The organism is Variovorax sp. FG153 (assembly GCF_057809595.1).
Genome location: NZ_JBMDKG010000062.1, coordinates 1 through 50,652 on the forward strand (window position 1 = coordinate 1; position 50,652 = coordinate 50,652).

45 protein-coding genes, 1 tRNA gene and 1 pseudogene are annotated in these 50,652 nt (G+C 68.4%); 14 read left to right on the top strand and 33 right to left on the bottom strand.

Translation table 11 applies throughout. The annotated features are described in order from the left end of the window. The first annotated feature begins 493 nt into the window (after positions 1-493). Positions 494-1,114 carry a cysteine hydrolase family protein gene (locus ACODT0_RS37995; RefSeq protein WP_489043662.1) on the top strand — a complete coding sequence of 207 codons (621 nt, stop codon included), beginning with the start codon at positions 494-496 and terminating at the stop codon, positions 1,112-1,114. Here ACODT0_RS37995 and ACODT0_RS38000 read toward each other — a convergent pair. The 5 genes from ACODT0_RS38000 to ACODT0_RS38020 all read right to left on the bottom strand — a co-directional run bounded on the left by ACODT0_RS38000 (position 1,099) and on the right by ACODT0_RS38020 (position 7,094). After that, on the bottom strand, positions 1,099-1,992 hold the full coding sequence (locus ACODT0_RS38000) for a LysR family transcriptional regulator (protein ID WP_489043663.1): 894 nt from the start codon (positions 1,990-1,992) through the stop codon (positions 1,099-1,101). The genes ACODT0_RS37995 and ACODT0_RS38000 overlap by 16 nt on opposite strands. An 80-nt stretch (positions 1,993-2,072) precedes the next feature. Beyond that, positions 2,073-3,638: a DHA2 family efflux MFS transporter permease subunit gene (locus ACODT0_RS38005; protein WP_057592183.1), complete on the bottom strand. Its 1,566-nt coding sequence runs from the start codon at positions 3,636-3,638 to the stop codon at positions 2,073-2,075. Between the two features lie 54 nt (positions 3,639-3,692). Beyond that, the gene (locus ACODT0_RS38010) at positions 3,693-5,033 is read right to left on the bottom strand and encodes an EmrA/EmrK family multidrug efflux transporter periplasmic adaptor subunit (protein ID WP_489043664.1); all 1,341 of its coding nucleotides are present in this window, start codon (positions 5,031-5,033) and stop codon (positions 3,693-3,695) included. A gap of 29 nt (positions 5,034-5,062) precedes the next feature. Beyond that, complete coding sequence (locus ACODT0_RS38015; protein WP_261212641.1) at positions 5,063-6,565, bottom strand: efflux transporter outer membrane subunit; 1,503 nt, start codon at positions 6,563-6,565, stop codon at positions 5,063-5,065. Continuing rightward, complete coding sequence (locus tag ACODT0_RS38020) at positions 6,558-7,094, bottom strand: MarR family winged helix-turn-helix transcriptional regulator (RefSeq protein WP_057592180.1); 537 nt, start codon at positions 7,092-7,094, stop codon at positions 6,558-6,560. The genes ACODT0_RS38015 and ACODT0_RS38020 overlap by 8 nt, the downstream gene beginning before the upstream one ends. An 89-nt stretch (positions 7,095-7,183) precedes the next feature. Between ACODT0_RS38020 and ACODT0_RS38025 the strand changes: the two genes are divergently transcribed. Continuing rightward, entirely contained in the window at positions 7,184-8,971 is a 1,788-nt protein-coding gene (locus ACODT0_RS38025; protein ID WP_296736268.1) for an ABC transporter transmembrane domain-containing protein, read from the top strand. A gap of 131 nt (positions 8,972-9,102) precedes the next feature. Here ACODT0_RS38025 and ACODT0_RS38030 read toward each other — a convergent pair whose 3' ends face one another. The 27 genes from ACODT0_RS38030 to ACODT0_RS38160 all read right to left on the bottom strand — a co-directional run bounded on the left by ACODT0_RS38030 (position 9,103) and on the right by ACODT0_RS38160 (position 34,826). After that, positions 9,103-9,570 carry a DUF1178 family protein gene (locus tag ACODT0_RS38030; protein ID WP_057592178.1) on the bottom strand — a complete coding sequence of 156 codons (468 nt, stop codon included), beginning with the start codon at positions 9,568-9,570 and terminating at the stop codon, positions 9,103-9,105. Positions 9,571-9,578: 8 nt separating this feature from the next. Continuing rightward, the gene (locus tag ACODT0_RS38035; protein ID WP_057592177.1) at positions 9,579-10,178 is read right to left on the bottom strand and encodes an NUDIX domain-containing protein; all 600 of its coding nucleotides are present in this window, start codon (positions 10,176-10,178) and stop codon (positions 9,579-9,581) included. A gap of 31 nt (positions 10,179-10,209) precedes the next feature. After that, positions 10,210-10,512: a DUF2818 family protein gene (locus ACODT0_RS38040; RefSeq protein WP_489043665.1), complete on the bottom strand. Its 303-nt coding sequence runs from the start codon at positions 10,510-10,512 to the stop codon at positions 10,210-10,212. Positions 10,513-10,539: 27 nt separating this feature from the next. Continuing rightward, the gene (nuoN, locus tag ACODT0_RS38045) at positions 10,540-12,027 is read right to left on the bottom strand and encodes an NADH-quinone oxidoreductase subunit NuoN (protein ID WP_057592175.1); all 1,488 of its coding nucleotides are present in this window, start codon (positions 12,025-12,027) and stop codon (positions 10,540-10,542) included. A 24-nt stretch (positions 12,028-12,051) separates the two neighbouring features. Further along, positions 12,052-13,530, bottom strand: a complete 1,479-nt coding sequence (locus ACODT0_RS38050) for an NADH-quinone oxidoreductase subunit M (protein ID WP_057592174.1) — start codon at positions 13,528-13,530, stop codon at positions 12,052-12,054. 27 nt (positions 13,531-13,557) lie between these two features. Further along, positions 13,558-15,597 carry an NADH-quinone oxidoreductase subunit L gene (gene nuoL / locus ACODT0_RS38055; protein ID WP_057592173.1) on the bottom strand — a complete coding sequence of 680 codons (2,040 nt, stop codon included), beginning with the start codon at positions 15,595-15,597 and terminating at the stop codon, positions 13,558-13,560. Positions 15,598-15,615: 18 nt separating this feature from the next. After that, positions 15,616-15,924: an NADH-quinone oxidoreductase subunit NuoK gene (nuoK, locus tag ACODT0_RS38060; RefSeq protein ID WP_019653383.1), complete on the bottom strand. Its 309-nt coding sequence runs from the start codon at positions 15,922-15,924 to the stop codon at positions 15,616-15,618. Continuing rightward, complete coding sequence (locus tag ACODT0_RS38065; RefSeq protein WP_057592172.1) at positions 15,921-16,580, bottom strand: NADH-quinone oxidoreductase subunit J; 660 nt, start codon at positions 16,578-16,580, stop codon at positions 15,921-15,923. Before ACODT0_RS38065 ends, nuoK begins: the two co-directional genes overlap by 4 nt. Before the next feature lie 35 nt (positions 16,581-16,615). Continuing rightward, positions 16,616-17,134 (bottom strand): NADH-quinone oxidoreductase subunit NuoI, encoded by a 519-nt coding sequence (gene nuoI, locus ACODT0_RS38070; protein ID WP_057592171.1) that lies wholly within the window; start codon positions 17,132-17,134, stop codon positions 16,616-16,618. Between the two features lie 17 nt (positions 17,135-17,151). Then, positions 17,152-18,228 (bottom strand): NADH-quinone oxidoreductase subunit NuoH, encoded by a 1,077-nt coding sequence (nuoH, locus tag ACODT0_RS38075; RefSeq protein ID WP_057592170.1) that lies wholly within the window; start codon positions 18,226-18,228, stop codon positions 17,152-17,154. Next, positions 18,225-20,402: an NADH-quinone oxidoreductase subunit NuoG gene (nuoG, locus tag ACODT0_RS38080; protein ID WP_489043666.1), complete on the bottom strand. Its 2,178-nt coding sequence runs from the start codon at positions 20,400-20,402 to the stop codon at positions 18,225-18,227. The genes nuoH and nuoG overlap by 4 nt, the downstream gene beginning before the upstream one ends. 17 nt (positions 20,403-20,419) lie before the next feature. Further along, positions 20,420-21,760 carry an NADH-quinone oxidoreductase subunit NuoF gene (gene nuoF / locus ACODT0_RS38085; RefSeq protein ID WP_057592168.1) on the bottom strand — a complete coding sequence of 447 codons (1,341 nt, stop codon included), beginning with the start codon at positions 21,758-21,760 and terminating at the stop codon, positions 20,420-20,422. After that, positions 21,760-22,299 (bottom strand): NADH-quinone oxidoreductase subunit NuoE family protein, encoded by a 540-nt coding sequence (locus ACODT0_RS38090; protein ID WP_057592167.1) that lies wholly within the window; start codon positions 22,297-22,299, stop codon positions 21,760-21,762. Before ACODT0_RS38090 ends, nuoF begins: the two co-directional genes overlap by 1 nt. Positions 22,300-22,309: 10 nt before the next feature. Continuing rightward, complete coding sequence (locus tag ACODT0_RS38095; protein ID WP_057592166.1) at positions 22,310-23,563, bottom strand: NADH-quinone oxidoreductase subunit D; 1,254 nt, start codon at positions 23,561-23,563, stop codon at positions 22,310-22,312. A gap of 1 nt (position 23,564) precedes the next feature. Further along, positions 23,565-24,176 (bottom strand): NADH-quinone oxidoreductase subunit C, encoded by a 612-nt coding sequence (locus ACODT0_RS38100; RefSeq protein ID WP_057592165.1) that lies wholly within the window; start codon positions 24,174-24,176, stop codon positions 23,565-23,567. Between the two features lie 12 nt (positions 24,177-24,188). Then, complete coding sequence (locus tag ACODT0_RS38105) at positions 24,189-24,668, bottom strand: NuoB/complex I 20 kDa subunit family protein (protein WP_057592164.1); 480 nt, start codon at positions 24,666-24,668, stop codon at positions 24,189-24,191. Positions 24,669-24,680: 12 nt separating this feature from the next. Further along, entirely contained in the window at positions 24,681-25,040 is a 360-nt protein-coding gene (locus ACODT0_RS38110) for an NADH-quinone oxidoreductase subunit A (protein WP_012748607.1), read from the bottom strand. A gap of 63 nt (positions 25,041-25,103) precedes the next feature. Then, positions 25,104-25,188, bottom strand: a tRNA-Leu gene (locus ACODT0_RS38115). Positions 25,189-25,305: 117 nt separating this feature from the next. Further along, a complete protein-coding gene (secG, locus tag ACODT0_RS38120; protein ID WP_261212617.1) occupies positions 25,306-25,710 on the bottom strand; it encodes a preprotein translocase subunit SecG in 405 nt (134 codons plus the stop codon). A 37-nt stretch (positions 25,711-25,747) separates the two neighbouring features. Further along, positions 25,748-26,509: a triose-phosphate isomerase gene (gene tpiA, locus ACODT0_RS38125; RefSeq protein ID WP_489043667.1), complete on the bottom strand. Its 762-nt coding sequence runs from the start codon at positions 26,507-26,509 to the stop codon at positions 25,748-25,750. Positions 26,510-26,522: 13 nt separating this feature from the next. Then, complete coding sequence (locus tag ACODT0_RS38130) at positions 26,523-27,521, bottom strand: NAD(P)H-quinone oxidoreductase (RefSeq protein WP_489043668.1); 999 nt, start codon at positions 27,519-27,521, stop codon at positions 26,523-26,525. A 96-nt stretch (positions 27,522-27,617) separates the two neighbouring features. Continuing rightward, a complete protein-coding gene (gene pnp / locus ACODT0_RS38135; RefSeq protein ID WP_489043669.1) occupies positions 27,618-29,969 on the bottom strand; it encodes a polyribonucleotide nucleotidyltransferase in 2,352 nt (783 codons plus the stop codon). Between the two features lie 206 nt (positions 29,970-30,175). After that, on the bottom strand, positions 30,176-30,442 hold the full coding sequence (gene rpsO / locus ACODT0_RS38140) for a 30S ribosomal protein S15 (protein WP_007837783.1): 267 nt from the start codon (positions 30,440-30,442) through the stop codon (positions 30,176-30,178). 90 nt (positions 30,443-30,532) lie between these two features. Beyond that, on the bottom strand, positions 30,533-31,450 hold the full coding sequence (locus ACODT0_RS38145; protein ID WP_489043670.1) for a DMT family transporter: 918 nt from the start codon (positions 31,448-31,450) through the stop codon (positions 30,533-30,535). 83 nt (positions 31,451-31,533) lie between these two features. Continuing rightward, complete coding sequence (locus ACODT0_RS38150; RefSeq protein ID WP_489043671.1) at positions 31,534-32,331, bottom strand: helix-turn-helix transcriptional regulator; 798 nt, start codon at positions 32,329-32,331, stop codon at positions 31,534-31,536. After that, positions 32,332-33,543 (bottom strand): pyridoxal phosphate-dependent aminotransferase, encoded by a 1,212-nt coding sequence (locus ACODT0_RS38155; RefSeq protein WP_489043679.1) that lies wholly within the window; start codon positions 33,541-33,543, stop codon positions 32,332-32,334. After that, complete coding sequence (locus ACODT0_RS38160) at positions 33,540-34,826, bottom strand: branched-chain amino acid ABC transporter substrate-binding protein (RefSeq protein ID WP_489043672.1); 1,287 nt, start codon at positions 34,824-34,826, stop codon at positions 33,540-33,542. Before ACODT0_RS38160 ends, ACODT0_RS38155 begins: the two co-directional genes overlap by 4 nt. Positions 34,827-34,947: 121 nt before the next feature. Here ACODT0_RS38160 and ACODT0_RS38165 point away from each other — a divergent pair, with 121 nt between their 5' ends. Beyond that, positions 34,948-35,322 (top strand): Hsp20/alpha crystallin family protein, encoded by a 375-nt coding sequence (locus ACODT0_RS38165; RefSeq protein ID WP_261212599.1) that lies wholly within the window; start codon positions 34,948-34,950, stop codon positions 35,320-35,322. An 82-nt stretch (positions 35,323-35,404) separates the two neighbouring features. On the opposite strand, the gene tsaD is transcribed toward ACODT0_RS38165, so the two are convergent. Next, positions 35,405-36,457: a tRNA (adenosine(37)-N6)-threonylcarbamoyltransferase complex transferase subunit TsaD gene (gene tsaD, locus ACODT0_RS38170; RefSeq protein ID WP_489043673.1), complete on the bottom strand. Its 1,053-nt coding sequence runs from the start codon at positions 36,455-36,457 to the stop codon at positions 35,405-35,407. An 80-nt stretch (positions 36,458-36,537) separates the two neighbouring features. Between tsaD and ACODT0_RS38175 the strand changes: the two genes are divergently transcribed. The 11 genes and pseudogenes from ACODT0_RS38175 (at position 36,538) to ACODT0_RS38225 (ending at position 50,509) form a co-directional block, all read left to right on the top strand. Beyond that, positions 36,538-37,830, top strand: coding sequence for a nitrate- and nitrite sensing domain-containing protein (locus ACODT0_RS38175; RefSeq protein ID WP_489043674.1), 1,293 nt, complete (start codon positions 36,538-36,540; stop codon positions 37,828-37,830). 350 nt (positions 37,831-38,180) lie between these two features. Continuing rightward, on the top strand, positions 38,181-39,425 hold the full coding sequence (locus tag ACODT0_RS38180; RefSeq protein ID WP_489043675.1) for a CmpA/NrtA family ABC transporter substrate-binding protein: 1,245 nt from the start codon (positions 38,181-38,183) through the stop codon (positions 39,423-39,425). 10 nt (positions 39,426-39,435) lie between these two features. Then, the gene (gene ntrB, locus ACODT0_RS38185) at positions 39,436-40,359 is read left to right on the top strand and encodes a nitrate ABC transporter permease (RefSeq protein WP_489043676.1); all 924 of its coding nucleotides are present in this window, start codon (positions 39,436-39,438) and stop codon (positions 40,357-40,359) included. Beyond that, positions 40,356-41,165 carry an ABC transporter ATP-binding protein gene (locus tag ACODT0_RS38190; protein ID WP_057592150.1) on the top strand — a complete coding sequence of 270 codons (810 nt, stop codon included), beginning with the start codon at positions 40,356-40,358 and terminating at the stop codon, positions 41,163-41,165. The genes ntrB and ACODT0_RS38190 overlap by 4 nt, the downstream gene beginning before the upstream one ends. A gap of 90 nt (positions 41,166-41,255) precedes the next feature. Beyond that, positions 41,256-42,556: pseudogene (locus ACODT0_RS38195) on the top strand (FAD-dependent oxidoreductase); the annotation flags it as partial. After that, positions 42,542-45,271, top strand: coding sequence for a nitrate reductase (locus ACODT0_RS38200; protein WP_489043680.1), 2,730 nt, complete (start codon positions 42,542-42,544; stop codon positions 45,269-45,271). The pseudogene ACODT0_RS38195 and the gene ACODT0_RS38200, both read left to right, overlap by 15 nt. A gap of 87 nt (positions 45,272-45,358) precedes the next feature. After that, positions 45,359-46,264 (top strand): DNA-binding protein YbiB, encoded by a 906-nt coding sequence (gene ybiB, locus ACODT0_RS38205; RefSeq protein WP_489043677.1) that lies wholly within the window; start codon positions 45,359-45,361, stop codon positions 46,262-46,264. Continuing rightward, on the top strand, positions 46,261-47,073 hold the full coding sequence (cobA, locus tag ACODT0_RS38210) for a uroporphyrinogen-III C-methyltransferase (RefSeq protein WP_261212585.1): 813 nt from the start codon (positions 46,261-46,263) through the stop codon (positions 47,071-47,073). Before ybiB ends, cobA begins: the two co-directional genes overlap by 4 nt. An 83-nt stretch (positions 47,074-47,156) precedes the next feature. Beyond that, entirely contained in the window at positions 47,157-48,260 is a 1,104-nt protein-coding gene (locus tag ACODT0_RS38215) for an ABC transporter ATP-binding protein (RefSeq protein WP_489043678.1), read from the top strand. Between the two features lie 58 nt (positions 48,261-48,318). Beyond that, entirely contained in the window at positions 48,319-49,587 is a 1,269-nt protein-coding gene (locus ACODT0_RS38220; RefSeq protein WP_057592145.1) for an ABC transporter substrate-binding protein, read from the top strand. Between the two features lie 4 nt (positions 49,588-49,591). Beyond that, complete coding sequence (locus ACODT0_RS38225) at positions 49,592-50,509, top strand: ABC transporter permease (protein ID WP_413762928.1); 918 nt, start codon at positions 49,592-49,594, stop codon at positions 50,507-50,509. The last annotated feature ends 143 nt before the right edge of the window (positions 50,510-50,652 follow it).

Consider the following 50,652-nt stretch of genomic DNA (forward strand, 5'->3'; position numbering starts at 1 on the left):
GCTGACCGCGGTGAAACCCTTGAATTCCTTGGTGAGCTGGCGTGTTTCGAGAATGACGTCGCTCATCTCGCGAAGCCGCCCGGGTAGTGACCGAAAAAGTCTGTCATGCGTTTGTTCTCACAGCGCCACCATCGAGCGCGGACCGATTGTTGGGGGGCGCCTCTCGCTTGCATACTGGGGCAAATGCCTATGCTGCAGTGCAACCTTCTCGAACGGTGAGACCGCCGCGGCACGCATGCGATTCGCACACTGTCGTCGCGACGACAAAGCATGCGAACCGCCACGGCCTGGGCTCGTGCGATGGCCGCGTTTTCACGCGCACTTCCGCGCTACATCGCATCGGCATCGCGCACGGTCCATCGGCGGCAGCCGGGTGGCTTCGGACCGCGCGCCGTCCCCGCGAAATCCGCACAAGTCTTGTGCGGCCACGCCACTACAGCGGCACACCGATGCTTCGTACGCTTCGGTCTTCCTCCGTCATCCAGAGAAGACCATGCAGCATCCCAGCATCCGCACGCTCACCGGCGCACAGCCGACCACCCGCCTCGATCCCGCCACCACGGCGCTGATCGCGATCGATTTCCAGAACGAGTACTTCGATGGGCGCATGCCGATCCCCGATGGCTTGCCCGCGCTGCGCCAGGCGCGGCGGCTGATCGAGGCGGCGGACCGGCACGCGATGCCGGTGTTCCATGTGCAGCACCTCGCGCCCGCGGACAGCCCGATCTTCGCGCAGGGCAGCGCGGCCTTCGACATCCATTCCGAGCTGCGCCCCGACGCGCGGCACGCGGTGCTGACGAAGGCGACGCCGAGCGCCTTCGCGGGCACCTCGCTCGATGCCGAGCTGCAGGCACGCGGCATCCGCACCTTGATCCTCACCGGACTCATGACCCACATGTGCGTGTCGGCCACCGCCTTCGATGCCGCGCCGCGCGGCTACCAGAACCTGATCGCGGGCGATGCCTGCGCGACGCGCGACCTCGACCTGGAGGACGGCGGCGTGCTCGGCCATCGCGAACTGCATCGCGCGGCGCTGCGTGGCGTGTCGGACGTGGTGGCCGAGGTGCGCTCGACCGACGAACTGCTGGCGCTGCTCGATCAGCCGGCGTCGTAACGCGCCGCCGCGAAATCGACGAAGGCGCGCACCTTGGGCGACAGGTGCCGGTTCTGCGGATAGAGCGCGTAGAGGTTCAACGCCGGCTGGCCGAAGTCCGGCAGCACGCGCACCAGTTCGCCGCGCGCGAGGTGGTCGCGCAGGAGAAAGGCCGGCGAGAGCGCGAGCCCGGTGCCGGCCAGCGCGGCCGTGCGCAGCACGATGCCGCTGTTGGCCTGCAGCCGGCCGCCGACCTCGACCGTGTGCACGCCGCCGTCGCGCGCGGTGAAGCTCGGCTGCCCTGCCTTGCCCGCGAGCGAATAGTTGAGGCACTCGTGCGCCGCGAGGTCGGCGGGCACGACCGGCGTGCCGCGCCGCCGCAGGTAATCGGGCGAGGCCACCCACCACTCCTCGAAGCTCGCGAGCCGCTTGACGACCAGCGTCGAGTCCGACAGCGCATAGGCCAGCCGCAGGCCCACGTCGAAGCCCTCCTCGATCAGGTCGACGAAGCGGTCGTTGCACACCAGGTCGACCTTGAGCTGCGGATGCGCTTCGAGAAAAGCCGGCAGCCATTGCGCGAGCGCCTCGAGCCCGAAGGACATCGGCGCGTTGATGCGCAGCAGGCCCGTGGGCTCGACCTGGTGCCGCGCGACGGCCAGCGCCGCGGCCTCGAGCTGGTCGAGGATCTGGCGGCTGTGCTGGTAGTAGGTCTGGCCGGCCTCGGTGAGCGCGAAGCGGCGCGTGGTGCGGTTGAGCAATTGCACGCCGAGCGCGGCCTCGAGCTGCTTGACCTGGCGCGAGACGACGGTGTGCGAGACATCCATGGCCTCGGCCGCGGCCGTGAAGCCGCCGGCCTCGACCACCGCGCGAAATGCCTTCAAGGCGGCGAACTGATCCATGCGCGCGACTGTATGCGAACGAAAACCCCCGGGCCTCTTGCGAAACCCGGGGGTCGATGGGAGATGCGGTGAGCGCGGACTCAGTGCGCGCCGGCCGCCGCGTCGCTGCCCGCGCCGCCCGACTGCGGCCGCGCGAACCACACCAGCGGAATCAGCAGCAGGAACAGCACCGCCGATGCATAGAAGATGTCGTTCGAGGCCAGCATGAAGGACTGCTGGTCGACCAGGCGGTTGATCTGGCCCATCACCTGCTCGGTGCTGAAGCCGTTGCTCGCGAGGCCCGACATCGCGCTGGTGGCCGCGGCATTGCCCTGGTTGATCGACTCCGCGAGCTGCGCATGGTGCAGCGTCGCGCGGTTCTCCCACAGCGTGGTGGCGATCGAGGTGCCCATGGCGCCGGCCGTGATGCGCAGGAAGTTCGACAGGCCCGAGGCGGCCGGGATGCGGTCGGGCGAGAGGCCCGAGAGCGTGACCGTCACCAGCGGGATGAAGAAGAACGCCATCGCGATGCCCTGGATGAAGGTCGGGATCATGATGGTCCCGAAGTCGGCCTGGGTGTTGAAGTTCGACCGCATCCACAGCACCAGCGCGAACACCAGGAACGAGAAGGTGGCGTAGCGGCGCGGGTCGACCTTGGCGATGGTCAGGCCCACCACCGGCGACAGGAAGATCGCCAGCAGCCCCACCGGCGCCATCACCATGCCGGCCTGGGTCGCGGTGTAGCCCATCCACTGCTGCAGCCACAGCGGCAGCAGCACCACGTTGCCGAAGAACAGGCCGTAGGCCACCGCGGTGGCGACCGCGCCCGACCAGAAGTTGCGGCGCTTGAACAGCGACAGGTCGACCACCGGGTGCTTGTCGGTCAGCTCCCAGATCAGGAAGAACGCGAAGCCGACCACGGCCACCACCGCGAGGGTGACGATCTGCGCCGAGTGGAACCAGTCGAGCTCCTTGCCCTTGTCGAGCATGAGCTGCAGCGCGCCGACCCAGATCACCAGCAGCGCGAGGCCGATGGCGTCGATCGGCACCTTGCGCGTGATGCTCTCGCGCTTGCGGTACAGCACCCAGGTGATGGCCGCGGCGACGATGCCCACCGGGATGTTGATGTAGAAGATCCAGGGCCAGGAGATGTTGTCGGTGATCCAGCCGCCGAGCAGCGGCCCCATCACCGGCGCGACCAGCGTGGTCATCGACCACATGGCCATCGCGAGGCCGGCCTTGGCGCGCGGATAGCTCGACAGCAGCAGCGTCTGCGACAGCGGGATCATGGGGCCGGCGACGAAGCCCTGCAGCGCGCGGAAGGCGATCAGGGTCGTCATGTTCGGCGCCAGCCCGCACAGCAGCGAGCTGACCATGAACAGGATCACGCTCGCCATGAACAGGCGGACCTGGCCGAAGCGCTGCGTCATGAAGCCGGTGAGCGGCACCGCGATGGCGTTGGCCACCGCGAAGCTGGTGATGACCCAGGTGCCCTGCGTGGTGCTCACGCCGAGGTCGCCCGAGATCGCCGGCAGCGACACGTTCGCGATCGACGAGTCGAGCACGTTCATGAAGGTGGCGGCCGAAAGCGCAATCGTCCCCCACACGCGGGCGGAGCCCTCGAGCGGAGGCGGCGGTACGTAGGCTGGAGCGGCGGCGGTGGCCATGGTTTCAGCGCGACGTGTGGAGGGAGAGCGGTCGCAACGGCAATGCCGTGGCGATCAACCCCGTTGGCCCTGCGCGGGGATCTGCGCGGCCGAGGCCGGCGACATCGCGGGCGCGGCGGGACTCGCCGGCACCGAGGGCACGTGCACCGCCTTCGCGGCCGGGCTGTTGCCGAGGTTGGCGGCCACGATGCGGTCGACCTCGGCATCGGCGCCGCGGTCGAGCTGGCTGTAGACCTGCGTCTGCGTGAGCGCGGTGGCGCGCGGCGCATCGGCGAGCATCTTGCCGCCCTTCTGCGTGATGTCGACCTCGACGTCCATCGACAGGCCGATGCGCAGCGGGTTGGCCTTGAGCTGCTCGGCGTCCAGCGCGATGCGCACCGGCACGCGTTGCACCACCTTGATCCAGTTGCCGGTGGCGTTCTGCGCGGGCAGCAGCGCGAAGGCGCTGCCGGTGCCCACGCCCAGGCCGGCGACCTTGCCCGTGTACTCGACCTTCTTGCCGTAGACGTCGGCGGTGAGCTTCACCGGCTGGTCGATGCGGATGTTGCGCAGCTGCACTTCCTTGAAGTTGGCGTCGACCCACAGCTGGTTGAGCGGCACGATCGACATCATCGGCGTGCCGGCCGCGACGCGCTGGCCGAGCTGCACGGTGCGCTTGGCGACGTAGCCGTCGACCGGCGCGGGCATGGCGACGCGCTGCGTGGCCAGGTAGGCCTCGCGCACCTTGGCGGCGGCGGCCAGCACGCTCGGGTGCTCGGCCACGCTGGTGCCTTCGGTCAGCGACTGGTTGCTGGCGAGCTGCTCGCGCGCGGCGATCACGCCGGCCTGCGCCGCGGCCAGCGCGCTCTTCGCGTTGGCGAGCGTGGTCTCGGCATGGTTGAGTTCTTCCTTGGACACCGCGCCGTTGCCCGACAGCGCGCGGCGGCGCTGCAGGTCGTCCTGGGCCTTGGCGATGTCGCTCTGGGCCTTGACGATGTCGCTCTGGCGCAGCGTGACCTGCGCGGCCAGCGAGCCGTTGTTGGCGTACAGCGTGCGGGTCTGGCGCACGGTCTGCGCGAGCGCGGCCTCGGCCTGCTCGAGCGCGACCTTGGCATCGGCCGGGTCGAGCTGCACCAGCGGCTGGCCGGCCTTCACGTAGTCGGTGTCGTCGGCGTTGATCGCCATCACGGTGCCGCCGATCTGCGGCGTGATCTGGATCACGTTGCCCTGCACGTAGGCGTTGTCGGTGTCCTCGTAGTGGCTGGCCACCAGCCATTCGTAGAGGCCCCAGCCGCCGCCGACCACGACCACCGCGACGGTGAGCGCGGTGAGGGCGCGGCGGCGCTTGCCGTTGCCTGCTTCGGGGACCGCGGCGGAGGAAGGAGCAGCGGTGGTCTGTGTGTTGTTGTCGCTCATGATGGTCTTTCCGGATTCGAAAGAGAGATTCAGTGGGTCGCAGCCGACGGGGTCGCGGATGCCGTGGTGGTGGCGCCGGAGGCGGCGCTCGCGGTGTTCGACGGGGGCTGCCAGCCGCCGCCGAGCGCACGCGCCAGCGCGACCTGGGTGTCGAGCGCGCGCGCGGCGAGGTCGACGGCGAGCCGGCGCTGGGCCAGCACCGAGGTCTCGGCGGTCAGCACGTTGAGATAGTTGCCGAGGCCCGCGCGGTAGCGCTGCACGGCGATGTCGTAGGCGCCTTCGGCGGCCGTCTGCGCGGCGCGCTGCTCGGCCTGCTGGCGCGCGATCGACTGGATGCTGGTGACCTGGTCGGCGGCGTCGCGCACGGCGTCGATCACGGTGGCGTTGTAGCTCTCGACCGCGGCATCGAGGTCGGCCGACTTGCCGCGCAGGTTGGCACGCAGCTGGCCGCCCTCGAAGATCGGCAGGTGGATCGCCGGGCCCACGCCCCACTGCTCGCTGCCCGACTTCAGGAGCTTGCCGAAGCCCAGGCTCTGGAAGCCGACGAAGGCCGTGAGGTTGACGTTGGGATAGAACAGGGTCTTGGCATTGGCCACGTCGCTGGTGGCGGCCTCGACGCGCCAGCGCGCGGCCGCGATGTCGGCGCGGCGGCCCAGCAGGTCGGCCGGGATGTTCGGCTGCAGCACGATCGGCTTGACGCTCGCGATCAGCGGCGGCTTGAGGGCGTCGCTCGCGCCGGGCTGGCCCACGAGCGCGTCGAGCGCGTGCTTGGCGATCGCGATCTGCTCGTCGAGCGCCTCGATCTGCTGACGCGCCTCGGGCAGGCCGCCTTCGCTCTGGCGCAGTTCGAGCCGGGTGTCGAGGCCGGCCGAGACGCGGTCGCGCACCAGCTTCAGGGTTTCGTCGCGCTGTGCCAGCGTGCGCTGCGCCACCGCGAGCTGGTCATTGAGGCGCGCCCACTGGAAGTAGCTGCGCGCCACGTTGCTCGCGAGCAGCACGCGGGCCGCGTCGGCATCGGCGGCGGCGGCATTGGCGGCGCCGATCGCGGCATCGAGCGCGGTGCGGTTCTTGCCGAAGAAGTCGAGCTCCCAGCTCGCGCCGAGCTGCAGCAGGCCGACGTTCTGGATCGAGCCACCCAGCGGTTCGGGATAGATGTAGTTGGTGTTGAACTTCTGGCGCGTGCCATTGAAGTCGAGCCCGACCTTGGGCTTGAGCGCCGCGCCCGCGACGTCGGCATTGGCCTGCGCGCGCGCGAGGCGGGCCTGCGCGACCTGCAGGTTGGGGTTGCCGGCCACCGCCTGGTCGACCAGGCCGTTGAGCTGCGCATCGCCGAAGGCCAGCCACCATTGGCTGTCGAGGGCGGGAGCGGCGGCCTTGTCGGCCGAGGCGATACCCAGCGAGCCGGCATCGCGCAGCTTGGCATGGCCGCCGATGCCGGCCATGTCGGCGCAGCCGGCGAGCGCGACCACCAGCAGCGCGGCGACCATGACGGGAGTGCGGCGCAGGGCGCGCGCGGCGAATGAATCAGTCATTTTTTCCTCCACGGGCCGCGAGGGCCTGTGCGTTGTCGAGGATGCGGCGCAAGTAGGACTTGAGCTGCCCCCATTCATCGGCGGTGAAGTCCGCCAGCAATTCGTTCTGCACGCGGCTCAGGACGTGGGGCACTTCCTTGGCGGCCGCGCGGCCTTCGTCGGTGAGCTCGATGTTGACCACGCGCCGGTCCTCGAGCGAACGCACGCGCCGGCACAGGCCCTTGGCCTCGAGCCGGTCGAGCAGCCGCGTCATGGCGCCGGTGTCGAGCTCGCAGGCGCGCGCCAGTTCGGCCACCGTGGTGGCCGCGCCGATGTGCAGCTTGTAGAGCGGCACCCACTGCGGATAGGTCGGACTGCCGGGCTCGCACATGCGGGTTTCCACCGACTGCGCCACCGTGGTGACGATCCGGCGCATCAGGTAGCCGATGCTTTCCTCGGTCGAATACGACTCCGCCCGGTAGAAATCGGGCGCACGGCGCACCTCGTCCGGCGAAACCGGAGCGTCATCGGGAGCAGTGGCATCGTTCATGGCTCGAATATTAGCTGCCATGGCAATTATTGTCAAGGCGACCTTTGTGAAGGCAAAGGTTCTCTCGCGACTCGCTAGAATCGCGGCCCATGGCTTCCTCCCCCTCGCCGGCCTCCACGGCCAAGGGCTCGCCCCGATCGCTGTCGGGACTGGGCCCTTTTCTTCATCCCTACCGTGTGCAGATCACCCTGGCGGCCGTGTTCCTGGTCATGGCGGCGGTCACGACGCTGGTGTTCCCGATCGCCCTGCGCAGCCTGATCGACGGCGGCCTGGTCAACCCCGACAAGGGCGCGCAGACGATGGCGCTGCGCGAGCATTTCGGCGCCCTGTTCGCGGTCGCGGTCGCGCTCGGGCTGTTCTCGGCGGCCCGCTTCTACACGGTGAGCTGGCTCGGCGAGCGCGTCACGGCCGACCTGCGCAACGCGGTCTACAGCCGGGTGCTGCGCCAGAGCCCGGTGTTCTTCGAGACCACCCAGACCGGCGAGGTGCTGTCGCGCCTGACGGCCGACACGACGCTGGTGCAGACGGTGGTCGGCTCCTCGCTGAGCATGGGCCTGCGCAACGCGGTGATGGGCGTGGGCGCGCTCGCGATGCTGGTCTGGACCAATCCCTACGTGATGGTGCAGGTGCTCGGCCTGCTGGTGGTGGTGGTGCTGCCGAGCATGTGGTTCGGCCGCCGCGTGCGCCGGCTGTCGCGCGCCAGCCAGGACCGCGTGGCCGACTCGAGCGCGATCGCGGCCGAGGTGCTGAACGCGATCCCCGTGGTGCAGAGCTACACCGCCGAGGACCGCGAGGCCGGCCGCTTCGAAGGCTCGACCGAGAACGCCTTCCGCACCGCCGTGCGCCGCACCAAGGCGCGCTCGGTGCTGGTCGCCTTCATCATCATCGCGACCTCGGCGGCGCTGCTGTGGGGCCTGTACCAGGGCACGCAGGCGGTGCTGCGCGGCGACATCACGGCCGGCCACCTGGGCCAGACCGTGGTCTACGTGGCGATCCTCGCGAGCGCCACCGCGGTGCTCGGCGAGGTCTACGGCGACCTGCTGCGCGCCGCCGGCGCCACCGAGCGGTTGATGGAGCTGCTGCACGCGCCCGCGGCCATCGTCTCGCCGGCCGCGCCGGTGCGCTCGCCCGTGCCCGCCGCGGGCAGCGCGATCGTGTTCGACCGGATCAGCTTCCACTACCCCTCGCGGCCCGGGACGCCGGCGCTGCGCGACTTCTCGCTGGCCGTGACGCCGGGCGAGACGGTGGCGCTGGTCGGCTCGAGCGGCGCCGGCAAGAGCACCGTGTTCCAGCTGCTGCTGCGCTACTACGACCCACAGTCGGGCCAGCTGCTGCTCGACGACGCGCCGCTGTCCTCGCTGGCGCTGCACGACCTGCGCACGCGCATCGGCCTGGTGCCGCAAGATGCCGTGATCTTCTCGGCCAGCGCGCTCGAGAACATCCGCTACGGCCGACCCGAGGCCAGCGTCGAGGAGGTGCATGCCGCCGCGCGCGCCGCCTTCGCGCACGACTTCCTGCAGGCCCTGCCGCAGGGCTACGACACCTTCCTCGGCGAACGCGGCGTGCGGCTGTCGGGCGGCCAGCGCCAGCGCATCGCGATCGCGCGCGCCATGCTCAAGAATCCCCCGCTGCTGCTGCTCGACGAGGCCACGAGCGCGCTCGACGCCGAAAGCGAACGCATGGTGCAGGCCGCGCTCGAGTCGGCGATGGAAGGCCGCACGACGCTGGTGATCGCGCACCGGCTGGCCACCGTGCAGAAGGCCGACCGCATCGTGGTGCTCGACCATGGCGGTATCGTCGAACAGGGCACGCATGCGGCGCTGGTGGCGCAGGGCGGGGTCTATGCGCGACTGGCGGCGCTGCAGTTCACCAGCTGATCGGGATCGGGGACCGAACGCGGAAGACGCGAAGGTTTCGCAGAAGTCGCAGAAGGAATTCGGAAAAGGAAAAGGAAAAGGAGAGCCTGGGCTCTCCTTTCTTGTTTCTGGTGTGGCCCGACCTTCGGGGGCTATTGCAGGGTTTCCTTGAGGCCCGCCGGGATCGGCAGCGGCATCACCGCGATGCCCTCGTCGAGCAGCGCCTCGGTCTGTTCGGGCGTCGCCTGGCCGCGGATGCCGCGCTCCTTGGTCTCGCCATAGTGCATCTTGCGGGCCTCGTCGGCGAAGCGGTCGCCGACGTCCTCGGTCTTGGCCAGCACCTCGCGCACGGCACGCATCCAGCGCGCCTCGGGCGACATCTCGGCCGGCAGGTTCGCGGAGGCCGGTGCGGGAGCGCCGGCGTTCGAACGCTCGGACTCGGGCGCCTTCGCGTTGCCCAGGTTCAGGCGCGGCGCGCTCAGCAGCTTGACGATCGCGGTGTCGGCGCAGACCGGGCACTCGACCAGTCCGCGCGCGAGCTGGCTCTCGAAGTCCTCATTGGACCCGAACCAGCCTTCGAAGCCGTGGCCGTGCGCGCATTGGAGATCGAGGACCTTCATGCGCGCGATTATCCCCGGGCCGAGTCGCCCTGCCAGTCGAGAGCCCATGCACCCGAACCCGTGTTCTGCAGCCACAGCGCGCAGGCCAGGGTCTTGGCGTCGGTGACCGAGCCGTCGCGGCACCAGCCCAGCAGTTCGTCGGGCGTGGCGGTGAACACGTCGAGGAACTCGCCGTGGTCGAGCTGCCGCTCGCCGAGCGAGAGTCCGCGCGCGAAGTAGATGTGGATGATTTCGGTCGAATAGCCCACGGCCAGGTGCATCGCGCCGGCACGCGCCCATTCGCGCGCGCGGTAGCCGGTTTCCTCGAGCAGTTCGCGCTGGCCGCAGACCAGCGGATCCTCGCCCGCGTCGAGCTTGCCCGCGGGGAATTCGATCATCACCTGGCCCACCGGGTAGCGGAACTGGCGCTCGAGCACCACGCGGCCATCGTCGAGCAGCGGAATCACCACCACGGCCCCCGGATGCACGACGTATTCGCGCGTGGCGCTGTGGCCATCGGGCAGCTTCACGGTGTCGCGGCGGACTTCGAGGAAGTTGCCCTTGGCGAGCGATTCGCGCGAGGTGAGTTCTTCGCGCAGGTGCGCGTCCGCGGGGGTGCTGGTGGTCATGGTGCGCTCCGTGATCGTGTGAATGGCGGCCTCAGTGCCGATGCTTCATCAGGTAGCGCCACGTGAAGCCCGGGAAGGCCAGCACGATGAACAGCGCGCCGGTCACCGCATAGAACTCCCAGCCCTGCGCGGCGATCTGCCCTGCCCTGCGCTCGAACAGCAGGCCGATGCCGCCGGCCAGGAAGTACAGCACCACCAGCTCGCCGAAGCGCACGGCGAGCGTCTTGCGCGCGCCGATCGCCACGGCGCCGAAGAGCCGCTCGTTGACGAACGGCAGGTTGGCCGCCAGCAGGGCCAGCAGCAACACCACCCAGACCGAAGCCGTCTGCGACACCTTGTGCGGGCCCTGGCGCGCGGCGCGTCAGTTCGCCAGCGTGGCGACGATGGCCTTGGCGCACAACGTCATCAGGCCGCCCGGCACGATGCCGAGGATCAGGATCAGCGCACCGTTGATCGTGAGCACGGTGCGCACGTCGCGCGGCGCCGACACGGTGCTGGCCGTGACCGGTGCGTCGAAGTACATGACCTTGACCACGCGCAGGTAGTAGAAGGCACCGACCAGCGACATCAGCACCGCGAACACGGCGAGGCCGATGTAGAGGGCCTGGCCCGAGGCGATCAGCGCCTGCAGCACCGCCAGCTTGGCGTAGAAGCCGACCAGCGGCGGGATGCCCGCGAGCGAGAACATGGTGATCGCCATCACGCCGGCATACAGCGGGCTGCGCTGGTTGAGGCCGGCCAGATCGGTGATCTCCTCGCTCTCGAAGCCTTCGCGCGCCAGCAGCAGGATGGTGCCGAAGCTCGCCAGGGTCGTGAGCACGTAGGTCACGATGTAGAACATCGAGGCGCTGTAGGCGAACTGGGCGTTGTAGGTATTGCCGTTGACCACGCCCGCCACCAGGCCGAGCAGCACGAAGCCCATCTGCGAGATGGTCGAGTAGGCCAGCATGCGCTTGAGGTTGGTCTGCGCAATGGCGGCCAGGTTGCCGACCACCAGCGAGGCGATGGCCAGCACCGCCAGCATCTGCTGCCAGTCGATCGCCAGCGGCAGCAGGCCTTCGACCAGCAGGCGGATGATGATCGCGAAGGCCGCGAGTTCGGGCGCGGCGCCGATCATCAGCGTGATCGCCGTGGGCGCGCCCTGGTAGACGTCGGGCACCCACATGTGGAACGGGGCGGCGCCGACCTTGAACGCCAGACCGGCCACGATGAACACGAGGCCGAACACCAGCACCTGGTGGTTGACCTTGCCGCTCGCGATCGCCTTGAACACCTCGTTCACGTCGAGCGAACCGGTGGCGCCGTACATCATCGACAGGCCGTAGAGCAGGAAGCCGCTGGCCATGGCGCCGAGCACGAAGTACTTCATGGCGGCTTCGCTGGCGACCGCGTTGTCGCGGCGCAGCGCCACCAGCGCGTAGCTCGAGAGCGTCAGCAGTTCGAGGCCGAGGTAGATCAGCAGGAAGTTGCTGCCCGAGATCATCACGAACATGCCCAGCAGCGCGAACATGCCCAGCGTGAACATCTCGCCGCCGCGCAGCATGTCGCGGTCGGCCGCGTAGGGACGGCCGTAGACCAGCGTGACCATCAGCGCCAGCGAGGCGAAGCACTTGAGCCAGTTGCCCATCGGGTCGCTCACGACCATGTTGCCGAAGCCGTAGATGGCCTTGCCCTCGCTCGCGGCCATGCCGGTCATCGCGGCCACCACGGCCAGCGTGATCAGGGTCAGGACGTAGGTACGGGTGCGGCGCGCGCTGGTGTCCGACAGGTCGACCAGCGCGATGATGCAGGCCATGACCAGCAACACGATTTCAGGGTAGATCGTGACCCAGCTGAGTTTGTCAATCATCTCGTTCTCTTCTTCAGCCAGCCATCAGGAGGGGATCTTCGACACCGCCACATGACGCAGCAGCTGGGTCACGGAGGCATCCATCACGTCGGTGAAGGGCTTGGGGAACAGGCCCATCCACAGCACCGCGATCGCCAGCAGCGCCAGCATCAGGAATTCGCGCGCATTGATGTCGCTGAGTTCCTTCACGTGGTCGTTGCCGACCGGGCCGAGGTAGACGCGTTTGTACATCCACAGGGTGTAGGCGGCGCCGAAGATCAGCGCGGTGGCCGAGGCCAGGCCGATCCAGAAGTTGGCCTTGACCGCGCCCAGGATCACCATCCACTCGCCGACGAAACCGGCGGTGCCCGGCAGGCCGCAGTTGGCCATCGCGAACAGCAGCATGAAGGCGGCGAACTTGGGCATGGTGTTGACCACGCCGCCGTAGTCCGCGATCTGGCGCGAATGCACGCGGTCGTAGAGCACGCCGATGCCGAGGAACATGGCGCCCGACACGAAGCCGTGGGCGATCATCTGCACGATGCCGCCGGCCACGCCGAGTTCGTTGAAGATGAAGAAGCCGAGCGTCACGAAGCCCATGTGGGCGACCGACGAATAGGCCACCAGCTTCTTCATGTCCTGCTGCACCATCGCGACCAGGCCGACGTAGATCACGGCGATCAGCGACAGCGCGATCATGAGCCAGGCCCATTCGTGCGCGGCATCGGGTGCGATCGGCATCGAGAAGCGCAGGAAACCGTAGGCACCGAGCTTCAGCATGATCGCGGCCAGCACGGCGGAGCCGCCGGTCGGGGCCTCGACGTGCACGTCGGGCAGCCAGGTGTGGACCGGCCACATCGGCACCTTGACCGCGAAGGCCGCGAAGAAGGCGAAGAACAGCAGCGTCTGGGCGTGGCCGCTCAGCGGCAGCTTGTGCCAGGCGAGGATGTCGAAGCTGCCGCCCGAGGTGTTGTACAGGTAGATCAGCGCCACCAGCATCAAGAGCGAGCCGAGCAGCGTGTAGAGGAAGAACTTGAAGGCCGCGTAGATCTTGTTCGGGCCGCCCCAGATGCCGATGATCAGGTACATCGGGATCAGCGTGGCTTCGAAGAAGACGTAGAACAGCAGACCGTCGATGGCCGAGAACACGCCGATCATCAGGCCCGACAGGATCAGGAACGCGCCCATGTACTGGTTGACGCGCTCGGTGATCACTTCCCAGGCCGAGATCACCACGATGATCGTGATGAACGCGGTCAGCAGCACGAACCACACCGACAGGCCGTCGACGCCCAGGTTGTAGTTGATGTTGAAACGCTCGATCCAGGGCGCCTTCTCCACGAACTGCATCGCGGCGGTGCCGTTCTGGAACCGCGTGATCAGCGGCAGCGTGACCAGGAAGCTCACGATCGACCCGACGAGCGCCACCCAGCGCACGCCCTTGGCATGCTCGTCGCGACCGAACGCCAGCAGCACGGCACCGAATGCGATCGGCACCCAGATGGCAAGGCTCAACAAACCCATTTTTCTTTTACTCCAGCGCTTTGCGGCTTAGCGTTTGAACCAGACGAAGTACGTCATCAGGACGAAGATCCCGAGCAGCATCGCGAAGGCGTAGTGATAGATGTAGCCCGACTGCAGCCAGCGGACCACGCCCGAGATGCGGCCCACCAGCTTCCACGAGCCATTGACGACCGCGCCGTCGATCAGTGCCTGATCGCCGCCCTTCCACAGGCCCATGCCGAGGGCGCGGGCACCGCGCGCGATGATGTTCTCGTTGATCCAGTCGAGGTAGTACTTGTTCTCGAGCAGGCGGTACACGGGGCCGAAGGCGCGCTTGATCGCGGCCGGCAGCGCCGGGTTGACCATGTACATGTAGTACGAGAGCGCCACGCCCGCGAGCGCCAGCCAGAACGGCATGGTCTGCAGGCCGTGCAGCGCCATCGCGCCGGCACCGTGGAAGGCCTCCTCGAGCTCCTTCATGGCGTGGTGCTTCGTCGCGTCGACGAAGATCGCGTCCTTGAAGAACTCGCCGTAGAGCATCGGGTGGATCGTCAGGAAACCGATGACCACCGAGGGGATCGCGAGCAGCACCAGCGGCAGCCACACCACCCAGGGCGATTCGTGCGGCTTGTGGTCGTCGTGACCGTGGCCATGGCCGTGGTCGTCGTGCGCGTGATGGTCGTCGTGGTGCGCATCGGGGTTCTGGTCGTAGCGTTCCTTGCCGTGGAAGACCAGGAAGTACATGCGGAACGAATAGAAGGCCGTGACGAACACGCCGATCAGCACCGCGTAGTAGGCGAAGTTCGCGCCCCACAGGTGGCTTTCCTTCACCGCCTCGATGATGCTGTCCTTCGAGTAGAAGCCCGAGAACAGCGGCGTGCCGATCAGCGCCAGTGAGCCCAGCAGCGAGGTGATCCAGGTGATCGGCATGTACTTGCGCACGCCGCCCATCCAGCGGATGTCCTGGTTGTGGTGCATGCCGATGATGACCGAGCCCGCGCCGAGGAACAGCAGCGCCTTGAAGAAGGCGTGGGTCATCAGGTGGAACACCGCGACCGAGTAGGCCGAGGCACCGAGCGCCACCGTCATGTAGCCCAGCTGCGACAGCGTGGAGTACGCCACCACGCGCTTGATGTCGTTCTGGATGATGCCGAGGAAGCCCATGAACAGCGCGGTGATGGCGCCGATCACGAGGATGAAGCTCAGGGCCGTGTCGCTCAGCTCGAACAGCGGCGACATGCGCGCCACCATGAAGATGCCGGCCGTCACCATGGTCGCCGCGTGGATCAGCGCCGAGATCGGGGTCGGGCCTTCCATCGAGTCGGGCAGCCACACGTGCAGCGGGAACTGCGCGCTCTTGCCCATCGCGCCGATGAACAGGCAGATGCAGATCACGGTGATCAGCATCCAGTCGGTGCCCGGGAAGGTGATGCCGCCGAGCGTGCCGGCCTTGGCGAAGGCTTCGGTGTAGTTGAGCGTGCCCGCGTAGGCCGCGATCAGGCCGATGCCGAGGATGAAGCCGAAGTCGCCCACGCGGTTGACCAGGAAGGCCTTCATGTTCGCGAAGATCGCGGTCGGCTTGTTGAACCAGAAGCCGATCAGCAGGTACGACACCAGGCCCACCGCTTCCCAGCCGAAGAACAGCTGCAGCATGTTGTTGCTCATCACGAGCATCAGCATGGAGAAGGTGAAGAGCGAGATGTACGCGAAGAAGCGGTTGTAGCCCTCGTCTTCTTCCATGTAGCCGATGGTGTAGATGTGGACCATCAGCGACACGAAGGTCACGACGCACATCATCATCGCGGTGAGGCCGTCGACCATGAAGCCGACTTCCATCTTGAGGCCGCCGACGACCATCCACTCGTAGAGGGTCTGGTTGAAGCGGGCGCCGTCGACGATGACCGACTTGAGCGTCAGCGCCGAGATGACGAAGGCGACGAACACGCCGAGGATGGTCAGCGAGTGCGTGATCTTGCGGCCGATGTGGTTGCCGCCGAACTTGGTGCCGAAGATGCCGGCCAGGGCCGCCCCGACCAGGGGGGCCATGGGAACGGCCAGCAGCGTGGATGCGGAAAGGGTTGCGCTCATTCTGGTGTCAGCCTTGGATCAGCCCTTGAGCGAGTTGAGTTCGTCGACGTTGATGTTCGACTTGTTGCGGAACAGCAGCACCAGCAGCGCGAGGCCGATGGCCGACTCGGCCGCGGCCACCGTCAGGATGAAGAACACGAAGATCTGGCCGTGCATGTCGCCCAGGAAGTGCGAGAAGGCGACGAAATTCATGTTGACCGCGAGCAGCATCAGCTCGATGGCCATCAGCAGCACGATCAGGTTCTTGCGATTCAGGAAGATGCCGATCACCGACAGCGCGAACAGCATCGCGCCCAGCGAGAGGAAGTGTCCGAGGGTGAGCGTCATGCCTTGTTCTCCTTTGCTGCCGGCGCCGCCGCTTCGGCCGGGGCTTCCACCACGGGCTCCGCCGCGCGGGTGACCGGCATCTGCACCACGCGGACGCGGTCGCGCGCCTTCACGCGCACCTGGTCGGCCGGGTCGACGTACTTGCTGTCCTTGCGGGTGCGCAGGGTCAGCGCGATGGCGGCGATGATGGCCACCAGCAGGATGACGGCGGCGATTTCCAGCGGATAGAGGTATTCGGAATACAGCAGCTTGCCCAGCTCGAGCGTGTTGGAGCTGTTGGCCGCGGCCACCGCGCGCGGTGCCTCGCCGAGGCGGAAGCCGCCCATCAGCACGGCCGCCATCTCGAGCGCGATCAGCGCGCCGACGGCCGCCGCCAGCGGGAAGTGCTTCCAGAAGCCCTGCCGCAGGCTGTCGACGTTGATGTCCAGCATCATCACGACGAACAGGAACAGCACCATCACCGCGCCCACGTACACCAGCACGAGCGAGATCGCGAGGAATTCGGCGCGCAGCAGCAGCCAGATGGCCGAAGCCTGGAAGAAGGCCAGCACGAGGTACAACGCCGCGTACACGGGGTTGCGGGCGGTGATGACGCGGAACGATGCGAACAGCAGCACCGCGGCAAACAGATAGAACAGACCGGTCTTGACGTCCATGAGTTCGAATTCGTAGGGGTTCAGGCCAGGCCGGCTCAGCGGTACTTGGCGTCAGCCGCCTTGTTCGCCGCGATTTCTGTTTCGTAGCGGTCGCCCACGGCCAGCAGCATGTCCTTGGTGAAGTACAGGTCGCCGCGCTTTTCGCCGTGGTATTCGAAGATGTGGGTCTCCACGATCGAGTCGACCGGGCAGCTCTCTTCGCAGAAGCCGCAGAAGATGCACTTCGTCAGGTCGATGTCGTAGCGCGTGGTACGGCGCGAGCCGTCGTCGCGCACATCGGATTCGATGGTGATCGCGAGCGCGGGGCACACGGCCTCGCAGAGCTTGCAGGCGATGCAGCGTTCCTCGCCGTTCTCGTAGCGGCGCAGCGCGTGCAGGCCGCGGAAGCGCGGCGACAGCGGCGTCTTCTCTTCGGGGAACTGCACCGTGATCTTGCGGCTGAAGGCGTACTTGCCCGTGATGGCCAGGCCCTTGAACAGCTCGAACAGCATGAAGCTGCCGAGGAAGTCCTTGAGCGAGAACGGCGCGGACGGGGTTGCGGTGTGCGCAGACATGGTGTTGGCGCTTCCAGTTATTTCCAGATGTTGAACGGCGTCTGCATCCAGCCACCGACCACGACCAGCCACACGAGGGTGACGGGAATGAAGATCTTCCAGCCCAGACGCATGATCTGGTCATAGCGGAAGCGCGGGAACGTCGAGCGCACCCACAGGAACATGGTGACCACGCAGAAGGTCTTGGCGCCGAGCCAGATCCAGCCCGGGATGAAGCTCAGGAACTCGAACGGGGGCAGCCAGCCGCCGAGGAACAGGATGACGGTCAGGATCGAGACCAGCCACATGTTCGCGTACTCGGCCAGGAAGAACATCGCGAAGCTCATGCCCGAGTACTCGATCATGTGACCCGCGACGATTTCCGATTCGCCTTCCACCACGTCGAAGGGGTGGCGGTTGGTCTCGGCCAGGCCAGAGATGAAGTAGACGACGAAGATCGGCAGCAGCGGCAGCCAGTTCCACGACAGGAAGCCGACGCCGAGGTTGGCGAACATGCCCTTGCCCTGGACGTTCACGATCTCGCTCATGTTCAGGCTGCCGGTGACCATCAGCACCACGACGAAGCAGAAGCCCATCGCGATCTCGTAGCTCACCATCTGGGCCGATGCACGCAGCGCGCCCAGGAAGGCGTACTTCGAGTTCGAGGCCCAGCCCGCGATGATCACGCCATAGACCTCGAGCGAGGTGATGGCCATCACGAACAGCAGGCCGGCGTTGATGTTGGCGAGCGCGACGTCGGGACCGAAGGGAATCACGGCCCAGGCGGCGAGCGCCGGCATGATGGTCATGATCGGGCCGAGCAGGAACAGGCCCTTGTTGGCGACCGTCGGAAGGATGATTTCCTTGGTCATCAGCTTGAGCGCGTCGGCGATCGGCTGCAGCAGGCCCAGCGGCCCGATGCGGTTCGGGCCCACGCGGATCTGCGTGAAGCCGATGGCCTTGCGTTCCCACAGCGTGAGGTAGGCCACCGCCAGCATCAGCGGGATGACCACGACGATGATCTTGATCAGCGTCCAGATGACGGGCCAGACCACGCCGGTCCACCAGCCGGCGGCGACGAGACCCTGGCCGAAGCCGTGAATGGCGTCGATCATGCCGACACCTCCTCGGCCTGAGCGCTGGCGGGCGCGGCACCGATGCCATGGCCCGCGTTGCGCGCGTCGGCGGTCAGTTGCAGCGACGGCGCGCGGCGCACGATCGAATCGAGCTGGTAGATGCTCGCGACCACGGGCGCGGCCGCGCCGTTGTCGGCCGCCGCGGCGGCACCGGTGGCGTTGCGCAGCGCATCGGCCGGCAGCGCGCCGTTGTCGCCCACCGTGCGCAGCACGTCGGCGGTCGATTCGAACGCGAAGCCTTGCAGGCCCAGCAGGTTGGCGAGCACGCGCAGCACCTTCCAGGCCGGACGGGCCTCGCCCTGCGGCTTGACCACGGCGTGGAAGCTCTGCAGGCGGCCTTCGGCATTGACGAAGCTGCCGGGCGTTTCGGTGAACGGAGCGATCGGCAGCAGCACGTCGCTGAATTCGAGGTTGGCCTTGAACGGGCTCAGCGTGACCACCATCTGCGCATTGCCGATGGTGTCGGCGGCAGCGGCGCCGGCGGCCGAGTCGAACACCGGCTCGGTGTTCAGCAGTAGCACGGCCTTGAGGCCGGAGCCGGCGGCGAGCATCTGGCCGGCGTGAAGGCCGCCGTTCTTCGGGAACGCGCCCACGAGCTGCGCGCCCACGGTGTTCGCGGCTTCGGTCAGGTAGCCGACGCTGGCGCCGGTCTGCGCGCCGATCCAGTTGGCCAGCGCGAGCAGGCTGCCGGCCTGCGCATGGTGCGCGGCCGCATTGCCCAGCAGGATGGCCTTGCGCTCGCCGCTCAGCAGCGAGGCGGCGATGGCCTGCGCGGTGGCGTCGGGCGCGTTGGCGGGTGCCAGCGGCGCGGCGGCGCCAGTGGACTGGCCCACCACGGTCGCGATCGCGGCCAGCACTTCGATCCATTGGCCGGCATCGACGACGGCGGCCTGCGCGGGCTGGATGGCCCAGGCTTCGGCGTCGGCCATCAACTGCTTCGAGGTCAGCACGCTGAGCGCGGCGCCCTTGCGCACGGCCTGGCGGATGCGCTGCGCGAACAGCGGATGGTCCTTGCGCAGGTTCGAGCCGACGACGAAGGCGCGCTGCAGTTGGGTCAGCGAGGCGATCGAGGTGCCGAGCCAGCGGATGCCTTCGAAGGCCGTGAATTCGGCGTTGCGCAGGCGGTAGTCGATGTTGTCGCTGCCGAGCTCGCGCGTGAGCAGCGCGGCGAGCTGCAGCTCCTCGAGCGTGCTGTGCGGGCTGACCAGCGTGCCGATGCTCTGCGCGCCATGGTCTGCCTTGATCTGCTTGAGGCCGTTGGCCACGTACTCGAGCGCGGTCTGCCAGTCGACCTGCTGCCATTGGCCGCCCTGCTTGAGCATGGGCTGCGTCAGGCGCTCGCCGCCGTTGAGCGCTTCGTACGAGAAGCGGTCACGGTCGGCGATCCAGCATTCGTTGACGTCTTCGTTCTCGAGCGGCACCACGCGCATCACGCGGTTGTTCTTGACCTGGACGATCAGGTTGGCGCCGGTGGAGTCGTGCGGGCTCACCGACTTGCGGCGCGACAGTTCCCAGGTGCGGGCGCTGTAGCGGAAGGGCTTGCTCGTGAGCGCGCCGACCGGGCAGATGTCGATCATGTTGCCCGAGAGCTCGGAGTCGACCGAGTCGCCGAGGAAGGTCTCGATCTCGGAGTGCTCGCCGCGGTGCGACATGCCGAGCTCCATCACGCCGGCCACTTCCTGGCCGAAGCGGACGCAGCGCGTGCAGTGGATGCAGCGGCTCATCTCTTCCATGCTGATCAGCGGGCCCACGTCCTTGTGGAACACGACGCGCTTCTCTTCCTCGTAGCGCGAGGAGGAACCGCCGTAGCCCACGGCCAGGTCCTGCAGCTGGCATTCGCCGCCCTGGTCGCAGATCGGGCAGTCCAGCGGATGGTTGATCAGCAGGAACTCCATGACCGACTGCTGGGCCTTGATCGCCTTCTCGCTCTTGGTGCGGACGATCATGCCCTGCGTGACGGGCGTGGCGCAGGCCGGCATCGGCTTGGGCGCCTTTTCGACGTCGACCAGGCACATGCGGCAGTTGGCCGCGATGCTGAGCTTCTTGTGATAGCAGAAGTGCGGAATGTAGGTGCCGGCCTTGTCGGCAGCATGCATGACCATGCTGCCTTCGGCCACTTCGACCTTCTTGCCGTCGAGTTCGATTTCAACCATATGTCTTTTTCTCGCGCTCAGGCCTGGACCGTTGCTTTCGGGACGTAGCCCGGGATCAAGGCTTCGAACTCGTGGCGGAAGTGCTTGATCATGGCGCGCACCGGCATGGCCGCCGCGTCGCCGAGGGCGCAGATGGTGCGGCCCATGATGTCGCCGGCGACGGAGTCCAGCAGCTGCAGGTCGCTGGGCTTGCCCTGGCCGTTGTGGATGCGGTCGACCACGCGGTAGAGCCAGCCCGTGCCTTCGCGGCACGGCGTGCACTGGCCGCAGGATTCATGCATGTAGAAGTACGAGAGGCGCTTGAGCGACTCGACCATCGAGCGGCTGTCGTCCATCACGATCACCGCGCCCGAGCCCAGCATCGAGCCGGCCTTGGAGATGGAGTCGTAGTCCATCGTGCACTGCATCATGATGTCGGCCGGCAGCACCGGTGCCGACGAGCCGCCGGGAATCACGGCCTTGAGCGTGCGGCCCTTGCGCACGCCGCCGGCCAGTTCGAGCAGCTTGGAGAACGGCGTGCCCATCGGCACTTCGTAGTTGCCCGGCAGCTCGACGTCGCCGCTGACCGAGTAGATCTTGGTGCCGCCGTTGTTCGGCTTGCCGCACTCGAGGTACGCCTGGCCGCCGTTGCGGATGATCCAGGGCACCGCCGCGAAGGTCTCGGTGTTGTTGATGGTGGTCGGCTTGCCGTACAGGCCGAAGCTGGCCGGGAACGGCGGCTTGAAGCGCGGCTGGCCCTTCTTGCCTTCGAGCGATTCGAGCAGCGCGGTTTCCTCGCCGCAGATGTAGGCGCCGAAGCCGTGGGCGGCGTGCAACTGGAAGTTGTACGTGCTGCCCATGATCTTGTCGCCCAGATAACCGGCGGCGCGCGCCTCCTCGAGGGCTTCCTCGAAGCGCTCGTAGCTCTGGAAGATCTCGCCGTGGATGTAGTTGTAGCCCACGCTGATGCCCATCGCATAGGCGGCGATGGCCATGCCCTCGATCACGATGTGCGGGTTGAACTGCAGGATGTCGCGGTCCTTGCAGGTGCCCGGCTCGCCTTCGTCCGAATTGCAGACCAGGTACTTCTGGCCCGGGAACTGGCGCGGCATGAAGCTCCACTTCAGGCCGGTCGGGAAACCGGCGCCGCCGCGGCCGCGCAGGCCCGAGGCCTTGACTTCGGCGATCACCTGGTCGGGCGTCAGGCCCTCGGTGAGGATCTTGCGCAGCGCCTGGTAGCCGCCGCGCGCCTCGTAGTCGGCGAGATGCCAGTTGGTGCCGTCGAGGCCGGCATAGATCTGGGCGCCGATGTGGCGGTCATGGAAGCAGGTCTGCACGCCGGTGGCGCGGAACTGCGAAAGAACCTGATCGGGCGTCATCACGAAGCCTCCCCGGGGGTTGCACTGCGCAGGCCATCGACGAGCTGGTCGAGCTTGTCGTTGCTCATGAAGCTGCACATCGTGCGGTCATTGACCAGCATCACCGGCGAGTCGGCGCAGGCGCCCAGGCATTCGCTCTGCTGCAGCGTGAACAGGCCGTCGGCCGTGGTCTCGCCCATCTTGATGCCGAGCTTCTTCTCGAGGTGCACGAGGGCGGTGACGCCATCGCGCAGCTGGCACGGCAGGTTGGTGCAGACGTTGAGCTTGTACTTGCCCACCGCATGCTGGTTGTACATGTTGTAGAAGGTCGTGACCTCGTGCACCGCGATCGGCGCCATGCCGAGGTACTCGGCGATCTCGCGCTCGCGCTGGGCGCTCACGAAACCCTCGTCCTGCTGCACGATCGCCAGGCAGGCCATCACGGCCGACTGCTTGCCGGCCTCGGGGTACTTGGCCACCTCGCGCGCGAAGCGTTCGAGGGTCTCAGGCTTCAGCGGCGCCGAAGGCGCCGCGTGAGTGTCATGGGTAGAGGAAGTCATTCGCTCTTTCTCACCTGTCGATTTCGCCGAACACGATGTCCATCGTGCCGATCACCGCGACAGCGTCGGCGATCATGTGACCGCGCGACATTTCGTCGAGGGCGGCGAGGTGCGGGAAGCCAGGGGCGCGGATCTTCAGGCGGTACGGCTTGTTGGCGCCGTCGCTCACGAGATAGATGCCGAACTCGCCCTTCGGATGCTCGACGGCGGCATAGGCCTCGCCCTCGGGCACGTGGAAGCCTTCGGTGAAGAGCTTGAAATGGTGGATCAGCTCCTCCATGTTCGCCTTCATCGATTCGCGCGCGGGCGCGGCGACCTTGTGGTTGTCGGTGATCACCGGGCCGGGGTTGGCGCGCAGCCATGCCGCGCACTGCTGGATGATCTTGTTGGCCTGGCGCATCTCCTCGACGCGCACCAGGTAGCGGTCGTAGCAGTCGCCGGTGCGGCCGACCGGCACGTCGAACTGCATGCGGTCGTAGACGTCGTAGGGCTGCTTCTTGCGCAGGTCCCATTCGACGCCCGAGCCACGCAGCATCGGGCCGGTGAAGCCGAGGTTGAGCGCGCGCTCCGGCGTGACCACGCCGATGCCCACGGTGCGCTGCTTCCAGATACGGTTGTCGGTGAGCAGCGTCTCGTACTCGTCGACCATCTTCGGGAAGCGCTTGCAGAAGTCGTCGACGAAGTCGAGCAGCGAGCCCTGGCGGTTCTCGTTGAGCTTCTCGATCGCCTTCGCGTTCTTGATCTTGCTGACCTTGTACTGCGGCATCACGTCCGGCAGGTCGCGGTACACGCCGCCCGGACGGAAGTAGGCCGCGTGCATGCGCGCGCCCGACACCGCCTCGTACATGTCGAACAGGTCTTCGCGTTCGCGGAAGCAGTAGATGAGCATGTTCATCGCACCGCAATCGAGGCCGTGCGCGCCGAGCCACAGCAAGTGGTTCAGCAGCCGAGTGATCTCGGCGAACATGACGCGGATGTACTGCGCGCGGATCGGCACCTCGAGGCCCATCATCTTCTCGATGGCGAGGCAGTAGGCGTGCTCGTTGGACATCATCGACACGTAGTCGAGGCGGTCCATGTAGGGCAGCGACTGGATGAAGGTGCGCGATTCGGCGAGCTTCTCGGTCGCGCGGTGCAGCAGGCCGATGTGCGGATCGGCGCGCTGGATCACTTCGCCGTCGAGCTCGAGCACCAGGCGCAGCACGCCGTGTGCCGCGGGATGCTGGGGACCGAAGTTGAGGGTGTAGTTTTTGATTTCGGCCATGTCAGTGGAGTCCGCCGCCGTAGTTGTCTTCGCGGATCACGCGCGGCGTGATCTCGCGCGGCTCGATCGATACCGGCTGGTAGACCACGCGCTTCTGCTCTTCGTCGTAGCGCATCTCGACATGCCCCGACACCGGGAAGTCCTTGCGGAACGGATGGCCGATGAAGCCGTAGTCGGTCAGGATGCGGCGCAGGTCGTCGTGGCCTTCGAACACGATGCCGTAGAGGTCGAAGGCCTCGCGCTCGAACCAGGTCGCCGCATTCCACACGGGCTGCAGGGAGTCGACCACCGGCAGGTCTTCGCTGGGCGCGAACACCTTGAGGCGCACGCGCTGGTTGAGGCTCACCGACAGCAGGTGCGAGACGACGCCGTAGCGCTCGCCTTCCCACTCGCCTTCGCGGTAGTCGGAATAGTCCATGCCGCAGAGATCGATCAGCTGCTCGAAGCGGCAGCCCGGCGCATCGCGCAGCAGCAGCGCCGCGTCGATGTAATCGGCAGCGCCCACCACCACGGTCACCTCACCCAGCGCAACGGTCACGCTCCGGGCCTTGTCGCCCAGGGTCTGCACCAGAGTCGCCTGCAGCGCCTCCGGAGAAATTGCAAAGTCGGTCATCTCGGCAATTCCTCAGGCACGCGCGATGGTGTTGGTGCGGCGGATCTTCTGCTGCAGCTGGATGATCCCGTAGAGCAGCGCTTCGGCGGTGGGCGGACAGCCCGGCACGTAGACGTCGACCGGAACGATCCGGTCGCAGCCACGCACCACCGAGTAGCTGTAGTGGTAGTAGCCGCCACCGTTGGCGCACGAACCCATCGAGAGCACCCAGCGCGGCTCGGGCATCTGGTCGTAGACCTTGCGCAGTGCCGGCGCCATCTTGTTGCACAGCGTGCCGGCCACAATCATCAGGTCGGACTGACGCGGGCTCGGACGGAACAGCATGCCGAAACGGTCGATGTCGTAGCGGGCCGCGCCCGCGTGCATCATTTCGACCGCACAGCAAGCCAGACCGAACGTCATCGGCCACAGAGATCCGGTCTTCGCCCAGTTCACCACCGAGTCGTAGGTGGTCGTGACGAAGCCTTCCTTGAGAACGCCTTCAATGGCCATCGTGTAGCTTCCTTATTCCCAGTCGAGCGCGCCTTTTTTCCACTCGTAGGCGAAGCCCACGACGAGGATGGCGAGAAAGATCATCATGGCCCAGAAGCCGACAGCACCGATCTCCTTGAGCGCAATGGCCCACGGGAAGAGAAAGGCAATCTCCAGATCGAACAGGATGAAGAGAATGGCAACCAGGTAATAGCGCACGTCGAACTTCATGCGCGCATCCTCGAAGGCCTCGAAGCCGCACTCGTAAGGTGCGTTCTTGGCTGCGTCAGGCCGATTGGGGCCGAGGATGTATCCGATGACCTGTGGAGCGACGCCTACGCCGACCCCGACCAGAATGAACAAAAGGACGGGAAGGTAGGAATCGAGGTTCATCGGGAGCTTTCACCGCTTGCCACCGACAGAAGCACCTTCATGAGGCGTCCTGTCGGTGAGATTTGGTGCGGTCGGCGAGACTCGAACTCGCACAGCTTTCGCCACTACCCCCTCAAGATAGCGTGTCTACCAATTTCACCACGACCGCGGTTTTTTCTGTTCGGATGGCATGAGGTGCCTACAAAGAGGTTTGGCTTTCCGAACAGCTTTAGAGTTTACCCTGAAATGAAGCCATTTCTTACGGGTCACTCTGAAAACATCAGAGTTACTTGCTGGGAATCTGTCCCGCGCCAGCCGCAGGCGCGCTCGCGGGTGCCGTAGCAGGCGCCGCGCCCGACTGGCCCGAGGGAATCTGGCCTGCCGCACCCGAAGCCGGCGTGGCGGGCACGCCGATGGCCGCACGCTCCAGCAGGCTGCCGCCGCCCGTGGGACGTGCGTGGCTGAAGTAGGCCAGCAGCAGCGTGCAGGCGAAGAACACCGCGGCCAGCACGGCCGTGGTGCGCGAGAGGAAGTTCGCGCTGCCGCTGGCGCCGAACAGGCTGCCGGCGCTGCCGCTGCCGAAGGCCGCGCCCATGTCGGCGCCCTTGCCGTGCTGGATCAGGATCAGCCCGATCATCACCAGCGCCGACAGCATCTGCACGCCGACCAGAAGGTTGAGGACCACGTTCATTCGTTCTTACTCCTAATTGATGCCTGCCCTGCCCGCTTCAGCGGGCGGCGGCGGAAATGATCTGCAAAAAGTCGGGGGCCTTCAGGGAAGCGCCGCCGATCAGGCCGCCGTCGATGTCGGCTTGCGCCAACAGTTCGGCCGCGTTGGCGGCATTCATGCTGCCGCCGTAGAGGATCTTGATGCCGGCCGCGTGCTCGCTCGCAGCGTGATGCAGTTGCGCGCGCAGCACCGCGTGCACCGCTTGCGCCTGTTCGGGCGTAGCGGTCTTGCCGGTGCCGATGGCCCACACGGGTTCGTAGGCGACCACGATCTCGCTGATGCAGTGGCCGTTCACGTGGATGACCGCCGCCAGCTGGCGCTTCACCACTTCCTCGGTCTGGCCCGCTTCGCGCTGCGCCAGCGTCTCGCCGACGCAGACGATCGGCGTGATGCCGTTGGCCAGCGCGGCCGCGGTCTTCGCGGCCACGGCATCGTCGGTCTCGCCGTGGTACTGGCGGCGCTCCGAATGGCCGACGATGGCATAGCGCACACCGAAGTCCTTCAGCATCGCCGCCGACTGCTCGCCCGTGAAGGCGCCCTGCGCCTGCGCGGAAATGTCCTGCGCGCCCAGCGCCATCGGCGAACCCGCCAGCAGCGACTGCAGTTGCGCGAAATACGGCGCGGGCGTGCACAGCGCGATGTCGCACGCGGGCGCATTCGCCGCGAGTCCCTGCCGCAGCGCCGTCACCAGCGCCTCGTTGGCAGCCAGGCTGCCATTCATCTTCCAGTTCCCTGCGATCAGTTTCTTGTGGCTCGTCATCGTGCTCGTCTCGTCACCAGGTCAGCACGATCTTGCCGATGTGCTGGTTCGATTCCATCAACGCATGCGCCTGCGCCGCGCCGCTGGGCTCGCCGGCCGCCGCGAAGGTGCTGTGGATCACCGGCTTGACCGCGCCGCTCTCGAGCAGCGGCCACACCTTCTCGCGCAGCGCCCTGGCGATCGCGCCCTTGAATGCCACCGGCCGCGGACGCAGCGTCGAGCCCGTGATCGTGAGCCGCTTGCGCAGCACCAGGCCCGCGTTGATCTGGCTCTTGACGCCGCCCTGCACCGCGATGATCACCAGCCGGCCGTCCTCGGCCAGGCATTCGACCTCGCGCGCCACGTAGTCGCCCGCGACCATGTCGAGGATGACGTCCACGCCCTTGCCGCCGGTCAGCGACTTCGCCACTTCGACGAAATCGGCCGTGCGGTAGTTGATCGCGTGATCGGCGCCGAGTTTCAGGCAGGCTTCGCACTTGTCGTCGCTGCCGGCCGTGACGATCACGGTCGCGCCCAGCGCCTTGGCGATCTGGATCGCCGTGACGCCGATGCCGCTCGAGCCGCCCTGGATCAGCAGGGTTTCGCCCTTTTGCAGCCGGCCGCGCTCGAACACGTTGCTCCAGACGGTGAAGAAGGTCTCGGGCAGCGAAGCCGCCTCGACGTCGCTCCAGCCCTTGGGCACCGGCAGGCACTGCGCCACCGGCGCCACGCACAGCTGTGCATAGCCGCCGCCGGCGATCAGCGCGCAGACGCGGTCGCCGATCGCGAAGCCCGCCTCGGCCAATGCCGCGACATCGCCCGACACGATCTCGCCGGCCACTTCGAGGCCCGGCAGGTCGGAAGCGCCGGGCGGCACCGGGTAGTGGCCCATGCGCTGCAGCACGTCGGGGCGGTTGACACCGCTGGCCGACACGCGGATCAGCAGCTCGCCCGCGCCGGCGACCGGATCGGGACGATCCGTGACGCGCAGCACCTCGGGGGCGCCGTACGAAGCGATTTCAATGGCTTTCATGGTCTCCTGGCCTCCAGCCGCCCGTGCGACGGGCGCATTCAGCAATCGGAAAGGCAAAGGCGGCGCGCGGCGCATGCCGCGGCCGCCATGGCCTTCTTACTCCTGCGACTCGCGCGGAGCCTGCGGCTGCTGCGACTCGCTGGCCGGCGCCTGCTCGTTGCGCGGCTGCTGCTCGTTGTTGAAGCGCGGAGCGCGCTCGCCACGGTCACCGCCGCGGTCACCGCGATCGCCGCGATCACCACCACGGTCGCCGCGGTCGCCACGGTCGCCACGGTCACGGCGCTCGCCGCCACGGTCACCACGGTCTTCGCGCGGCGGACGCTCGCTGTATTCCATGCCGGCCGGACGCTCGGTCAGCGCCTTCATCGACAGCTTGACGCGACCCTTGTCGTCGGTCTCGAGGACCTTGACCTTCACGATCTGGCCTTCGCTCAGGTAGTCGGTCACCTTCTCGACGCGTTCGTGCGCGATCTGGCTGATGTGCAGCAGGCCGTCCTTGCCGGGCAGCAGGTTGATCAGCGCACCGAAGTCCAGGATCTTGGTGACCGGGCCTTCGTAGATCTTGCCGATCTCGACCTCGGCCGTGATCTGCTCGATGCGCTTCTTGGCCTCTTCGGCCTTGGCCGGATCGGTCGACGCGATGGTGATGGTGCCGTCTTCGTCGATGTTGATCTGCGTGCCGGTTTCTTCCTGCAGGCCGCGGATGACCGCGCCGCCCTTGCCGATCACGTCGCGGATCTTCTCGGGGTTGATCTTCAGCGTGGTCAGGCGCGGTGCGAACTGCGACACGTCGGCCTTGGCCTCGCCCATCGCTTCCTGCATCTTGCCGAGGATGTGCATGCGCGCTTCCTTGGCCTGTGCCAGCGCGACCTGCATGATTTCCTTGGTGATGCCCTGGATCTTGATGTCCATCTGCAGCGCGGTGATGCCGTTGGTCGTGCCGGCCACCTTGAAGTCCATGTCGCCGAGGTGGTCCTCGTCGCCCAGGATGTCGGTCAGCACCGCGAAGCGGTTGTCTTCCTTGATCAGGCCCATGGCGATGCCGGCCACGTGGGCCTTCATCGGCACGCCGGCGTCCATCATCGAGAGGCAGCCGCCGCAGACCGAAGCCATCGACGAGGAGCCGTTCGACTCGGTGATCTCCGACACCACGCGCACGGTGTAGGGGAACTCTTCCTTGTTCGGCAGCACGGCGACGAGCGCGCGCTTGGCCAGTCGGCCGTGGCCGACTTCGCGGCGCTTGGTCGAGCCCATGCGGCCCACTTCACCGGTGGCGAAGGGAGGCATGTTGTAGTGGAACAGGAAGCGGTCCTCGAACTCGCCGGCCAGCGCGTCGATGCGCTGCGCGTCGCGTTCGGTGCCCAGCGTGGTCACGACCAGCGCCTGGGTCTCGCCGCGCGTGAACAGCGCCGAGCCGTGGGTGCGCGGCAGCACCGAGTTGCGGATCTCGATCGGGCGCACGGTGCGGGTGTCGCGGCCGTCGATGCGCGGCTCGCCTTGCAGGATCTGGCTGCGCACGATGCGCGCTTCGATCGCGAACAGCAGGTCGCTGACCTTGCCGGCGTCGAATTCGGCGCCTTCGGCCTTCAGGGCCTCGTAGACGCTGGCATTGGCTTCGCGCAGGGCCTGGGTGCGGGCCTGCTTGCTGCGGATCTGGTAGACGGCGCGCAGCTTCTCCTCGGCCAGGCCGTTGACCTTGGCGATGAAGGCCTCGTCCTTGGCTTCGGGCGCCCAGGTGCCTTCCTTGACCCACAGCGGCTTGCCGGCGTCGCGCACCAGTTCGTGGATGGCGTTGATCGCCACCTTGCCCTGTTCGTGGCCGAAGACCACGGCGCCGAGCATGATCTCCTCGGCCAGTTGCTGGGCTTCGGACTCGACCATCAGCACGGCGGCTTCGGTGCCGGCCACGACGAGGTCCATCTGCGAATCCTTGCGCGCGGTCTGGCCCGGGTTCAGTACGTACTGGCCGTTGATGTAGCCCACGCGCGCGGCGCCGATCGGGCCGTCGAACGGAATGCCCGAGACCGACAGGGCGGCGCTCACGGCGATCATCGCGGCGATGTCGGCGTCGACTTCGGGGTTCAGCGACACGGTGTGGATCACCACGTGCACTTCGTTGAGGAAGCCCTCGGGGAACAGCGGACGGATCGGGCGGTCGATCAGGCGGCTGGTCAGGGTCTCGAGCTCGCTGGGCTTGGCTTCGCGCTTGAAGAAGCTGCCGGGGATCTTGCCGGCGGCATAGGTCTTCTCGATGTAGTCGACGGTCAGCGGGAAGAAGTCCTGGCCCGGCTTGGCGCTCTTGGAAGCGACCACGGTGGCCAGCACGACGGTGCCGTCGATGTCGACCAGCACGGCGCCCGTGGCCTGGCGGGCGATTTCGCCCGTTTCCATGACGACGGTCTTGTCGCCCCATTGGAAGGACTTGGTGACTTTGTTGAAGAGGCTCATGTTTGCTCCTGTTTTAGTAGCAGATCATCGAAGATCCGCAGGACTCGGAGGGCTTTCTCAGAACACGATGCCATTCCAGCGAAGCTCGGCTCGAACTTCCCTGGAATGACACAGCTTCGCTCTGTAGGGCACCCCGAAAGTGGTTCGCGAAGTAAAAAACGCCTGAGCTAGCGGACTAACCCAGGCGTTTTTTCATGCGATTCGGCTTACTTGCGCAGGCCCAGCTTGGCGATCAGCGCGGTGTAACGGTCGGCGTCCTTGGACTTCAGGTAGTCGAGCAGCTTGCGACGGCGGCTCACCATGCGCAGCAGGCCGCGACGGCCGTGGTGATCCTTGGCGTGCGTCTTGAAGTGGGGGGTGAGCTCGTTGATGCGGGCGGTCAGCAGTGCGACTTGCACTTCGGGGCTGCCGGTGTCGTTGGCTGCGCGGGCGTTGTCCTTGACGACTTCGGCCTTGATGGAGGCTGCGATCATTGGTTTTTCCTTTGTTCCGGTGGTGTTTGACTTGCGGTGGGTGCTGGAACTGCGCTCACCGTGCGCCTTGCGGCATGCAAAGCCTTGGGATTATACATCGGCCGTCCCGGACACCCCTTCCCGACGGCGCCCGTCGAGCGAGACCAGCGCCACCGCGCCCAGCACGCAGGCCGCGCCGGCGATCTGGGGCCAGCCCACCGGTTCGCCCAGCCACCAGGCCGCGAGGGCCAGCGCCGACACCGGCATCAGCGCCGTGAACAGCGCCGCCTCGGCGCCGCTGAGCCGGGCCGCGCCCGCGTACCAGAGCAGGAAGCCCGCCACCGTCGGCACCAGCGCGTAGTAGGCCACACCGGCCAGCGCCTCGGCCGGCACCGCCTGCAGCCAGGCACGCTCGAGCAGCGCGGGCGGCAGCGACAGCAGCAGCCCCAGCGCGGTCATCGCGCTCGACTGCGCGAGCGGCGGCAGCGGCACGCGCAGCCGCTTGTTGAGCAGGATGAACAGCGATTCGAACGCCACCGCGCCCAGCACCAGCAGGTTGCCGAGCAGCGCGGCCGGCGTGCGCGCGCCGCCCTCCCCGCCCGGTCGCAGCGTGATCGCCAGCACGCCCAGGCTCGCGAGCACGATCCCGCCGATCAGGTAGCGCCCGGGCCGCTCGCGCAGCGCGAGCACCGCCACCAGCGCGGCGATGGCCGGCAGGGTGCCGGCCACCACGCCCGCGTCGGCCGCCGGCGCCCAGCGCAGGCCCAGGATCAGCAGCACCGTGTAGCCCACGCTGCCCGCGGCCGCCTGGCACAGCAGCAGCCAGGCATCGTGCCGGTCCGGACGCGGCCAGCGCACGCGCATCCACCGCATCAGCACCAGGAACACCGGCAGCGCCAGCGCGAAGCGCAGCGCGGTCGCCGTGAACGGCGGCAGGCCACTCGCGATCAGCTTGCTCGCGACCACCGTGCTGCCGACCGTGACCATCGCGAGCGCGCACAGCCACATCCCCTTGCCGCGTTCCGACATACCTGTCGCCTTTCATTTGCAGAAAGCGCGAGCGTCTCCCGCCGGAGGCGCGGCGGTCTTGAACGAAATTGCAGGGGACCGGCTCAGGCGCCGTGCGCGGCCGCATAGGCCCCGGGCGTGAAGCCCAGGAAGCGCACGAAGGCCCGCGTCATGTGGCTCTGGTCGGCGAAGCCCGCGCCGGCCGCGGCATCGGCCAGCGCCCGGCCCTGCGCGATCAGCCGCCGCGCGCGCGACAGCCGGCACTGCTGCAGCCAGGCATGCGGCGGCAGCCCGAAGGCGGCCGCGAAGCCGCGCAGCAGCTGCCAGCGGCTCAGGCCGGCCTCGTGCGCGAGCTCGGCGAGCGTGGGCGCGGTCACGCAGTCGTCGGCGATGCGCGCCCGCGCGCGCTCCAGTGCCACGGAGGCGATGCGAGGCACGGGCTCCGGCGCCAGCGCGCCCGGTGCATCGCGCAGCAATTCGAGCACGCCCTGCTCGAGCGCCAACGCATCGGCGCCCTCGGCCACGCGCGCGAACAACCGCTCGACCCCGCACCGCAGCGCCGGATCGTTGAGCACCGGCCGCGTCAGCTCGAGCCCGGGCGCGGCATCGGCCAGCAACGCGGGCGCCAGGTGCAGCATGCGCCAGGCGCGCGCCTCGCCGCGCAGCGCGACGCCGTCGTGCACCTCGCCCGGGTTGACCGTAATGACGTCCCCGCGCACCGCCTCGACCGCGCCGCGGCCGCTGGCCGAGCGCTGGCCGCCGCGGTCGATCACGCCGATGCCGTAGACGTCGTGCATGTGGCGCGGAAAGCTGCGCGCCGATTCGGCCACGATCGTCTGCAGGCCCGGCAGCGCCGAGCCGCGGACGCGCACGGCGTCGACGGGCGCGGGCCTCGGCGACATTCAGCCCTGCTGCTTCGCGAGCCAGCCGCGCAGCCGCTCCACGCCCTGCACCAGCCGCTGCGGATCCTTCGAGGCGAAGCACCAGCGCAGCCAGCCCTGCCCCTCGGGGGCGAAGGCATTGCCGGGCGCGAGCCCGAGCCCGGCCTCGACCACCAGCCGCTTGGCCACCTCGAAGGAATCGTCGAAACCCTCGAGCCGGAAGAAGGCGTACATGCCGCCCCTGGCCGGCGCCACCTGCACGCCCGGCACGGCCGCGAGCAGCGGCACCAGCGTGTCGCGGCAGTGCTTGAGGTGCGCCACCACGCGCGGCGTGATCTCGGCCGTGTGCTCGATCGCCACCACCCCGGCGCGCTGCGTGAACACGCTCGCGCACGAGGTGTTGAACTCGATCAGCTTGCCGATGCCCTCGACCAGCGCGGGCGGCAGCACCAGCCAGCCCAGGCGCCAGCCGGTCATCAGGAAGCTCTTCGAGAAGCTGTGCGTGACCACCAGCCGGTCGTCGGGCCGCGCGATGTCGAGGAAGCTCGGCGCGCAGCCGTTGGCCGTGGGTTCGAAGTACAGGCGCTCGTAGACCTCGTCCGCGAGGATCCAGGTGCCGGTCTCGCGGCAATGGTCGAGCACGGCCTGCTGCTCCTCGCGCGTCATCGTCCAGCCGGTCGGGTTGTTCGGCGCGTTGACGATCAGCAGCCTGGTGGTCGACGTGACCGCCGCGCGCAGCGCCTGCAGGTCCAGCGTCCATTCGCCCCGCACCGGCACCAGCGGCACCGTGCGCACCGTCGCGCCGAGGATCGCGGGCTGCGCCGTGAGGTTGGGCCACACGGGCGTCACCGCGACCACCTCGTCGCCGGCATCGACCAGCGCCTGCACCGCGAGCATCAGCGCGCTCACGCCGCCCGAGGTGACGGCGATGCGCGAGGCATCGACCGCGGGATGCAGGCTGCTGGTGTAGCGCGCGATCGCCGCGCGCAGCTCGGGCAGGCCGAGGTTGTGGGCGTAGAAGGTCTCGCCGCGCTGCAGCGAATCGATCGCCGCCTGGCGGATGACTTCGGGCGTGACCTCGTCGCTCTCGCCGAACCAGAAGGCGAGCACGTCGCTGCGGCCGAGGCCGGCATTGGCGACTTCGCGGATCTTGGAGGCTTCGAGGTTGTGGATGGCTTGGCGCATGCTGTGTTTTTCTTTCGTTGTCGTCGTGTCTTCGCTTCGTGCCTTCAGGGGCGCTTCATCTTGCACGAAGTCGGCAGCTCCGCGCGCTCGGGGGCAATGGTCTTGACCACGCGAAAGCCGTAGCCCGAGCCCTCGACGTCGAACTGCACGCCCGCTCGGCCCTGCCTGTCCATCACGCCGACCACCAGTTGCTGCTGGAACTGGTGGTCGGCCGCGCGCATGCGCCCGCGCTGGCCGTACAGCGTGACGTCGGCCTGCTCGAGCGCGCGCGCCACGGCCACGGCCACGGTGTCGGTGCCGCCCGCGCGCTCGAGCGCCTGCGCCAGCGACTCGATCAGGAGCTGCATGCGCATGTGGACGTAGTCGTCCGCGGGCTTCGGAAAGCGCGTGCGGAAGGCGCGGTAGAAGGCCTCCGACTGCGGCGTCTGCACATTCGGCAGCCAGTCGGCCACCGCGATCACGCGGCCGATGCCGGCATCGCCGATGGCCGCGGGCGCGCCCAGCGCATTGCCGTAGAAGGTGTAGAAGGTGCCGTTGAAGCCGGCCTCGCGCGCGGCCTTCACGAGCAGCGTGAGGTCGTTGCCCCAGTTGCCCGTGACCACCGCCTGCGCGCCGCTCGCGATGATCTTGCTGGCGTAGGGCGCGAAGTCCTTGACCTTGCCCAGCGGATGCAGCTCGTCGCCGACGATCTCCACGTCGGGCCGCAGCGTGCCGAGCTGGCGCCGCGATTCGCGCAGCACCGCCTGGCCGAAGCTGTAGTCCTGTCCCAGCAGGTAGATGCGCTTGAGCGCGGCGTCGTCCTTCACCACGTCCATCAGCGCGGCTACGCGCATGTCGGCATGGGCGTCGAAGCGGAAGTGCCAGAAGCTGCAGCGCTCGTTGGTCAGCGAGGGCTCGACCGCCGCGTAGTTGAGGAACAGCATGCGCCGCTGCGGGTCGCGCTCGTTGTGCTTGTCGATCGCATCGATCAGCGCCGCCGCGGTGGCCGAGGAGTTGCCCTGCAGCACGATGCGCGCGCCATCGTCGATCGCGGCGCGCAGCGCCGACAGCGCTTCCTCGTTCTGCCCCTTGCTGTCGTAGCGGTCGAGCTGCAGCGGCCGCGCGCCGCCCGGCAGCCTGATGCCGCCGCGCGCATTCACGCGCTCCACGGCCCACAGCAGGTTGCGGAACACCGCCTCGCCGGTGTTGGCGAACGGGCCGCTCATGCTTTCGATGAGCGCCAGGCGGATGGGCGCGGGCGGGGTCTGCGCGAGCGCCGCGAAGGGCCTCGCGCATAGCGACAGTGCCGCTAATTTCAAGGCCCGGCGGCGCTCGAAAAAGCTGGAATTCATTGACTTGAAACGCGCGCCACAAGGCCTAGATGAGGTCTCAAGCGGCACTCAGATTGAACGGCCGCGCAGTGTAAGGGACACACATTCCATGTCCCCATTGTGTTCATTCAGGAGTACTTCCATGTTTTTCGCACCCGCTCTCCGCGCCACCCGTTTCACCCCCCGCGCCTACGATCGCGCCTTCGAACGCTTCGTGAACGATGCCTTCGCCGGCACCGCGCGCCGCTCGCCGCTGGTCGAGCAGGACGACAAGAGCTGGACCCTGTCGCTCGACGTGCCCGGCTTCGCCCGCGAGGACCTGAGCATCGGCATCGAAGGCGCCGTGGTCCGCATCGAGAGCAAGGCCGACGCCAAGCGCCAGTTCAAGGCCGCCTACGAGCTGCCGCTGGACATCGACGCGGCGGCCAGCGAAGCCAGGCTCGAGAACGGCGTGCTGACCCTGAAGCTCGCCAAGGTGGTGCCGGTCAGCCAGGTCTCGCAGCTGCAGATCAACTGATCCAGACAACCGGTCCAAGCGCAACCGACCTGCGAAAAAGCCCGCGCGGCGACCAGCCGCGCGGGCTTTTTCATGGGCGTTCTCAGGCTGTGGCGGGCAGGTCCGCCGACAGCGAGGCCATCGGCCAGCGCGGCTTCACGTCGAAGGCGTAGCGCTCGGTGGGCTGCGACAGCCCCGACTGCAGCCGCATCGCCGCGGCCATCGCGATCATCGCGCCGTTGTCGGTGCACAGGTGCAGCTCGGGGTAGTGCACGCGCACGCCGCGCTTCGCGCAGGCGGCATTCAACTGCTCGCGCAGCATGCGGTTCGCGCCCACGCCGCCGGCCACCACCAGCCGCTTGAGGCCGGCCTGCTCGAGCGCGGCCAGCGACTTCTTCAGCAGCACTTCGACGATCGCCGCCTGCGTGGAGGCCGCGAGGTCGGGCTTGCGCGCCTCGAGCGAATCGCCGAGCTTCCTGGCCTGCGTGAGCACGGCCGTCTTGAGGCCGGCGAAGGAGAAGTCGAGATCGCCGCTGTGCAGCAGCGGGCGCGGCAGCTTGAAGGCCGCCGGATCGCCACCCTCGGCCAGCTTGGCGAGCCAGGGGCCGCCGGGGTACGGCAGGCCCATGAGCTTGGCGCTCTTGTCGAAGGCCTCGCCGGCCGCGTCGTCGATGGTTTCGCCCAGCAGCTCGTAGCGGCCCACGCCGTCCACGCGCATCAGCTGGGTGTGGCCGCCCGAGACCAGCAGCGCCACGAAGGGGAACTCGGGCGGGTCGGCGCTCAGGAACGGCGACAGCAGGTGGCCTTCGAGATGGTGCACGCCCAGCACGGGCTTGCCGAGCGCCGCGCCCAGCGCGCAGGCCACGCCCGCGCCCACGAGCAGCGCGCCCGCGAGGCCGGGGCCGCGCGTGTAGGCGACCACGTCGACCTCGGCCAGCGCACGCCCGGCCTCGGCCATCACGGCATCGGTCAGCGGCAGCACGCGGCGGATGTGGTCGCGGCTCGCGAGTTCGGGCACCACGCCGCCATAGGCCTGGTGCATCGCGATCTGGCTGTGCAGCGCATGCGAGCGCAGCACCGGCAGCGCGTCGCCATGCGACTCGACCAGCGCCACGCCGGTCTCGTCGCAGGAGGATTCGATTCCTAGAAGCAGCATGGCCGCGAGTGTAGGCGGCGGGCGGTAGGCGCTGCTGGCGCGGGGGTACGGCACGGATGTTGCTGCGGTTCGGGCACCCCATGAAATCCGGACTGCACTTCCTGATCGCCGCGCGACGCAGCGAGATCGACGCGCTCGAGCAGCTCGCGCGCACCAGCGAGCTGGTCGGCGCCGTGGGCCGGCTCGTGCATGCGCTGCAACGCGAGCGCGGCATGTCGAACCTGTTCCTGGCCTCGCGCGGCGCGCGCTTCGGCGACCAGCGCGATCCTCAGATCGCCGAGTGCGTGGCGCTCGAGCAGGCGGTGCGGCTGGGCTTCGACCGGCTCGAGGCCGAGGCGCACGGCCGCGCGGGCGACGGCAACTACACGCGTCTGTTCAGCCGCATCGCCTGGGTGCTGCCGGGCCTGGACGGCCTGCCGGCCCTGCGCCGGCGCATCGGCGCGCTCGAACTGCAGCCCGCGCAGTCCACCGCGGCCTTCGCCAAACTGGTCGCGGGGCTGCTGTCGGTGGTGTTCGAGGCCGCCGACGGCGCCACCGACCCCGAGATCTCGCGCCTGCTGGTGGCGCTGTTCAACTTCATGCAGGGCAAGGAGTTCGCGGGCCAGGAGCGCGCCCTCGGCGCCGCCGCCCTCGCCATGGGCCGCGTCGACGACACCCAGCGGGCCCAGTGGCTGCACCTGGTCGAGTCGCAGGAGCGCTGCTTCCAGGTCTTCACCGAGTTCTCGAATCCCGCGCTGCTCGCGCTGTGGCGCCAGAGCCAGAGCGACAGCACCCTGGCCGGGCTCGAGCGCATGCGCCGCATCGGCACCGTGCATCCGGGCGCGGCGCCCGCGGGCGGCCTGCCCGACCCGCGGCTGAGCCAGGCCTGGTTCGACTGCTGCAGCGCGCGCATCGACGCCATGCGCACCGTCGAGGACCAGTTGGCCGACGACCTGCGGCTGCAGTGCGGCCACAAGACCGCGCAGGCGCGGCGCGAACTCGAGGACCACCAGCGCCTGCTCGACACCCTGGCGCCGCGCGACGACGGCGAGCGCTTCTTCGACGACGTGCTGGCGCCCGCGCCCGCCGCCGCGCGTCCGGCCGCGCCCGAGGCCGCCACGCTCTATGGCCGCACGCTCGAGCGCTCGGTGCTCGACATGGTGCAGGCCCAGTCGCGCCGGCTGCAGGCCATGGGCGACGAGCTCGAGACCGTGCGCGCCTCGCTCAACGAGCGCAAGCTGGTCGAGCGCGCCAAGGGCCTCTTGATGGCGCACCGCCGGATGAGCGAAGAAGAGGCGCACAAGATGCTGCGCCAGACCGCGATGAACCAGAACCGTCGGCTGGTCGACGTGGCCGAGTCGGTGCTCGCGATGGCCGACTACCTGCCGCGTTGACCTGCGCGTCGATCGGTCCGCTCTGGTGCAGTGCACAACAACCGTGCCTGCCGACGCGCCGGCGGCCTTTTCCCACCGAATCGAAGGCCCGGGCGCACCCATACGGCGCATCGAGCTAGCAAAGCCATAGCAAAACCACGCGCGGCAGGGCTGGCACGCGCTTTGCTCAAGACATTTCATGAGGCTTTCGGGCCTCCAGGCAGAGGGCCCCCAATGGCGGGGGCCGTCCACCGACCCGGACAAAGGCGTCCTTATCCCGCGGGGCTGGCTCGTTTGCGAGCAGCCCCCGCGGTGGTGAGGACGCCTTTTCGTTTTTGTCTTCCGCCTTTCTCTTCGCAGGAGTCCGCCCCATGTCCGATCCGCTGCAAACCAAACTGAGCCGGCGCCGCGTGCTGCAGGCCGCCGCCATCGGCGCCGTCGGGATCGATCCCGCACTGCGCGCCGCCGTCTGGGCCCAGGGCTCCGACAAGCCCGAGAAGGAGGAAGTGAAAATCGGCTTCATCCCGCTGACCGACTGCGCCAGCGTGGTGATGGCCTCGGTGCTGGGCATCGACAAGAAGTACGGCGTGAAGATCGTGCCGAGCAAGGAGGCGAGCTGGGCCGGCGTGCGCGACAAGCTGGCCAACGGCGACCTCGACATGGCGCACGTGCTCTACGGCCTGGTCTACGGCATGCACCTGGGCCTGAGCGGCCCGAAGAAGGACATGGCCGTGCTCATGACCCTCAACAACAACGGCCAGGCGATCACGCTGTCGAAGAAGCTGGCCGACAAGGGCGCGGTCGACGCGGCCTCGCTCGCCAGGCTGATCGCCAGCGAGAAGCGCGAATACACCTTCGCCCAGACCTTCCCCACCGGCACCCACGCGATGTGGCTCTACTACTGGCTCGCCTCGGCCGGCATCGACCCGTTCAAGGACGTCAAGAACATCACCGTGCCGCCGCCGCAGATGGTGGCCAACATGCGCGTGGGCAACATGGACGGCTACTGCGTCGGCGAGCCCTGGGGCCAGCGCGCGATCATGGACGGCATCGGCATCACGGCCATCACCACGCAGGACATCTGGAAGGACCATCCCGAGAAGGTGCTCGGCACCACGGCCGAGTTCGCGAAGAAGTATCCGAACACCGCGCGCGCCGTGACCGCCGCCGTGCTCGAGGCCGGCAAGTGGATCGACACCGGCCTGCAGAACAAGAACAAGATGGCCGAGACCATCGCCGACAAGAGCTACGTCAACACCAGCGTGGACGCGATCAACCAGCGCATCCTGGGCCGCTACGTCAACGGCCTGGGCAAGAGCTGGGACGACCCCAACCACATGAAGTTCTACAACGGCGGCGCGGTCAGCTTCCCCTACCTGTCCGACGGCATGTGGTTCCTCACGCAGCACAAGCGCTGGGGCCTGCTCAAGGAGCATCCCGACTACCTCAAGGTCGCGACCGAGATCAACCGCATCGACATCTACAAGCAGGCCGCGGCCGCCACGCAGACGCCGGTGCCCAAGGACCCGATGCGCAGCAGCAAGCTGTTCGACGGTTCGGTCTGGGACGGCAAGGACCCGAAGAAGTACGCCGAGTCCTTCAAGCTCCATGCATAGGGAGAACACCATGGTCAGCGCAGTCTTCCATTCGCCGCTCGAGGCGGTCGCCGCGCCGTCGGCCCCGGCCCTCGCGGCCAAGCCGGCGGCCGCCACCGCGGCCGCCGTTCGCCCCCTGCCCGCGCCCGAGCCGCGGGTGCGCACGCCGCTCGATTTGCGCGCCTTCTGGATGCGCGTGCTGCCGCCGCTCGCGGGCTTCGGCCTGCTGCTGCTGGTGTGGGAGATCGTGGCCATGCGCAGCACCACCGGCTTTCCCTCGCCGCTGACGGTCTGGCAGCAGGCGCTCACGGTGTTCAGCGATCCCTTCTACAGCAAGGGCCCCAACGACCAGGGCGTGGGCTGGAACGTGCTGTCCTCGCTGCAGCGCGTGGCGCTGGGCTTCGGCCTCGCGGCGCTGGTCGGCATTCCGGCCGGCTTCGCGATCGGGCGCTTCGAGTTCCTTTCGCGCATGTTCAATCCGCTGATCAGCCTGCTGCGCCCCGTCTCGCCGCTGGCCTGGCTGCCGATCGGCCTCCTGGTGTTCAAGGGCGCCAACCCGGCCGCGATCTGGACCATCTTCATCTGCTCGATCTGGCCGATGGTCATCAACACGGCCGTGGGCGTGCAGCGCGTTCCGAGCGACTACATGAACGTGGCCAAGGTGCTGAACCTCAGCGAATGGAAGATCCTCACCAAGATCCTGTTCCCCGCCGTGCTGCCCTACATGCTGACCGGCGTGCGGCTGGCCGTGGGCACCGCCTGGCTGGTGATCGTGGCGGCCGAGATGCTGACCGGCGGCGTGGGCATCGGCTTCTGGGTCTGGGACGAGTGGAACAACCTCAACGTCGCCAACATCATCATCGCGATCTTCGTGATCGGCATCGTCGGCCTGGTGCTCGAGTTCGCGCTGATCAAGCTCGCGACGGCCTTCACGTTCGAAGAGGTGAAATCATGATCGACGAGTCGAAGTACATCGAGATCCACGGCGTCGAGCAGGCCTTCAAGACGCCCAAGGGCCGCTTCGTCGCGCTGCGCGATGTGAACCTGAACGTGGCCAAAGGCGAGTTCATCACGCTGATCGGCCATTCGGGCTGCGGCAAGTCCACGCTCTTGAACCTGATCGCCGGGCTCACCACGCCCACCGCGGGCGCGCTGCTGTGCGCCAACAAGGAGATCAAGGGCCCGGGCCCCGAGCGCGCGGTGGTGTTCCAGAACCATTCGCTGCTGCCCTGGCTCACCTGCTTCGAGAACGTCTACCTCGCGGTCGAGCGCGTGTTCGCCGCCACCGAGAACAAGGCGCAGCTGCGCGCGCGCACCGACGCGGCGCTGGCGCTGGTCGGCCTCACGCCCGCCGCGCAGAAGCGCCCCGGCGAGATCTCGGGCGGCATGAAGCAGCGCGTGGGCATCGCGCGCGCGCTGTCGATGGAGCCCAAGGTGCTGCTGATGGACGAGCCCTTCGGCGCGCTCGACGCCCTCACGCGCGCCAAGCTGCAGGACGAGCTGCTGGCCATCGTGCAGAAGACGCGCAGCACGGTGGTGATGGTCACGCACGACGTGGACGAGGCCGTGCTGCTGAGCGACCGCATCGTGATGCTGACCAACGGCCCGGCCGCCACCATCGGCGAGGTGCTCACGGTCGACATCCCGCGCCCGCGCAACCGTGTCGAGCTCGCGGAGGATCCCGTCTACGTGCATGCGCGCAAGGCCGTGATCGACTTCCTCTACACGCGCCAGGGGCACGTGGAGAAGGCCGCGGCCTGACCCGGGTACGAGCCGGGCCGCCCGGCACGTCGGTGCACACCAGCGCCCCGCCCGCTCGATATCCGCTCGGTCGCAGAAAGGCAGGGCCCCATGAAGAAGATGAAACTCGTGCTGATCGGCAACGGCATGGCCGGCGTGCGCACGCTCGAGGAGCTGCTGAAGATCGCGCCCGGCCTCTACGACATCACGGTGTTCGGCGCCGAGCCGCACCCCAACTACAACCGCATCATGCTGTCGCCGGTGCTCGCGGGCGAGCAGACGCTCGACGAGATCGTGCTCAACGGCTGGGACTGGTACCTCGACCACGGCATCGCGGTGCATGCCGGGAAGAAGGTGGTCGAGGTCGACCGCGTGAAGCGCATCGTGCGCGCCGACGACGGCACCGAGGCCGCCTACGACCGCCTGCTGGTCTGCACCGGCTCCACCCCCTTCATGCTGCCGGTGCCCGGCAAGGAGCTCGAGGGCGTGATCGCCTACCGCGACATCGCCGACACCGACTGCATGATCGAGACCGCGCGCACGCACCGCCATGCGGTGGTGATCGGCGGCGGCCTCTTGGGCCTCGAGGCCGCCAACGGCCTGATGCGGCGCGGCATGGAGGTGACGGTGGTGCACGTCATGCCATGGCTCATGGAGCGCCAGCTCGACGAAACCGCGGCCCGGCTGTTGCAGCAGTCGCTCGAGGAACGCGGCCTCAATTTCAGGATGGGCGCGCAGACCCAGGAACTGGTCGGCGGCGAGCACGGCCGCGTCACCGCGATCCGCTTCAAGGACGGCAGCGAGGTCCCGGCCGACCTGGTCGTGATGGCCGTGGGCATCCGCCCCAACGTCGAGCTGGCCGAGCGCATGCGGCTGCACTGCCACCGCGGCATCGTGGTCACCGACACCCTGCAGACCGTGACCGATGCGCGCATCTACGCGGTGGGCGAATGCGCGGCGCACCGCGGCATCGCCTACGGCCTGGTGGCGCCGCTGTTCGAGCAGGCCAAGGTGGCGGCCAACCATCTCGCGCAGCTCGGCATCGGCCGCTACCAGGGCTCGCTGACCTCGACCAAGCTCAAGGTCACGGGCATCGACCTGTTCAGCGCGGGCGAGTTCATGGGCGGCGAAGGCACCGAGGAGATCGTGCTGAGCGATCCCTTCGGCGGCGTCTACAAGAAGCTGGTGCTCAAGGACGACAAGCTGGTGGGCGCCTGCCTCTACGGCGACACGGTGGACGGCAGCTGGTACTACGCGCTGGTGCGCGAAGGGCGCAGCGTGCAGGAAATCCGCGACCGGCTGATGTTCGGTGAAGCCGTTGCCAGCGAGGACGAACCGAAGGCGGCCGCATGACCGACACCCGCTCCACCTGCCCCTACTGCGGCGTCGGCTGCGGCGTGATCATCGAGTCCGAGGGCGCGCAGATCACGGGCGTGCGCGGCGACCCCGACCACCCGGCCAACTTCGGCCGCCTCTGCACCAAGGGCTCGACCCTGCACCTGACGGCCAGCGCGCCGATCACGCGCCAGACGCGGCTGCTGCGCCCGATGCAGCGCGCGCGCCGCGGCGAGGCACCGCAGCCGCTGGACTGGGATGCGGCGCTCGAGCAGGCGGCCGGCCGCTTCGCGGGCATCGTGCAGGCGAACGGCCCCGACGCGGTCGGCTTCTACGTCTCGGGCCAGCTGCTCACCGAGGACTACTACGTCTTCAACAAGCTCGCCAAGGGCCTGGTCGGCACCAACAACATCGACACCAACTCGCGCCTGTGCATGAGCAGCGCGGTGGCCGGCTACAAGCAGACGCTGGGCGCCGACGCGCCGCCCGCCTGCTACGACGACCTGCGGCACGCGCAGTGCCTGTTCATCGTCGGCAGCAACACCGCCTGGGCCCATCCGATCCTGTTCAGGCGCATCGAGGACGCGAAGGCTGCCAACCCGGCGCTGAAGATCGTGGTGGCCGACCCGCGCCGCACCGACACGGTGGAGATCGCCGACCTGTTCCTGCCGCTGCAGCCGGGGACCGACGTGATGCTGTTCAACGGCATGCTGCACCTGATGCTGCGCGAAGGCTGGATCGCGGCCGACTACATCGCGGCCCACACCAGCGGCTTCGAGGCGCTGAAGGCCACGGTAGGCGACTGCACGCCCGAGACGGTGGCGCGGGTCTGCGGCCTGTCGACCGCGCAGCTGTTCGAGGCGGCCCGGCTGTTCGCCACCTCGCCGGCCACGCTGAGCCTGTACTGCCAGGGCCTCAACCAGTCCTCGAGCGGCACCGCGAAGAATGCCGCGCTGATCAACCTGCACCTGGCCACGGGCCAGATCGGGCGCGCGGGCGCGGGGCCGTTCTCGCTCACCGGCCAGCCCAATGCGATGGGCGGGCGCGAGGTCGGCGGCCTCGCGAACCTGCTGAGCGCGCACCGCGACCTCGCGAACCCCGCGCACCGCGCCGAGGTGGCAGCGCTCTGGGGCGTGCCCTCGGTGCCCGCGCGGCCCGGCAAGACGGCGGTCGAGATGTTCCAGGCCGCGGCCGACGGCGAGATCCGCGCGCTGTGGATCGCCTGCACCAACCCGGCCCAGTCGATGCCCGACCAGGCCATGGTGCGCCGCGCGCTCGAGCGCGCCGAGTTCGTGGTGGTGCAGGAAGCCTTCGCCACCACCGCCACCTGCGCCTACGCCGACCTGCTGCTGCCGGCCACCACCTGGGGCGAGAAGGAAGGCACGGTCACCAACAGCGAGCGCCGCATCTCGCGCGTGCGCCCCGCCGTGCCGCCGCCCGGCGAGGCGCGCCACGACTGGTCGATCGCGGCCGAATTCGCGCGCCGGCTCGAGGCGAGGCTGGGCCGCGCGGCCACGCTCTTTCCCTACGAGAACGCCGAATCGGTCTGGAACGAGCACCGCGAATCGACGCGCGGGCGCGACCTCGACATCACCGGCCTGAGCTGGGCGCTGCTCGAGCACGCCGGCCCGCAGCAGTGGCCGCTGCGCGAGGGCGAAACGGCCGGCCGCGCGCGGCTCTACGAGGATGGCGTGTTCCCCACGCCCGACGGCCGCGCGCGCTTCGCCGACACCGTCTACCGCCCGCTGGCCGAGCCACGCGAGCCGCGCTGGCCGTTCTCGCTCAACACCGGCCGTCTGCGCGACCAGTGGCACGGCATGAGCCGCACCGGCAACGTCGGCCGGCTGTTCGGCCACGTGGCCGAGCCCGCGGTGCAGATGAACCCGCAGGACATGGCGCGGCGCGCGCTGCGCGAGGGCGACCTGGTGCACCTGAGCTCCAGGCGCGGCTCGATCCTGCTGCCCGCGCGCGCCAGCGAGGAGATCGCGCCCGACCAGGCCTTCGTCGCGATGCACTGGGGCGGTGAGTACCTGGGCGGCTCGTCCTCCAGCGGCACGCCGCTCGCGGGCATCAATGCCGTCACCACGCCGGCGTACTGCCCCATCTCGAAGCAGCCCGAGCTCAAGCACGTGCCGGTCAAGATCCTCAAGGCCGAGCTGCCCTGGTCGCTGCTGGCCATGGCCTGGCTGCCCGACGACGACGCGCTGGCCGCGCGCCGCGCGCTGCAGGCGCTGATGGCGGCCTTCCCGTTCGCGGCCTGCGTGCCCTTCTCGGGCGCCGACGGCAGCCGCGGCGGCCTGCTGTTCCGCGCCGCCGCCTACGAGGCGCCCGACGACGCCCTGCTCTCGCGCATCGAGGGCCTGCTGGGCCTGCAGGCGCCCGACACCCTGCGCTATGCCGACCGCCGCCGCGGCCAGCGCCGCGCGGCGCGGCTGGCGCGCCGGGCCGACGGCGCGCGGCTCGAGGCCTTCCTGCTGGGCGGCGACACCAGCGCCGAGGCCTGGATCGCCACCGTGCTGCGCGAGGAGCTGCCGGCGCAGGACTACGGCCGGCTGCTGCTGTCGCCCGGCGCGCGCGCGCCGGTGGCGGTGCAGTCGCGCGGCAAGACGGTCTGCACCTGCTTCAACGTGACCGACCTCGCGATCGAGCGCCAGCTGCGGCGCTGCGACGGCTCGCCCGCGGAACGGCTGGCAGCCCTGCAGGGGGCGCTGAAATGCGGCACCAACTGCGGCTCCTGCATTCCCGAACTCAAGCGGCGGGTGCGCTCGACGCCGGTGGAGGCGCTGGCGTGAGCCGTTGCACCCCATTTCCCTCCAGCCGGACCAGGCATAAGCGAACTCTCATTCCGGCATAAGCCTTGCGGGACAATCCGCCTACCCATGGGAATCAGCCACTACATCAAGGAAATCGGCCGGGGCGCACGCGGCGCCCGGCCGTTGTCGCGCGAACAGGCCTGCGACCTGTTCGGCCAGGTGCTCGACGGCACCGTCACCGACCTCGAGATCGGCGGCTTCTGCCTCGCGATGCGGATCAAGGGCGAAACGCCCGAGGAGATGGCCGGCTTCCTCGATGCCACGCATGCGCGGCTGGTGTGCTTTCCCGCCACCGAACGCCCGCTGGTCGTGCTGCCCAGCTACAACGGCGCGCGCAAGCTGCCGGTGCTCACGCCGCTGCTGGCGCTGCTGCTGGCGCGCGAGGGCCTGCCGGTGCTGGTGCACGGCAGCGCCACCGAAACCGCGCGCGTGCTGGCCTCCAACGTGCTCGAGGCGCTGGGCATCGCGCCGCTGGCCGCGGTGCGCGAAATCGCCGCCGGCGAGGCCGCCTTCGCCGCCACCGAGCTGATGAGCCCGGGCCTCAAGCGGCTGCTCGACGTGCGCCGCGTGGTCGGCCTGCGCAACCCGGGCCACAGCGTGGTCAAGCTGATGCAGCCCGGCGCCGGCGCCTGCGTGGTGGTCGGCAGCTACACCCATCCCGAATACGCGCGCGTCATGGCCGACACCTTCGAGCTCACCGGCATGACGGCGCTGCTGTCGCGCGGCCTCGAGGGCGAGGTGGTGTCGGACCCGCGCCGCACGGCCCGGATCGACGGCTTCGTGCGCGGCGTGCGCACCGAGCTGCAGGCCCAGCAGCCCGGCACCGACCCCGAGGTGCCCGGCCTGCCGAAGGACATCGACGTCGCGACCACGGCCGACTACACGCGCCGCGTGCTGGCCGGCGAGCTCCCCGTGCCCGAAGCGATCGCCACGCAGGTCCGGCACATCACGCAACTGGCATCCCACGCATGACAACGAACGCCCCCACCCCCTCCCTCATCGCCGGCCGCTGCACGCTGGTGGGCGCCGGCCCCGGCGACCCCGAGCTGCTGACCATCAAGGCGGTGAAGGCGATCCAGGCCGCCACGGTGCTGCTGGTCGACGACCTCGTGAACGACGCCATCGTGCAGGCCCATGCCCGGCCCGATGCGCGCATCGTGCACGTGGGCAAGCGCGGCGGCTGCAAGAGCACGCCGCAGGCCTTCATCGAGCGGCTGATGATCACCGCGGTGCGCGAGGGCGAGACGGTGGTGCGGCTCAAGGGCGGCGACCCCTTCATCTTCGGCCGCGGCGGCGAGGAGGTCGAGCACCTGCGCGAGGCCGGCATCGAATGCGCGGTGGTCAACGGCATCACGGCCGGCCTCGCGGCCGTCACCGCGCTGGGCGTGCCGCTCACGCACCGCGACCATGCGCAGGGCGTGGTGTTCGTCACCGGCCATGCCAAGACGGGCGCCGGTGCCGCCGACGATCCGACCGACTGGCGCGCGCTGGCCGCGACCGCGCACGGCGCGCGGCTCACGCTGGTGATCTACATGGGCGTGTCGGGCGCGGCCCATATCGAGCACGAGCTGCTGCACGGCCTGCCGGCCGACACGCCGGTGGCCGTGATCCAGCATGCGAGCCTGCCGCAGCAGCGCCACGTCGCGACCACGCTGGGCCGGCTGCAGCGCGGCATCGCCGAGGCCGGCCTCGCGAGCCCGGCGGTGATCGTGGTGGGCGACGTGCTGCGCGGCCTGGCCGCCGCCGGCCTGCCCGCGGACGCGGACCGCTTCGGCACCTGACCCCGGCGCGCGCCGTACGCCCTAAGGCGTAGAGGCGGCCCCGCCCGGCGGCCGCGGGCATGGATCGTGCTCGGCCACGGGCAATGAATGCCGTCGCCACGCCCGTCCCCGCCGCCATCGAGATCGTCGCGCTGAGCAAGCGCTACGCCCCGGGCACCCCGGCCGCCGTCGACCGGATCGACCTGCGCATCGCCAGCGGCAGCTATTGCTGCCTGCTCGGCCCCTCGGGCTGCGGCAAGAGCACCACGCTGCGCATGATCGCGGGCCACGAGTCGGTGACCAGCGGCGACATCCTGCTCGACAACCGCAACATCACCGACCTGCCGGCCGCCGCGCGCGGCACGGCGATGATGTTCCAGAGCTTCGCGCTGTTCCCGCACCTGTCGGCCACCGACAACGTGGCCTTCAGCCTCAAGATGAAGGGCGTCGCCAAAGCCGAGCGCCAGCAGCGCGCCAATGCGCTGCTCGAGCGCGTCGCGATGGGCCACCTGGCCGCGCGCAAGCCCGGCGAGCTCTCGGGCGGCCAGCAACAGCGCGTGGCGCTGGCGCGCGCGCTGATCACCGAGCCGCGCGTGCTGCTGCTCGACGAGCCGCTGTCGGCGCTCGACCCCTTCCTGCGCATCCAGATGCGCGCCGAGCTGCGGCGCTGGCAGAAGGAGCTGGGCCTGACCTTCGTGCACGTCACGCACTCGCAGGAGGAGGCGATGGCGCTGGCCGACACCATGGTGGTGATGAACCACGGCGTGATCGAGCAGGTCGGCTCGCCGCACGCGGTCTACAACCATCCGGCCAGCGAGTTCGTGGCGCGCTTCATGGGCGGCCACAACGTGCTCGACACGCCCGCCGGCTCGATCGCGGTGCGCAACGACCGCATGCGGATCGCGCCGGCCGCCGAGGCGTCGGAAGGCCTCGCCGCCACCGTCACCGACGTCGAATATCAGGGCACCTACGTGCTGCTGGGCCTCGCGCTCGACGCGGCCGCGCCCGGGCGCGCGAACGTGTCGGTGCAGCTCGGCGAGGCCGCGTTCCTCGCGCGGCCCTATGCGCTCGGCGAGGCCGTGCGGCTGTCCTGGGCCGAGGTCGATGCGCGCGTGCTCGGGCCGGGCGCGAAGCCACCGGGCGAACGCGCGCCGCAGCCCGCCGCCGCGCTGCGCGACGACACGGCGGCGATCGCGATGACGCTCTGAGCCCCCTCCTTTCTTTCTTCCCTTCCGCGTTCCTCCACTTTCTTTCAGGAGACCCAGCATGACCGACATCATCGACCCGACCCTCGGACTCAAGCGCCGCACGCTGCTGCAAGGCACGGCCGGCATCCTGGCCACGGGCATCGCGCCCTTCGTGCATGCGCAGGACAAGGTGGTGCTGCGCTACCTCGGCACGGCAGTGAACCAGGACAAGGCGATCGCCGAGAAGTTCAAGGCCGACACCGGCATCGAGATCCAGTACGTGGCCGTGACCACCGACGACGTGACCAAGCGCGCGGTGACCGCGCCCAACAGCTTCGACCTGATCGACACCGAGTTCTTCTCGCTCAAGAAGATCGTGCCGACCGGCAACCTCAAGGGCATCGACAGCAAGCGCGTGAAGAACGCCGACAAGATCACCTCGCTGTTCACCAAGGGCGAGGTGGCGGGCAAGAAGGTCGGCGACCAGGGCACGGCGCCCGTGAAGGTGATCTACCTCGAGGGCGAGAAGAGCAAGGCCTTCGCCAAGTCGGCCACGCAGTTCATGTCGCTGATCCCGACCACCTACAACGCCGACACGCTGGGCATCCGCCCCGACCTGATCAAGCGCCCGATCGGCTCCTGGGCCGAGCTGCTGAACCCCGAGTTCAAGGGCAAGACCGCGATCCTCAACATCCCCTCGATCGGCATCATGGACGCGGCGATGGTGGTGGAGGCCAAGGGCATCCACAAGTACGCCGACAAGGGCAACATGACCAAGGCCGAGATCGACCTCACGATCAAGACCTTGATCGAGGCCAAGAAGGCCGGCCAGTTCCGCGCGCTGTGGAAGGACTTCAACGAGTCGGTGAACCTGATGGCCTCGGGCGAGGTGGTGATCCAGTCGATGTGGTCGCCGGCCGTGACGGCCGTGCGCAGCAAGGGCATCGACTGCACCTTCCAGCCGCTCAAGGAGGGCTATCGCGCCTGGGCCTCGGGCTTCGGCCTGCCGGCCACGCTGTCGGGCAAGAAGCTCGACGCGGCCTACGAGTTCATCAACTGGTTCCTCGACGGCTGGGCCGGCGCCTACCTCAACCGTCAGGGCTACTACAGCGCGGTGCTCGACACGGCCAAGACCAAGATGGAAGCCTACGAATGGGCCTACTGGATGGAGGGCAAGCCCGCGGCGCAGGACATCAAGAGCCCGCAGGGCGACGTGATCGCCAAGGCCGGCGCGGTACGCGACGGCGGCAGCTACGAGCAGCGCATGGGCGGCATCGCCTGCTGGAACGCGGTGATGGACGAGAACGAGTACATGGTCCGCAAGTGGAACGAGTTCGTCGCGGCCTGATCCCGTGAGTGCACCCACCACCCGCGCGAACGCCGCCACCGCGCCCCTGCATGCCGTGAAGGCGTGGTGGCAGGCGGCGCCGTTCGCGCTGGTGTTCCTGCTGTTCTTCCTGGTTCCGCTGGCGCTGGTGGCGATGGTGAGCCTGTGGAACTTCAACGAGTACGAGCTGATCCCGGCGTTCACGCTGCGCAACTACCTGAGCCTGTTCGAGGGCTGTTCGCGGCTGACCGACAACGGCGATCTCTGCGTGACGCTCAACACCTACCTGAGCACCTTCAAGTTCTGCCTGCTGGTCTGGGGCATCACGCTGCTGATCGGTTTCTCGGTGGCCTACTTCCTGGCCTTCCACGTGCGCTCGTCGACGGTGCAGACGGTGCTGTTCGTGCTGTGCACTGTGCCGTTCTGGACCTCGAACGTGATCCGCATGATCTCGTGGGTGCCGCTTCTGGGCCGCAACGGGCTGGTGAACCAGGCGCTGATGGGCCTGGGGCTGGTGCAGCAGCCGGTGGAGTGGCTGCTGTTCTCCGACTTCTCGGTGGTGCTGGCCTTCGTGCACCTCTACACGATGTTCATGATCGTGCCGATCTTCAACAGCATGATGCGCATCGACCGCTCGCTGCTCGAGGCCGCGAACGACGCGGGCGCCTCGGGCTGGCAGACGCTGTGGAACGTGGTGGTTCCGCTGTCGCGCACGGGCATCCTGATCGGCTCGATCTTCGTCATCACGATCGTGATGGGCGACTTCGTGACCATCGGCGTGATGGGCGGCCAGCAGATCGCCTCGATCGGCAAGATCATCCAGGTGCAGACCTCGTACCTGCAGTTCCCGCTGGCGGCGGCCAACGCGATGATCCTGCTGGCCGTGGTGCTGATGATCATCTGGGGGCTGACGCGGCTGGTCGACATACGCAAGGAGCTCTAGGTGGCTTTCTTGTGTTGCCGATTTCGACCTGCGGGGCGCGCTCGCGTCGACGGGGTGCTCTGCTCCGCGAATGTCCCCCGGCCTTCGGCCTCCTCCTTGATTTCGCTGCGCAGAGCACCCCATCGACGCGAGCGAGGCGCAGC

What these genes read in the sequence shown, in the direction of transcription:
- ACODT0_RS37995 (WP_489043662.1), top strand. Translation starts at nt 494, where the DNA reads ATGCAGCATCCCAGCATCCGCACGCTCACCGGCGCACAGCCGACCACC.
- ACODT0_RS38000 (WP_489043663.1), bottom strand. Translation starts at nt 1,992, where the DNA reads ATGGATCAGTTCGCCGCCTTGAAGGCATTTCGCGCGGTGGTCGAGGCC.
- ACODT0_RS38005 (WP_057592183.1), bottom strand. Translation starts at nt 3,638, where the DNA reads ATGGCCACCGCCGCCGCTCCAGCCTACGTACCGCCGCCTCCGCTCGAG.
- ACODT0_RS38010 (WP_489043664.1), bottom strand. Translation starts at nt 5,033, where the DNA reads ATGAGCGACAACAACACACAGACCACCGCTGCTCCTTCCTCCGCCGCG.
- ACODT0_RS38015 (WP_261212641.1), bottom strand. Translation starts at nt 6,565, where the DNA reads ATGACTGATTCATTCGCCGCGCGCGCCCTGCGCCGCACTCCCGTCATG.
- ACODT0_RS38020 (WP_057592180.1), bottom strand. Translation starts at nt 7,094, where the DNA reads ATGAACGATGCCACTGCTCCCGATGACGCTCCGGTTTCGCCGGACGAG.
- ACODT0_RS38025 (WP_296736268.1), top strand. Translation starts at nt 7,184, where the DNA reads ATGGCTTCCTCCCCCTCGCCGGCCTCCACGGCCAAGGGCTCGCCCCGA.
- ACODT0_RS38030 (WP_057592178.1), bottom strand. Translation starts at nt 9,570, where the DNA reads ATGAAGGTCCTCGATCTCCAATGCGCGCACGGCCACGGCTTCGAAGGC.
- ACODT0_RS38035 (WP_057592177.1), bottom strand. Translation starts at nt 10,178, where the DNA reads ATGACCACCAGCACCCCCGCGGACGCGCACCTGCGCGAAGAACTCACC.
- nuoN (WP_057592175.1), bottom strand. Translation starts at nt 12,027, where the DNA reads ATGATTGACAAACTCAGCTGGGTCACGATCTACCCTGAAATCGTGTTG.
- ACODT0_RS38050 (WP_057592174.1), bottom strand. Translation starts at nt 13,530, where the DNA reads ATGGGTTTGTTGAGCCTTGCCATCTGGGTGCCGATCGCATTCGGTGCC.
- nuoL (WP_057592173.1), bottom strand. Translation starts at nt 15,597, where the DNA reads ATGAGCGCAACCCTTTCCGCATCCACGCTGCTGGCCGTTCCCATGGCC.
- nuoK (WP_019653383.1), bottom strand. Translation starts at nt 15,924, where the DNA reads ATGACGCTCACCCTCGGACACTTCCTCTCGCTGGGCGCGATGCTGTTC.
- ACODT0_RS38065 (WP_057592172.1), bottom strand. Translation starts at nt 16,580, where the DNA reads ATGGACGTCAAGACCGGTCTGTTCTATCTGTTTGCCGCGGTGCTGCTG.
- nuoI (WP_057592171.1), bottom strand. Translation starts at nt 17,134, where the DNA reads ATGTCTGCGCACACCGCAACCCCGTCCGCGCCGTTCTCGCTCAAGGAC.
- nuoH (WP_057592170.1), bottom strand. Translation starts at nt 18,228, where the DNA reads ATGATCGACGCCATTCACGGCTTCGGCCAGGGTCTCGTCGCCGCCGGC.
- nuoG (WP_489043666.1), bottom strand. Translation starts at nt 20,402, where the DNA reads ATGGTTGAAATCGAACTCGACGGCAAGAAGGTCGAAGTGGCCGAAGGC.
- nuoF (WP_057592168.1), bottom strand. Translation starts at nt 21,760, where the DNA reads ATGACGCCCGATCAGGTTCTTTCGCAGTTCCGCGCCACCGGCGTGCAG.
- ACODT0_RS38090 (WP_057592167.1), bottom strand. Translation starts at nt 22,299, where the DNA reads ATGACTTCCTCTACCCATGACACTCACGCGGCGCCTTCGGCGCCGCTG.
- ACODT0_RS38095 (WP_057592166.1), bottom strand. Translation starts at nt 23,563, where the DNA reads ATGGCCGAAATCAAAAACTACACCCTCAACTTCGGTCCCCAGCATCCC.
- ACODT0_RS38100 (WP_057592165.1), bottom strand. Translation starts at nt 24,176, where the DNA reads ATGACCGACTTTGCAATTTCTCCGGAGGCGCTGCAGGCGACTCTGGTG.
- ACODT0_RS38105 (WP_057592164.1), bottom strand. Translation starts at nt 24,668, where the DNA reads ATGGCCATTGAAGGCGTTCTCAAGGAAGGCTTCGTCACGACCACCTAC.
- ACODT0_RS38110 (WP_012748607.1), bottom strand. Translation starts at nt 25,040, where the DNA reads ATGAACCTCGATTCCTACCTTCCCGTCCTTTTGTTCATTCTGGTCGGG.
- secG (WP_261212617.1), bottom strand. Translation starts at nt 25,710, where the DNA reads ATGAACGTGGTCCTCAACCTTCTGGTCGGCGTGCAGATGCTGTCGGCG.
- tpiA (WP_489043667.1), bottom strand. Translation starts at nt 26,509, where the DNA reads ATGACGAGCCACAAGAAACTGATCGCAGGGAACTGGAAGATGAATGGC.
- ACODT0_RS38130 (WP_489043668.1), bottom strand. Translation starts at nt 27,521, where the DNA reads ATGAAAGCCATTGAAATCGCTTCGTACGGCGCCCCCGAGGTGCTGCGC.
- pnp (WP_489043669.1), bottom strand. Translation starts at nt 29,969, where the DNA reads ATGAGCCTCTTCAACAAAGTCACCAAGTCCTTCCAATGGGGCGACAAG.
- rpsO (WP_007837783.1), bottom strand. Translation starts at nt 30,442, where the DNA reads ATGATCGCAGCCTCCATCAAGGCCGAAGTCGTCAAGGACAACGCCCGC.
- ACODT0_RS38145 (WP_489043670.1), bottom strand. Translation starts at nt 31,450, where the DNA reads ATGTCGGAACGCGGCAAGGGGATGTGGCTGTGCGCGCTCGCGATGGTC.
- ACODT0_RS38150 (WP_489043671.1), bottom strand. Translation starts at nt 32,331, where the DNA reads ATGTCGCCGAGGCCCGCGCCCGTCGACGCCGTGCGCGTCCGCGGCTCG.
- ACODT0_RS38160 (WP_489043672.1), bottom strand. Translation starts at nt 34,826, where the DNA reads ATGAATTCCAGCTTTTTCGAGCGCCGCCGGGCCTTGAAATTAGCGGCA.
- ACODT0_RS38165 (WP_261212599.1), top strand. Translation starts at nt 34,948, where the DNA reads ATGTTTTTCGCACCCGCTCTCCGCGCCACCCGTTTCACCCCCCGCGCC.
- tsaD (WP_489043673.1), bottom strand. Translation starts at nt 36,457, where the DNA reads ATGCTGCTTCTAGGAATCGAATCCTCCTGCGACGAGACCGGCGTGGCG.
- ACODT0_RS38175 (WP_489043674.1), top strand. Translation starts at nt 36,538, where the DNA reads ATGAAATCCGGACTGCACTTCCTGATCGCCGCGCGACGCAGCGAGATC.
- ACODT0_RS38180 (WP_489043675.1), top strand. Translation starts at nt 38,181, where the DNA reads ATGTCCGATCCGCTGCAAACCAAACTGAGCCGGCGCCGCGTGCTGCAG.
- ntrB (WP_489043676.1), top strand. Translation starts at nt 39,436, where the DNA reads ATGGTCAGCGCAGTCTTCCATTCGCCGCTCGAGGCGGTCGCCGCGCCG.
- ACODT0_RS38190 (WP_057592150.1), top strand. Translation starts at nt 40,356, where the DNA reads ATGATCGACGAGTCGAAGTACATCGAGATCCACGGCGTCGAGCAGGCC.
- ybiB (WP_489043677.1), top strand. Translation starts at nt 45,359, where the DNA reads ATGGGAATCAGCCACTACATCAAGGAAATCGGCCGGGGCGCACGCGGC.
- cobA (WP_261212585.1), top strand. Translation starts at nt 46,261, where the DNA reads ATGACAACGAACGCCCCCACCCCCTCCCTCATCGCCGGCCGCTGCACG.
- ACODT0_RS38215 (WP_489043678.1), top strand. Translation starts at nt 47,157, where the DNA reads ATGAATGCCGTCGCCACGCCCGTCCCCGCCGCCATCGAGATCGTCGCG.
- ACODT0_RS38220 (WP_057592145.1), top strand. Translation starts at nt 48,319, where the DNA reads ATGACCGACATCATCGACCCGACCCTCGGACTCAAGCGCCGCACGCTG.